At 40.1% G+C, this 57,671-nt stretch carries 47 protein-coding genes (2 of these 47 only partly in view); 23 read left to right on the top strand and 24 right to left on the bottom strand.

Going from position 1 to position 57,671, the window contains the following annotated elements:
* Positions 1-8: the end of a hypothetical protein gene (locus V6C71_20795; GenBank protein ID HEY9770897.1), read on the top strand. Its footprint begins 334 nt before the window's first position; the window shows 8 of its 342 coding nt (coding positions 335-342); its start codon lies off the left edge, out of view; it ends in the stop codon at positions 6-8.
* 80 nt (positions 9-88) lie between these two features.
* On the opposite strand, the gene V6C71_20790 is transcribed toward V6C71_20795, so the two are convergent.
* A complete protein-coding gene (locus V6C71_20790) occupies positions 89-586 on the bottom strand; it encodes a 2TM domain-containing protein (protein HEY9770896.1) in 498 nt (165 codons plus the stop codon).
* Between the two features lie 223 nt (positions 587-809).
* Here V6C71_20790 and V6C71_20785 point away from each other — a divergent pair, with 223 nt between their 5' ends.
* Together V6C71_20785 and ispE are read left to right on the top strand one after the other, a co-directional pair.
* Positions 810-1,976 (top strand): site-2 protease family protein, encoded by a 1,167-nt coding sequence (locus V6C71_20785; protein HEY9770895.1) that lies wholly within the window; start codon positions 810-812, stop codon positions 1,974-1,976.
* Positions 1,977-2,146: 170 nt separating this feature from the next.
* Complete coding sequence (ispE, locus tag V6C71_20780; GenBank protein HEY9770894.1) at positions 2,147-3,205, top strand: 4-(cytidine 5'-diphospho)-2-C-methyl-D-erythritol kinase; 1,059 nt, start codon at positions 2,147-2,149, stop codon at positions 3,203-3,205.
* An 89-nt stretch (positions 3,206-3,294) separates the two neighbouring features.
* On the opposite strand, the gene V6C71_20775 is transcribed toward ispE, so the two are convergent.
* The 3 genes from V6C71_20775 to V6C71_20765 all read right to left on the bottom strand — a co-directional run bounded on the left by V6C71_20775 (position 3,295) and on the right by V6C71_20765 (position 6,985).
* The gene (locus V6C71_20775; GenBank protein HEY9770893.1) at positions 3,295-4,002 is read right to left on the bottom strand and encodes a GDSL-type esterase/lipase family protein; all 708 of its coding nucleotides are present in this window, start codon (positions 4,000-4,002) and stop codon (positions 3,295-3,297) included.
* Between the two features lie 231 nt (positions 4,003-4,233).
* A complete protein-coding gene (locus tag V6C71_20770) occupies positions 4,234-5,721 on the bottom strand; it encodes an NAD(P)/FAD-dependent oxidoreductase (protein HEY9770892.1) in 1,488 nt (495 codons plus the stop codon).
* Between the two features lie 25 nt (positions 5,722-5,746).
* A complete protein-coding gene (locus tag V6C71_20765; GenBank protein HEY9770891.1) occupies positions 5,747-6,985 on the bottom strand; it encodes an alpha/beta hydrolase in 1,239 nt (412 codons plus the stop codon).
* Positions 6,986-7,069: 84 nt separating this feature from the next.
* Here V6C71_20765 and V6C71_20760 point away from each other — a divergent pair, with 84 nt between their 5' ends.
* The 8 genes from V6C71_20760 (at position 7,070) to V6C71_20725 (ending at position 14,388) form a co-directional block, all read left to right on the top strand.
* Positions 7,070-8,116 carry an SDR family NAD(P)-dependent oxidoreductase gene (locus tag V6C71_20760; protein ID HEY9770890.1) on the top strand — a complete coding sequence of 349 codons (1,047 nt, stop codon included), beginning with the start codon at positions 7,070-7,072 and terminating at the stop codon, positions 8,114-8,116.
* Between the two features lie 125 nt (positions 8,117-8,241).
* Positions 8,242-9,045: an SDR family NAD(P)-dependent oxidoreductase gene (locus V6C71_20755; GenBank protein HEY9770889.1), complete on the top strand. Its 804-nt coding sequence runs from the start codon at positions 8,242-8,244 to the stop codon at positions 9,043-9,045.
* Positions 9,046-9,209: 164 nt separating this feature from the next.
* Entirely contained in the window at positions 9,210-9,983 is a 774-nt protein-coding gene (locus tag V6C71_20750; GenBank protein HEY9770888.1) for an ABC transporter permease, read from the top strand.
* Between the two features lie 288 nt (positions 9,984-10,271).
* On the top strand, positions 10,272-11,492 hold the full coding sequence (locus V6C71_20745) for a hybrid sensor histidine kinase/response regulator (GenBank protein HEY9770887.1): 1,221 nt from the start codon (positions 10,272-10,274) through the stop codon (positions 11,490-11,492).
* Positions 11,493-11,606: 114 nt separating this feature from the next.
* Positions 11,607-12,410, top strand: a complete 804-nt coding sequence (gene larE, locus V6C71_20740; protein ID HEY9770886.1) for an ATP-dependent sacrificial sulfur transferase LarE — start codon at positions 11,607-11,609, stop codon at positions 12,408-12,410.
* 24 nt (positions 12,411-12,434) lie between these two features.
* Complete coding sequence (locus V6C71_20735) at positions 12,435-12,683, top strand: hypothetical protein (GenBank protein HEY9770885.1); 249 nt, start codon at positions 12,435-12,437, stop codon at positions 12,681-12,683.
* A 142-nt stretch (positions 12,684-12,825) separates the two neighbouring features.
* Complete coding sequence (locus tag V6C71_20730; GenBank protein ID HEY9770884.1) at positions 12,826-13,044, top strand: hypothetical protein; 219 nt, start codon at positions 12,826-12,828, stop codon at positions 13,042-13,044.
* 585 nt (positions 13,045-13,629) lie between these two features.
* Positions 13,630-14,388, top strand: coding sequence for a hypothetical protein (locus V6C71_20725; protein ID HEY9770883.1), 759 nt, complete (start codon positions 13,630-13,632; stop codon positions 14,386-14,388).
* Positions 14,389-14,487: 99 nt separating this feature from the next.
* On the opposite strand, the gene V6C71_20720 is transcribed toward V6C71_20725, so the two are convergent.
* A complete protein-coding gene (locus V6C71_20720) occupies positions 14,488-14,934 on the bottom strand; it encodes a pentapeptide repeat-containing protein (protein HEY9770882.1) in 447 nt (148 codons plus the stop codon).
* 206 nt (positions 14,935-15,140) lie between these two features.
* Between V6C71_20720 and V6C71_20715 the strand changes: the two genes are divergently transcribed.
* A complete protein-coding gene (locus V6C71_20715; GenBank protein HEY9770881.1) occupies positions 15,141-15,905 on the top strand; it encodes a PspA/IM30 family protein in 765 nt (254 codons plus the stop codon).
* A 99-nt stretch (positions 15,906-16,004) separates the two neighbouring features.
* Here the strand turns inward: V6C71_20715 and V6C71_20710 are convergent, their stop codons facing one another.
* From V6C71_20710 to ntcA, 4 genes are all read right to left on the bottom strand, one after another.
* Positions 16,005-17,375, bottom strand: a complete 1,371-nt coding sequence (locus V6C71_20710; protein HEY9770880.1) for a tetratricopeptide repeat protein — start codon at positions 17,373-17,375, stop codon at positions 16,005-16,007.
* 315 nt (positions 17,376-17,690) lie between these two features.
* Positions 17,691-18,104, bottom strand: a complete 414-nt coding sequence (locus V6C71_20705; GenBank protein ID HEY9770879.1) for a pre-16S rRNA-processing nuclease YqgF — start codon at positions 18,102-18,104, stop codon at positions 17,691-17,693.
* Positions 18,105-18,124: 20 nt separating this feature from the next.
* Positions 18,125-19,543 (bottom strand): DUF3084 domain-containing protein, encoded by a 1,419-nt coding sequence (locus V6C71_20700; GenBank protein HEY9770878.1) that lies wholly within the window; start codon positions 19,541-19,543, stop codon positions 18,125-18,127.
* Between the two features lie 95 nt (positions 19,544-19,638).
* Positions 19,639-20,316, bottom strand: a complete 678-nt coding sequence (ntcA, locus tag V6C71_20695) for a global nitrogen regulator NtcA (protein HEY9770877.1) — start codon at positions 20,314-20,316, stop codon at positions 19,639-19,641.
* Positions 20,317-20,489: 173 nt separating this feature from the next.
* On the opposite strand from ntcA, the gene fabI reads away from it, so the two are divergent.
* From fabI to V6C71_20670, 5 genes are all read left to right on the top strand, one after another.
* Positions 20,490-21,266 (top strand): enoyl-ACP reductase FabI, encoded by a 777-nt coding sequence (gene fabI / locus V6C71_20690; protein HEY9770876.1) that lies wholly within the window; start codon positions 20,490-20,492, stop codon positions 21,264-21,266.
* Between the two features lie 72 nt (positions 21,267-21,338).
* A complete protein-coding gene (gene hisB / locus V6C71_20685; protein ID HEY9770875.1) occupies positions 21,339-22,022 on the top strand; it encodes an imidazoleglycerol-phosphate dehydratase HisB in 684 nt (227 codons plus the stop codon).
* Positions 22,023-22,059: 37 nt separating this feature from the next.
* On the top strand, positions 22,060-22,797 hold the full coding sequence (locus V6C71_20680; GenBank protein ID HEY9770874.1) for a dienelactone hydrolase family protein: 738 nt from the start codon (positions 22,060-22,062) through the stop codon (positions 22,795-22,797).
* A gap of 127 nt (positions 22,798-22,924) precedes the next feature.
* Entirely contained in the window at positions 22,925-23,935 is a 1,011-nt protein-coding gene (locus V6C71_20675) for a S1 RNA-binding domain-containing protein (GenBank protein ID HEY9770873.1), read from the top strand.
* Between the two features lie 60 nt (positions 23,936-23,995).
* Complete coding sequence (locus tag V6C71_20670; GenBank protein HEY9770872.1) at positions 23,996-25,012, top strand: fatty acid desaturase; 1,017 nt, start codon at positions 23,996-23,998, stop codon at positions 25,010-25,012.
* A 27-nt stretch (positions 25,013-25,039) separates the two neighbouring features.
* Here V6C71_20670 and V6C71_20665 read toward each other — a convergent pair whose 3' ends face one another.
* Positions 25,040-25,183, bottom strand: coding sequence for a hypothetical protein (locus V6C71_20665; GenBank protein HEY9770871.1), 144 nt, complete (start codon positions 25,181-25,183; stop codon positions 25,040-25,042).
* 210 nt (positions 25,184-25,393) lie between these two features.
* On the opposite strand from V6C71_20665, the gene V6C71_20660 reads away from it, so the two are divergent.
* The 3 genes from V6C71_20660 to V6C71_20650 all read left to right on the top strand — a co-directional run bounded on the left by V6C71_20660 (position 25,394) and on the right by V6C71_20650 (position 29,459).
* Positions 25,394-26,137, top strand: coding sequence for an amino acid ABC transporter ATP-binding protein (locus V6C71_20660; GenBank protein ID HEY9770870.1), 744 nt, complete (start codon positions 25,394-25,396; stop codon positions 26,135-26,137).
* Positions 26,138-26,212: 75 nt separating this feature from the next.
* Positions 26,213-27,181, top strand: a complete 969-nt coding sequence (locus V6C71_20655) for a ribonuclease Z (protein HEY9770869.1) — start codon at positions 26,213-26,215, stop codon at positions 27,179-27,181.
* 196 nt (positions 27,182-27,377) lie between these two features.
* Positions 27,378-29,459 carry a DUF3769 domain-containing protein gene (locus V6C71_20650; GenBank protein HEY9770868.1) on the top strand — a complete coding sequence of 694 codons (2,082 nt, stop codon included), beginning with the start codon at positions 27,378-27,380 and terminating at the stop codon, positions 29,457-29,459.
* Positions 29,460-29,487: 28 nt separating this feature from the next.
* Here V6C71_20650 and V6C71_20645 read toward each other — a convergent pair whose 3' ends face one another.
* From V6C71_20645 to V6C71_20580, 14 genes are all read right to left on the bottom strand, one after another.
* Positions 29,488-31,122 carry a hypothetical protein gene (locus V6C71_20645; protein HEY9770867.1) on the bottom strand — a complete coding sequence of 545 codons (1,635 nt, stop codon included), beginning with the start codon at positions 31,120-31,122 and terminating at the stop codon, positions 29,488-29,490.
* Between the two features lie 55 nt (positions 31,123-31,177).
* Positions 31,178-32,008, bottom strand: a complete 831-nt coding sequence (locus V6C71_20640; GenBank protein HEY9770866.1) for a sulfotransferase — start codon at positions 32,006-32,008, stop codon at positions 31,178-31,180.
* Positions 32,009-32,078: 70 nt separating this feature from the next.
* On the bottom strand, positions 32,079-33,176 hold the full coding sequence (locus V6C71_20635; GenBank protein ID HEY9770865.1) for a sulfotransferase domain-containing protein: 1,098 nt from the start codon (positions 33,174-33,176) through the stop codon (positions 32,079-32,081).
* Between the two features lie 306 nt (positions 33,177-33,482).
* Complete coding sequence (locus V6C71_20630; protein ID HEY9770864.1) at positions 33,483-34,580, bottom strand: hypothetical protein; 1,098 nt, start codon at positions 34,578-34,580, stop codon at positions 33,483-33,485.
* A 264-nt stretch (positions 34,581-34,844) separates the two neighbouring features.
* Entirely contained in the window at positions 34,845-40,049 is a 5,205-nt protein-coding gene (locus tag V6C71_20625) for a glycosyltransferase (GenBank protein ID HEY9770863.1), read from the bottom strand.
* Positions 40,050-40,401: 352 nt separating this feature from the next.
* The gene (locus V6C71_20620; GenBank protein ID HEY9770862.1) at positions 40,402-44,253 is read right to left on the bottom strand and encodes a tetratricopeptide repeat protein; all 3,852 of its coding nucleotides are present in this window, start codon (positions 44,251-44,253) and stop codon (positions 40,402-40,404) included.
* A 265-nt stretch (positions 44,254-44,518) separates the two neighbouring features.
* On the bottom strand, positions 44,519-45,619 hold the full coding sequence (rfbB, locus tag V6C71_20615; GenBank protein ID HEY9770861.1) for a dTDP-glucose 4,6-dehydratase: 1,101 nt from the start codon (positions 45,617-45,619) through the stop codon (positions 44,519-44,521).
* Positions 45,620-45,707: 88 nt separating this feature from the next.
* On the bottom strand, positions 45,708-46,781 hold the full coding sequence (locus V6C71_20610; protein HEY9770860.1) for a glucose-1-phosphate thymidylyltransferase: 1,074 nt from the start codon (positions 46,779-46,781) through the stop codon (positions 45,708-45,710).
* 26 nt (positions 46,782-46,807) lie between these two features.
* A complete protein-coding gene (rfbD, locus tag V6C71_20605; protein ID HEY9770859.1) occupies positions 46,808-47,740 on the bottom strand; it encodes a dTDP-4-dehydrorhamnose reductase in 933 nt (310 codons plus the stop codon).
* Positions 47,737-48,282 carry a dTDP-4-dehydrorhamnose 3,5-epimerase gene (gene rfbC / locus V6C71_20600; protein ID HEY9770858.1) on the bottom strand — a complete coding sequence of 182 codons (546 nt, stop codon included), beginning with the start codon at positions 48,280-48,282 and terminating at the stop codon, positions 47,737-47,739. The genes rfbD and rfbC overlap by 4 nt, the downstream gene beginning before the upstream one ends.
* Before the next feature lie 369 nt (positions 48,283-48,651).
* Positions 48,652-51,888, bottom strand: a complete 3,237-nt coding sequence (locus tag V6C71_20595) for an alpha-mannosidase (GenBank protein HEY9770857.1) — start codon at positions 51,886-51,888, stop codon at positions 48,652-48,654.
* A 130-nt stretch (positions 51,889-52,018) separates the two neighbouring features.
* Positions 52,019-52,573 carry a rod shape-determining protein MreD gene (gene mreD, locus V6C71_20590; GenBank protein HEY9770856.1) on the bottom strand — a complete coding sequence of 185 codons (555 nt, stop codon included), beginning with the start codon at positions 52,571-52,573 and terminating at the stop codon, positions 52,019-52,021.
* A 119-nt stretch (positions 52,574-52,692) separates the two neighbouring features.
* Positions 52,693-53,442, bottom strand: a complete 750-nt coding sequence (gene mreC, locus V6C71_20585; GenBank protein ID HEY9770855.1) for a rod shape-determining protein MreC — start codon at positions 53,440-53,442, stop codon at positions 52,693-52,695.
* 14 nt (positions 53,443-53,456) lie between these two features.
* Positions 53,457-54,458 carry a rod shape-determining protein gene (locus tag V6C71_20580; protein HEY9770854.1) on the bottom strand — a complete coding sequence of 334 codons (1,002 nt, stop codon included), beginning with the start codon at positions 54,456-54,458 and terminating at the stop codon, positions 53,457-53,459.
* A 307-nt stretch (positions 54,459-54,765) separates the two neighbouring features.
* Between V6C71_20580 and V6C71_20575 the strand changes: the two genes are divergently transcribed.
* The 3 genes from V6C71_20575 to V6C71_20565 all read left to right on the top strand — a co-directional run.
* Positions 54,766-55,767 (top strand): multicopper oxidase domain-containing protein, encoded by a 1,002-nt coding sequence (locus tag V6C71_20575; GenBank protein HEY9770853.1) that lies wholly within the window; start codon positions 54,766-54,768, stop codon positions 55,765-55,767.
* Positions 55,768-55,887: 120 nt separating this feature from the next.
* A complete protein-coding gene (locus V6C71_20570) occupies positions 55,888-56,739 on the top strand; it encodes a hypothetical protein (protein HEY9770852.1) in 852 nt (283 codons plus the stop codon).
* 76 nt (positions 56,740-56,815) lie between these two features.
* Positions 56,816-57,671 carry the 5' portion of a glycosyltransferase gene (locus V6C71_20565; GenBank protein ID HEY9770851.1) on the top strand. 395 nt of this gene lie beyond the right edge of the window, so 856 of the gene's 1,251 nt are visible here — the first part of the coding sequence; it begins with the start codon at positions 56,816-56,818; the stop codon falls past the right edge of the window.

Below are 57,671 nucleotides of genomic sequence, written 5' to 3'. Positions count from 1 at the left end.
TGAAATAAGCAGGCAAAAAAATACTGGGGTTGAGTACCCCAGGCACTTAATTTAATCATTTTCTGTAATTATTTTTAATTTAATTAAATCAAGCTTGCCAAGCTTCTTGCAGTCTAGTCCAAACCGTAGCTACAGTTTGCTTGACTTCGTTTTGAAAGCTCCATCTTTGGAAAGCTCGTTCATATTCCTCTCCCTGAGATTGATATGCTTTCCAACCACTTAAGGCTATGCCTAAACCCCAAAATAGCAAAATATATAATGACCAGGAAAGAGTTCCCGCAGCGACAAAATTAAAAGAAACTATAAAAGTATTGACGATCGCAAATTTGGTTAATTTTTGTTTAAATTTTTGACGTCGGTGCAGATCGAAAGCACGACGTTGGCGATCAACTGCTTTTTGCTCTAGCCATTTTCTTTCGGCAGCTTGAATTGTAGCATTATTAATGTCTAACTCAGAAGCGATCTCCCATAGCTGCTGTCTGCTAAGTTCTTCGTCGGTATAGTGAGTTGCGATCGCTAACTGCAAAATTTGTTGAATATCTTCTTGACTATAAGAGTCGGGATATTGAGGAATTATATCTGGCATATTGTTTCAGCATATTTCTACACTTATTATGCCAAAATTTATCAAGTTGTTACCGTAATCTTAATGACGGTTTTTACTCTACGTTAGAAGGATCAATTGTTATTTACGCTTCGTTACAATTTTAATATTGATAACTTGAAAGTAAACAAGAAGATAAAGCATTCCTCATTTAACTATTCAACTATAGTGGAATGTTATTGCGTCATTTAGATAGGAGCGTGCCATGAACGGCAATATTCGCATCGGAAATTTATTTGGGATACCTTTTTTTATAAATCCTTCCTGGTTTTTTGTCTTGGGTTTGGTCACCTGGAGTTATGGCTCTAGCCTAACTCAATTCCCACAGCTGACGGGGGCAATGCCTTGGCTATTGGGCTTGGTTTCTGCCTTGCTACTTTTTTCTTCCGTATTAGCTCATGAACTTGGACATAGCTTTGTCGCAATTTCTCAGAACATTCCCGTTAAATCAATCACTTTATTTATCTTTGGTGGTTTGGCTACCTTAGAAAAAGAATCAGAAACACCACTTCAGGCGTTTTTAGTGGCGATCGCTGGACCATTAGTTAGTCTTGTGCTTTTTGGTGTCTTTACTTTAATCACAGCTACTGTCCCCCTCAGCCTGCCTATTAAAGCGGTTATTTCTCTGGTTGCATATATTAATTTAGTACTAGCACTATTTAACATGATTCCTGGGCTTCCCCTAGATGGTGGTAACGTCCTCAAATCTATTGTCTGGAAAATCACAGGCAATCCGAATAAAGGAGTGATCTTTGCTGGTAGAGTTGGTCAGGTAATTGGTTGGATTGCTATTGCTCTAGGTATTTTATCTGTCTTAGGTATCAGCCAAGTGGGAAGCATTTGGACTTTACTGATTGGTACGTTTTTATTGCAAAATGCTGGTTTTGCTGCCCAATCTGCCACAGTACAAGATAAGTTGAGTCAGTATACTGCTCGAGATGCGGTAATTGCTGATAGTCCAATCGTGAATAACCATCTTTCTGTCCGAGAGTTTGTTAATAACTATGTAATTGGTAAAGAGCGTTGGAAAAAGTTTTTGCTAGTAGATGACAATCAACAGCTAACTGGTGCAGTTACCACAGAGGATTTAAAAGAGATTCCTACTTCTCAATGGAATGAGGTTTATCTTCATGAGCTAGTCAAACCCGTACCCGAAGCAGATACAATTCCCGCGAATACTTCTTTACTAGAAGCTGCCAAAATGTTCGAGACTAAAGAAGTTCAAGAACTAGTCGTACTTAGTGAAACAGGAGAGCTTCTAGGATTATTAGAAAAGGCTTCCATTGTTAAGCTGATGACTAAAGAAGAACAGATAAAAAATAAGTCTGTTGTCGAATCGGCTCAAGATGATGACAAAGTGATAGTTAATTAAAAATAGAGAGTTAATTAACCGATTGGTTACATTAGCTCTCACTACTTTTCGATTAGATCTTATCGATAATCTTACTGGCAGCCAAAATCAATCTTGATCTAGAAATAATTGGCTTCGCGCGATCGCCAATCTTTAAAAGCTGCATTTAATCGTCAAAAGTATTCATAAAATTGCTTGTAGATAATTGTCAAAAGATAATTTTACTGGCAGATAAAATATTATCTGTCCCGATCGCAGTAAAATCGCTATATAGTAAGTCAGGTGAGTATATTGTTTTAGGTGATATGCAGTCTTATTCCTTAATTGCGCCAGCCAAAATCAATCTTTATCTAGAAATAATTGGCCATCGCCCTGACGGCTTTCATGAACTGGTCATGATTTTACAAAGCGTAGAATTGGCAGATCGCTTAGATATTCAATCCAGCGGTACTCAGAAGATTTATATCTATTGCGATCACCCTCAAGTCCCAACGGATGAGACTAATTTAGCCTATCGTGCTGCCCAGTTAATGTGCGATGTTTTTCCTGAAATGCACGCTAACTATGGTGGCGTTAGTATCAGAATTACTAAAAATATACCTGTGGCTGCGGGTTTAGCGGGAGGATCGGGTAACGCTGCTGCGGTATTGGTAGGAATTAATTTACTGTGGAAATTGGGATTGACTCAACCTGAATTGCAAGATTTGGCAGCCAAGTTAGGTTCGGATATTCCTTTTTGTGTTACTGGTGGAACGGCGATCGCCACAGGAAGAGGCGAGAAACTCGATGAAATTAGGCATTTAAGCAATATTTGGCTAATTCTAGCTAAATATGAGAATCTTAGCGTTTCTACTCCTTGGGCATATCAAACCTATCGCCAGCAATATAGCGATACTTACATTTCTGATGCAGCGAGAATTAAGTCTCGCACCGCTAAAATTAGTTCTAGTCCTTTAGTTGAGGCAATTACCCAGCAAAACCAGCAAAAAATCGGCAAACTACTCCATAACGATTTAGAAAAAGTAGTCTTGCCCAGGTATCCCCAGGTAGCAAAGTTAAAATCGGCTTTTGCTGCGCAAGATGTTTTGGGAACAATGATGTCGGGATCTGGCCCGACAGTGTTTGCCCTGTGTGAATCAGAAACAAAAGCGATCGCTGTTCAACGTCAGGTAAGAACTCAAATTCGCGATCCTCAGCTTAAATTTTGGCTAACTAAGGTTTCTACTAGCGGAATTCAAATTAAGCCATAGTTTAGTCAGTATAAGTCGATTTCAGGGAAATTTTAGCTATCATAAGCTCTTACCTGTTACCAATAAAATTACTATCAAACCAACATCGATTAATCAATCGAGCTCCACGCCATAATATCGGCCAACAAAGTTTGATAACCAGTCACGTTAGGATGCAAGCCATCTTCACCCAATTGAGAATTAATCCAGTTGTTACCTCTAGATAACCAAAGATCGAAAATATCAAGATAGGGAATATCTCTTTGTTGACAAGCTTGTAGAGTTGCTTCTTTGTAACGATATTGATCTAGGTGATTGTAGTAAAGACAATCCATAAAGGGCATTTTAGTTTCATCCACTGGAGTCATGCCAATAAACAAGACAGGACAAAGATTTTGAGCAACATCGAGTAGATGAGCGATCTGTTCTCGAAAGCTTTCCATATCTGTATATAGCTTGCCTGTTGGCTTGCTGATGCGAGCTGAATCGTTAACGCCAACTGAGAGTAAAATCAAGTCTGGTACATGGTTACGTAATTCCCCACGACAATTAAATTCTTGCTCTAATCTAATCGCAACTTGCTTAGTGCGATCGCCTCTTACCCCAAGGTTATACAATACATGACCTGCGCCTTCAGGAGACATCCATTCTCGACGTAGCCTTTCTACCCAGCCTCCACCAACAAAATCTCCAAACCCATAAATTAAACTATCTCCCAAAGCAATAACTTTTAAAGGCTGTTTGCGCCTTAGCTTTTCCTGCAATATCTTATTATTACTAGTACTGAAGCTGGAGTTAGTGGTAAAGATGGTTTGCATAAAAAAATTATAAAAATATTTTAATAAAGCAATATTTATATTTAGAAATAATAATACACAATTATGGTGTCGATCTTGAAAATAGAGTATAGCTGATCCCCATTTGAATAAGTAGCGAGTTTTGATTACTAATTACCGATTGTCGATTCTACTAGTCTAAGACTCGCTTCCATCCTCACTAAAAGTCGCGATCGCAGTTGGCTAGTTGTGGACATTAAGTAGCAAAATTAGCTATGATTTGCCAACCGCTGGGTCAGGATTACTAAACACGAGAACCCCATCATCGATTGACCCATGACGAAACATTTTTTTGTCGTACTGGTAATTTTGTATATTAGTCCAGGGTTCGCGATCGCCCTGCTTAGGCAGTAAGTGCATCAATCGTTGTAGATAGCCAGAAGAGAAATTTTCAATAAATGGTCGCGCCGACATATTAAGATCCTCATCTCTCAAGCGCGGAGTACACTGGCGCACCCCGAGATTCTCCAGGTGATTAATCAATCGGCAGATATATTCTGCGATAAGATCGGCGCGCAAAGTCCAAGAAGCATTTATATACCCAAAAATAGAAGCCAGATTTGGTACATCCGAATACATAATGCCTTTGTAGGTGTAAGTTTGGTCAAAATTGACTGGATTGGCATCCACGGTAAATTCAACCCCACCAAGCACGACCAGATTAAGTCCCGTTGCCGTGACAATGATGTCAGCTTCAATTTCTTTGCCCGACTTAAGCAGAATCCCTTTTTGGGTAAAGGTGTCAATCTGATCGGTAACGACGGAAGCTTTGCCCGACTGAATAGATTGAAACAGGTCACTATCTGGCACCAGGCAAAGACGTTGATCCCAAGGATCATAGCGTGGCGTGAAATGGGTTTCAATATCATAGTCTGACCCCAATTCTTGGCGTACCATTTTAAGCAGCGTACGCTTTACCTTGTTTGGCGCAGTGCGTGCGCGATGATAAAAGAATTGCTGAAATGCTATATATTTCCAACGTATAATCGCATAGGCTATCCGTTCAGGCAGGATCTGGCGCAGAAAATTGGCGATCGCGTCCTGCTCTGGACGTGACAAAATATAGGTCGGAGATCGTTGTAGCATCACCACATGAGCTGCATTCTTAGCTATTTCTGGCACTAAGCTAATCGCAGTTGCTCCAGAGCCAATGACAACTACCTTCTTATTGTCATAATTGAGTTCTTCAGGCCATTTTTGAGGATGAACTAGCTCTCCTTTAAAGCAATCGCGGGATTTAAATTCAGGAGTATAGCCTTTGGCGTAACTGTAGTAGCCAGAACACATCATCAGGAAATTGCAGCTAAAGCACACGGTTGCTCCCGTAGTTTTGTTTTCGGTTTCAATAGTCCAAGTGGCATCTGTACTCAACCAATTAGCTTTTTTGACAACGTGACCGTAGCGGATGTGTTGCTCAATACCGTTTTCGTTAGCCGTCTCTTGCACATATTTCAAAATCGACGCACCGTCGGCAATACTTTGTGCTTGACGCCAAGGTTTGAAATTGTAACCCAAAGTGTACATCTCACTATCAGAGCGAACACCTGGGTAGCGAAAAAGATCCCAAGTCCCCCCCATTGAGTTTCGACCTTCTAGAATTACATAACTTTTACCAGGGCAACTTTTCTGTAAATGGTAAGCTGTACCTACGCCTGATAGTCCTGCTCCGACAATTACGATGTCGAAATATTCTCTGGACATGATCTTTATCTTTATGGTTAAATTGTTAGTCGTTGGTTGTTGGCTGGAGTGACACCGAGGATTTTAGAGTCCCTGCCAGAAAACGTTCCGTATAATATAAAGCAAGCTGATTACTGACCCCAAAAAAAACCGCATCAAAGGCGTGTTCCGCCCAAGGAATTTCTAACAAAGCAACGCGATTGTCGGCTGCTTTTAATTTATTGTAAAGCTCTCGCCCAAACTTTGCTTGTACTAGGTGATCGCGACCTGCATAAACTAGCAAAGAAGGAGGCAAATTATGTCTAATATGGTTGATTGGGGAAGCCTGTTGATATAGTTCTGGAAGTTCTTGCGGTGTTCCGCCCAAAAAGTTTTCTAGTACAGCTGTAGTGTCAATCGGGTCAGGAACAGGCGGATTGTAGTATCCTTCGGTTAAATCAACAGGACCGTAATAGCTGACTACTGCTCGAAACCGAAGAGCATTTTGCTGATATGCCGTCAGTGTAGCTAGATGTCCTCCTGCCGATCGACCCATAATTGCCATTCTGTCTAGATTGACTTCTAAATCATCTGCATGAGCTTGAATATATTGTAAAGCTGTTGCCACATCTTCAAGCTGCTTAGGAAACCTATATTGTGGCGCGTGACGATAATCAACTGCAATCACTGCATATCCCTGATTTGCCAGGTAAATGCTAAATTTTTCATAATCACTAGGGTTCCCTGCTCTCCAAGCACCACCATAAATTATGATCAGGGCAGGATACTTTCCTGACGGCAGAGGGCGATAAAGATTTAGTTTGAGGTCAATTTGATCGGGACTAGCAAAAATAATTCCTCTGTTGATGCGAACCTCTGGGTTAGGGATACCTCGAAAAACATCGGCGATCGCTAATGGCTGAGAACGCATTTGAGCTAGTAAAGCTTGAGGAATATTTTTTAAGTAGTCTGTACCCAAAGCTTTTTCTATTTCAGTGGCAAATCTTTTATTAGTAGCAGGAAACTGAAGCAAAGGCACGGAACTTAAAGTCAAACCAAGTAAACTACAGATGACAATAAGATTAGACCACCAACTTTTTGGCACGACAATTGCCAACACAAGAGCGATCGCATTAATAATAACTAGCCAAGGACTTACTTCTGGCGCGCATACTCCAAAAGGAAGTAAAGAAAAAGTAGGAGGGGGAACAACCACCCAAATACTTAGAAAAATTCCCAACATACTCAACATTAAGGGCAATAACCACCATAACTGCCAAATTGCGCCAAAGTTTAGTTGAGACATCTATTCTATGGATACATCTATTCTATGGATAATTAAACCAATATATAAGTGTAAACTGTATTTGATAGACATCAACAAGCAACTATGTCAGACCTTAAGGGAAAAGTAGCACTAGTCACGGGGGCAACCAGGGGAGTCGGCAAAGGAATTGCGATCGGTTTGGGAGAGGCTGGAGCAACGGTATACATTACAGGTCGTAGTCTGAATAACTCTGATGCGCTGAACGAATTATCAGGTAGTCTTCAAGAAACTCAATTAGCTGTTGAACAAGTCGGTGGTAAATGTATTTCTGTTCAAGTAGACCATAGCGACGATGAACAAGTACGTTTACTTTTTGAACGTATTGATAATGAACAAGGACAACTGGACTTATTAGTTAACAATGTCTTTTCAGGAGTGCAGGCAATTAGAGATGCCTACGGTAAGCCCTTTTGGCAATCTGAACCCGCTCTTTGGGATGCGGTTAATAATGTTGGTCTTCGTAGTCACTACGTTTGCAGTATCTTTGCCGCTCGTTTGATGAGCGATTACCCTAAAGGACTCCTAAAGGATACCGCTTCGCGACGCGCAGCTAGTCCTTTAGGGCATATAGCTGCGGGTAGCCTTACGGATCGCCAAACAGGAATTATTTGTACTATATCTTCCTGGGGGGGGATGTCTTATATTTTTGGTGCTGCTTATGGTGCGGGTAAATCAGCTTGCGATCGCCTGGCTGCGGATATGGCTGTAGAATTGAAACCAGATAATATTGCTTCTATTTCTATTTGGCCAGGTATTGTGGGAACAGAACAGATTATTGATTTTGCCCAACAAACCGATGGTGATGGTCAAAAAACTTTTGGCGATGGTTATAACTGGGAAACTCCCTTGCTAACTGGTAGAGCGATCGCTGCTTTGGCTAACGACTCCAGTGTGATGAAATATACGGGAAAAGTGCAGATTGTCGCCGAGCTGGCAGAAAGATATAGTCTAATAGACCGCGATGGCGATCGTCCTGTTTCTTTGCGCTCTTTGAGATTTTTACTGCCTGCTACTTTCCCTGCACTAAGAAAATATGTGTGGCTGATACCCAATGTTAAATTTCCCTGGTTTCTCTTGCTTTGGGTCATGCTGAAATCGCCTAAGATTTGAGGTGTTGCCAATTGTAAACACCGAATTACAAGTTTTTACTGTTCATATAGTTATTAGTCTCTAAATAGTCTTGATCTTTAAATGAGAAGCTAGATCACACTTAAGCGTTATATATTTAAGAAATTATGAGCGATCTTAATCAAGCGGTAGTAGTTTTGACCGGTGCAACAGGAGGCTTTGGTCAAGAATTGACTCGCCAGTTATTACAGGCTGGTAGCCATTTGATTCTTAGCGATCTCGATCGCACTACGTTAGATAATCATGCTTCTAAGATAAGCAATAAAATAACTACAGGGAAAATAATTGCTTGTATTGAGAGCGATCTAGCAAACCCCGAAGGTTGTCAAGCTCTCTACGACCAAATCAAAGCTTTAGATGTATCCATTGATATTTTGATTAACAATGCAGGAATAGGTTTATTTGGTCGTATGGACGAAGTTCCTGCTGATAAATGGGAACGGTTAATGCAGGTGAATTTGATTACACCTATGCGTTTGAGTTCTCTTCTGGTTGCTGATATGATTGAGCGCAGACAAGGACACATTGTCAACATCTCTTCCCTGGCAGGCTGGATCGCTCCTGCGGGGATGGCTCACTACTCTAGCAGCAAGTTTGGCTTACGTGGTTTTAGTGAAGGACTTTGGCATGAAGTAAAACAATATAATGTCAAAGTTACAGCCGTTTATCCCTTTTTTAGCCGTACTCCTATACTTCAGTCGGAACGTTTTGGAGCATTAGCTCATGCCACGAGAGGTTTTCCCGAACATCTGGTAACCGATCCAGCTAAAGTTATGGAAAAAACCATAAAAGCAATTGTGCATAATCAACTTCACGTATTTCCTGATAAGATGGCATATCGTATCTACATTCTCAAGCAATATTTTCCCAAATTGTATGACTTGATTAGCGATCAAACTACTGCCAACTAAGGTGTTAGTTATTGTAAGATCTGATTTTTCTAACTGGCGATCAAACTTTTTAACCATCAAAAGTGGAAATTACGGACAAATATATAAATAATGATATGTTTTGAACTTAGTTTGGGAATAATAACAGTGTAAACCCTGAAATATGTTTGCAGTTCTGTTAACCAATGAATTTGATCAGAGTTTTTACCATTGCCAACAATGGTTTTAAAGAAGTTATCCGCGATCGCATTCTTTATTTTATCGGTTTCTTTTCTCTACTGTTGATTTTGGCTCAAAGAATTATTCCTGAAATTGCTGCGGGAACTCATGAAAAGATTCTCTTAGATTTTGGCATTGGTGCGATCGCTATTTTAAGCGTGATTGTGGCGATCTTTGTCGGAACGGCATTAATTAATAAAGAGATTGAAAAACGTACTCTGCTGATGCTGATTCCTAAACCAATTAGCCGTGCTGAATTAATACTAGGTAAACATTTGGGACTTACCGCAGTATTGGCAGTGACGATTTCAATTATGATGACAATTTATTTAGCTATGCTAAGTCTGGCTGAGATTAGCTATCCTACCAGCGCGCTAATCACCGCGGGAGTTTTTTTATTAATTCAACTAGCTCTTATTAACGCAGTATCGATTCTATTTGGTGTCTTTACTAGTTCAATTCTCGCTACTTTACTTAGCTTTGGAGTTTATTTAATGGGTCACTTCAGTGAAGATTTAGTTGAATTGGGAAAACTCAGTAAGAATGCCAGTATCGAGAGTTTGACTACCAGTCTGTATTTAGTGCTGCCCAATCTTTCGCGGCTAGATCTAAAAAATGAAGCAGTTTATGGTCTACTACCAAATTCTACCGAGTTAATCAGCCATGCTTTATATGGTTTACTTTACACTACTTTACTGTTAATTATTTCAATGATGATCTTTGCTCAAAAAGAATTTTAAGTAATAATATCTAGCATAACCTCAATTTTTAGACAATAATATCTAATAATTTTTGAGCTGTAGCTATTTTTGTCACCGTGAAATATGCTCTAATTAAATGTTTGATCTCTTAAACCCTGAGTAGTAAATTGCTAAAAAATATCGTAAATTTTAGCTTAACCTTTACTTATTGTTTGACACAGAGGCAATAAATAAAAACTTTTCTACAAATGAGATTGCTCTTTAAAATCGCTCGATATCATAAATAGTAAATCTGTTGAATACACGCATAACTCTTGAGCAACATTGATGATTATGTTAGAAAGTTCTGGGTCAATTTTACAGCTACAGTCAAGAGCAACAGCACTCAGCAAAGTGAATCTTCTCATAATTTCAGATCGGACTGACAATTTTAAGGCGATCGCCAATTCTTTACATACGGCAAACATCAATTTTACTTACGATCTGATCGATACTCAACACTTAAGTGAAAAGCTGCCTCAATTAAATTACAGTGCGATTTTGTATGATTACATTCAAATTCCTGACCAGAACAGCGATCGCTCTTTAATTGAAACACTTCAGTGCTGGTGTCATATTCATCCAGATACTCCCCTAATTTTAATTACAGATACTTTAGGTGATGAACGAGCCGTAAAATTGATTCAGTCGGGAGTTAGTGGATATATACTAAGACACAAGCTGGAGCGACTACCCAATACTTTAGAAAAGACTTTATATAATTTTGCTAGCCAACGAGCAATAATTAAGCAGCAACAAAATTTAATTGAGCAACAGCAACAAAAAATTCGCCATTTAGAAGCGCAACAGCCAAGTTGGCACGAGCAAGAGCAGGCAAGACACGAACATATTTCTCATTTGGTTCACGAGTTTAGGAGTCCAATTGCTGCCATAATCGGCTTTGCCAGAGCTTTGAAAGAACAGTATTATGGCAAGCTAAATGATAAACAAAAAGAATACGCTGGCTTTTTAGTTGATTCAGGGGAACATTTGCTGGCTCTGGTTAAAAACTATTTAGAAATTACCAAAATTGATGCTAATAAAGAAACCCTAGATTTGGAAAGAATCGCTGTGGTGGAAATTTGTCAGGCATCTATCTTAATGGTTGCCGAAAAAGCGAAAATTAAAGGATTGAAGCTAGATTTTGAATTAGATGACAAGATTGATTTTTGTGTCGCCGACTCAATACGTCTGAAACAAATTTTGATTAACTTACTTAGCAACGCGATTAAGTTTACCGATCGCGGTTCAGTAATCTTAAAAGTAAGTCTTCAAGATGATGATCTGCACTTTGCTGTCATAGATACGGGAACGGGAATCTCCAAGGAGAATATGAGCAAACTATTTCAACCTTTTCCGCAAATTACAAATCATCATGAAAACACTGGTTTAGGATTAACGCTGTCTAAAAAGCTAGCTCAACTTCACGGTGGAGACATTATGGTGACTTCAAAACTAGACAAAGGCAGTTGTTTTACTCTGACGATTCCGCAGTATCAATTTAATTAGTCAACAGCTAGATAATGAAGGCGTAATCAGCGAGTACAGATAATTCACCTCAAACACAGAGTACTTGAGATTAGATACGATAACAATAGTTAATGATTGGTTGATAGTTGGGTCATGAGCGAACAGAAATTAGCAGAGTTAAAAAGTTTATTTCGAGGCATGGAACAAGCCTTAGTTGCTTATTCAGGGGGGGTAGACAGTACTTTAGTGGCAAAAATCGCCCATGATGTTTTAGGCGATCGCGCTTTGGCAATAACTGCCGTATCCCCTTCGCTGCTACCTGAAGAACTAATTGATGCTCAAACCCAAGCAGCACAAATCGGCATCAAACATGAGCTAGTAGAAACTCATGAAATGAATAATCCCGATTACACTTCTAACCCTGTTAATCGCTGCTATTTTTGTAAAAGTGAACTTCACGACACTTTAAAACCTCTAGCCTTAAAGCGTGGCTATCCTTACGTGGTGGATGGGGTAAATGCTGACGATCTCCACGATTATCGCCCAGGTATTCAAGCAGCAAAAGAACGAGGAGCGCGATCGCCCTTAGCGGAAGTAGGAGTTAGTAAAGTAGAAGTTAGAGAGATTTCTCGTAGTTTGGGTTTGGCGTGGTGGGATAAGCCAGCGCAACCTTGTCTTAGCTCCCGTTTTCCTTATGGTGAAGCAATTACCGTCACCAAATTACAGCGCGTGGGCAGGGCAGAAATTTACCTGCGCCAGCTTGGCTATGATAATCTGAGAGTACGTTCTCAGGATGACACGGCCAAAATTGAATTACCCGCATCAAATATTACTCAGTTTGTTCAGCAAGTTAATTTACCTGAATTGGTCAAAACGTTTCAAGATCTAGGATTTATCTATGTAACTCTGGATTTAGAAGGTTATCGTAGTGGGAAATTAAACCAAGTGCTACAATAAGTATAGTAGTATAGGTCAAAAAATATGGTTGAACGACTAAAACGCTGGGAATCCCCACGTAAAAGAGGACGTAACGATAAAGGTCAAGGTGGCTCTGCTAGGGCAAGACAGTTACGTAAAAGGGAGCAAATGCTCCGCCAAAAATTAAAAACACCAGCGGAGCGAAAACCAGAAAAATTACAGTGCCAGGAGAGGGAATATTTTCCCTCTCTTTTTTTTGTCAGACTAAATTTATACCTTATCCTACAATCCGATTCGGAAAACCTACTTTAGGTAAGTAGTTTTAACTAGGCTAAAAACTTGCCTTGACTCAATTTTTACCCAGTGTATCTCAACAGGATTTAGTATGAGATAATCTTTGACCGTTGGTCGAAATTTTCAACTGCACTATCTTTAATCTTCGATTACCAAGTTTATGTCGTTAGAAATAATTATTCCGATCGCAGCAGTAATTATTTTATTGCTTTTGTTTACATGGTTAATCAAGGTTTTTAAGTCAACTATCAAGACAGTACTAATAATTTTAGCAATTTTGCTATTACTCCAAGTTGCGTTTGGGGTCGATTCCCAAGAAATTATTCAGGAGATGATGCAGATAGTCACGCGTCTTCAACAGTTAATTTTAGGTGGTTAATAATTGGTCAACAGTCGTAAGTAAAAAAAATTGATTAGATTATGCTCGAAGAAAGAAACGTATTTTATGTAAGTTTATTTTGTTACTAATAGACGTGGGCGTAAATAAATCCACCATTAGTCAATCCTAGAAACCCCGCAATTAAATACTTCTGATGTTATCCCCTTGTCTATTACGGACGACGCGAAGGACGCGCCTCCAGGCGCTAATCCTTTAGGGCTAGTCCGTGCATGATAAGCTTCGCAAATGTGACCGAAGGGCGGAGTGCGGTTTATCCGTGAATCATGCACGGGCTTTAGCATACCGCTCCGAGACCGAAGGGAATCATGCACGGGCATATGGGACTTCTAACTTCAGCGTAGCGATACTAGGGCGGTTTTTTATTGGAGAAGTTAAGCTATATTTTTGCCTAAAATTAAGTCTTTATTTTGGCGTTAAATATTCTAGCCAAAGCGAAAGAAAATATCATTTGCCAAGTTAACGAAGATCAATTTGGCGGAAAACACGACAACTACTAACAAGTGACCAATAGCAGCTTTAGCTATTTAATTTGATTTAGATCGAGTTAATAACTATCTCTTCTCTATGAACTCTAACAATCGACATCAGAAATCAAAAACCAATCCTCAGTTAAAGTCTAGTATCATTCACAAGCCTTTTACCACGGGAACGATCAATATTTTTAATCCTTACAGAAATAAATCCGCTCAATCTAACAATCAGCCAAGCGCGCCCAAGTTGTTTTTAAATGCTGAATTAGAGCAGCCAAAAGCATTAAAAACAAAATTGACATCAGAGTCTGGGCTAACTAAAATCGAATATCGCGATCGCAATTGGCTAGATAATTTACTGAATCCTTGGAGTATTAGCGCGATCGCTATTATCTTTTTAGCCAATTTAATCTCAGGAGCAGTTGTTTGGCGCAACCACCTTTCAGCAGCTAACATTAATCCCGTAGAAGCAGTACCTACTGTAGGTACTGCTAATCTAGCCACCGAGGAATTTGTGCCTCTCAATCTTAGTACTCTAAGCTTACTTAAAACTGCTCAAGACATGGTGGAAGAATCATCAGTCATTGAGCCGATTAGCCCTGCTCTGGCTCCGATTAATAATACCGCAGCCTTATCCTCAGTTAATTCTCCATATTTTTATATTTTGTCAGAATATACAGGCGATCGTTCTTTAGCTTCAGCCCAACAAAAAGTAAAGCAAGTTTCTTTAGTTAATTTTCCTGAGGGAGTATTCATATATCTGGGAGCATTTACCAGCAGGGAACAGGCAGATAAATTTGTATCTCAGCTAAAAACTGAAGAGTTTAGGGCTCAGGTATATCCTTTTGATTAGTTGGTTTTTATAATATCTCTATTTAACCTCCTCTATTGTTATTAACCATATTCAACCAGTTTCTGCTAATAATATTGATTCATAATTACGTATTAAATATTATTTAATAGCGTCAACTTCCGATCCAAGAAAAACTCTAATCTTAATTAGAAAGCGTCGATCACAGAGAACTTTAATCGCCTTAATTCTAATTGCTTGAGCTAGATATTGTCGCTGTAAGTTTCTAAAACCACGACGAAAAACATCCCAATTAATCCTATCGTTAAACACGACGTTGATTGAACCCAACAAATCATCAATGGTTGAATTAAACTCTTCGGAAGTTAAGTTTCGTTGATTGCTTTGGGGTACACGTCGTCTTTGATAGTATTTCAAATAAAGATATTGACAAGTCACTTGTTCAAAGGATGATTGCCGATTAATTCGTAAATTTTCTAAACAAGCTCCAGTTAAAATAGATTGAGCAAAATTGCTGGCTTGTGCCTGAGCTTGAACCAAATTAGCTTGGGTCAAATTAGCCTGAAATAAATTAGCATAGAAATTAATTTAGTTTTCCACTTAAAAAGAGTGGATATTTTTAAGGTAGCAGTACGTTTTATTATTTTGAGATCGACAGTACACTAAGAGAATATGTCACACTAGAGACGTGAAGAGCAATATCACTCTCTTAATCAACAATTTGTGGTGGACTTAGTATCCTGGAGTCTGCCGAACCTATACTCTTTTGTAAACGATTAAAAGATATACAAGTCATGGGATTATTCGATCGCCTTAGCAGAGTTGTTAGAGCCAATATTAACGATTTAGTCAGTAAAGCTGAAGATCCAGAAAAAGTTCTCGAACAAGCGGTAATTGATATGCAAGAAGACCTAGTACAGCTGCGTCAAGCTGTTGCCAGATCGATTGCTACGCAAAAACGCACCGAGCAGCAATATAATAAAAATCATTCCGAAGCTAATACTTGGCAGCAAAGAGCGCAATTAGCACTATCTAAAGGTGATGAAAACCTAGCTCGCGAAGCACTGGTACGCAAAAAATCATTTAGCGATACTGCCAACAGTTTAAAAACACAGTTAGATCAACAGAGTGGCCAGGTTACTAGTCTTAAGCGTAATTTGATTGCCCTTGAGAGCAAGATATCCGAAGCTAAAACCAAAAAAGATATGCTTCGAGCCAGAGCCAACGCAGCCAAGGCTAATAAACAGCTACAGGATTCAGTGAACAACATGGGTACCAGTAGCGCCATGGGTGCATTTGAGCGAATGGAAGATAAGGTGATGCAGTTAGAGGCAGAGTCGGAATCCGCAGGAGAATTAGGTGGCACAGGCATCGAACAACAGTTTGCAGCATTAGAGGCAGGTAGTGGCGTTGATGACGAACTAGCAGCGATGAAAGCTCAACTATCTGGTACGAGCGCAGAAACTCCTAAATTGGAAGCAGCCGAAACTACCGCCAAACCCCAAGATGCCGTAATTGATGCCGAACTAGACGAATTACGTTCTCAACTTGACAAGTAACAAGAGATCCTGATTTAGTCAAAACATAATCTTCGCTTCTCAGGGAAACGGGGCATAATAGCAGGAAAATCCCGAGTTTTTAGCCCCAATTCTCCAACTCTATGCTGTTTTTCCAGCTCGCTCATAACAAGCCTGAGCTGCTGCTGATTTTCCTTGATTTTCAAATAGTTTGCCCATGATTAAATAGGCTCGAGCGAAATCTGGCTTGAGTCGGATTGTCTGGCGTAAACAGGCGATCGCTCGAGCTACCTGATTTTGCTGCAATAAACTTTTTGCCAGGCTAAAATATTCTTCTGGCTTCACTCGATCTGGTTCTAAGGTAAAAGCTTCGTACCAACACAGAGCTGCTTTAGATTGTTTGCCTATTTTGCTGTAGGCTTTAGCTAAGTTACGATAAGTTTGACTAGAACTTGGCTCAAGCTGTATTGCTTCTTGATAACAGCTAATCGCTTTTGCCCACTGTTGTTTTTGAGCATATAAACTGCCCAAATTATGCCAAGAAGTAGCATTGGGCTGTTTGGTTTGAGCTGGCTGATTGACGGTTGGTTCGGTTTCAGCTTCAGCCTGGGGTAGTAGCTTTTGAGTCGTGCTTTTAGCTAAAGATGAAGTTACTGCTTCTAAAGTAGCCAGAGCGATCGCTTTTTTAGCCTGATTAAACTTAGAATGAGACAGCAGCTTTTTAATCGGTTTAGCCTTGAGGGATGAATCTTGACTATTTAAATTATGATCGGACAAAGAAATTAGCTGATGATAATAAACTACTGCCTGTTGCCATTCTTCAAGCTCTTCCAACATTTCAACTAATTGTGCTAGTTCCGCTTTTGCTTGAGGATTCAGTTGAACCCCGTGAGTATAAAAAATACTGGCTTCTTTGACCTTACCTTGCTGGTAAAGTTCTCGACCAAAGCTAAAATATTCCGCTGAGGTTAACTTTTCAGGTTCAAGATTGACTGCTTGACAAAAACATTCTAAAGCTTGATTAGTGTCGCCCAATTCTTCCCAAACCTGTGCCAAGCTACGATATGCCCCAGCTAAATTAGGATCGAGAATTACAGCCTGTTGATAATAATCTAAAGCCTGTTGCCAATCTTTTTGTTCGGCGTAAAAACTGCCCAAATTAGCGTATATGGGTGCAGAATTGGGATTGAGTGCCAGTGCTTTAGCATATACTCCCAAAGCCTCAGCTTTCTTGCCCTTGCTCTTGAGAACATTGCCCAATATCTTATAGGCATCAGCATTATTGGAATCAGATTCCAGCGCATTTTTACAAGCAACAATCGCGCCTTGCCAATTTTGAGCCTGAAAATAGATCCATGCCTGTTCGACATAAATACGTGAAATTGTGTTTTTTTGCGGCTGATTTGGTCGCTCCACTTGATTAGCTGATTGAACCAGAGTCAGAGAATTAGGAGACTGTTGAAAGTTAGTTTTTGACTTTCTGTCTAGTGAGAGTAGGGTTGAGGATTTCACATTCGTCTTCATTCAAGAACCATGAATTAAACAATTCGGCTGCGGAGTTAGCGGGCAAACTCAACGTAAAATTTTATCTCAGTTATCAATTGCCGTACCCCACTACCGTTAAAAGATAAGCAAGGCAGCACGTTTTAACTGATGCTCAATCTTATCTTACGAAATTGCTAATCGCCATACTTGTGAAACGTTGTTAATTAAATAATAGACCTCTTGCATAAATATACTTTTTCGATGCTAGTTTTTAATTTCTGACTTGTGACTTTATATCTAACCAAGATTTATAATTCATGCAAGAGGTTTAATAACGATGTCCTAAATTAGATATCTTTCAATCAACAAAATAGCGACAATGTCGTCTATAGGACGGGGGGGGATGCGTAAACCTGGGGGAACTATACGCTGTAATCCTTTAGGCGGATACATCAGCCAATAGCGATCGCGCGCCTCCAAAGTACTATTAGTTTCATTAACGGTAATTATTGGCACTTCAGCCAAGCTAGACTCAATTTGCTTCTGCCAGCTTTTAGAAGTAGTGCCATCTCCCATCACGATTAAATCGATAGCATATTGCCGAGCTAGCTGTTGAATAATGGCGATTGCTTGCTCTGAATCTATTACCTGATGATAAACAGCTTCTGCCTTGTGATTCGTTACCGCCACTCCGCACTTATCTCGTCCTGGATCTAAACCTAATATTGTTTGCGGAGAAAATGTTAAGTTTTTCACTAGTCAATTATTTTATTTAATTACGTACTAAAAACAACTTTGCCGTTACGTATAACTACAAAATCAAGTTTTAATGGTCCTGCGGTATAGGTATTCTCTGATACTACTGCTTTAATTTCCCTGACAGGTTCTGTCGCTTCGGTAATTTGGTTCACAAAATCAACAATATTTTCAACTTGATTATCGCCTATTTCGATCTCCCCTAATGTGCCAGCTCGTTGAGCGCGGAATTTTGACACTGCCAAGAGCCAATTTAATCTCTCCTGCACTTCTTGGCGATTAATATTGTGAGAATCAAGCGATACAGTGGCAATTTCCTCTCCCGCTGCAAATACTTGCTGGTTAAGAGCTATGTCGGCAAAGACTCGGACTTCTGGTTCTCCTTGCACATAGTTACCCGCTGAAATAATTCTAATAACGTAATCTTGACCATCTTGAATTTGAGATTCTAATTGTTCTACTTGGGATTTAGTAATTTTAACGATGCGCTGATCCGATTGTGAGCCACTGAACTGGGTTGCTTGAACGGCATTGGCATTAGCCTGTCTCAGGAGATTATCAATCGCCGATTTAGCTGCATTAGGATCGACAATTCTGACTACTGCCGAAGATAATACCTCCCCTTTGACCACGGCAATTTTCTTTTCCCTTAGTTCCCGATAAGACTGCTCTAAAGCTTCTACATTCTTTGACAAGAAGCTTAACTGAGATTCCAACTGTTCTAATCTTTGAGTTCTCAACTTCAAACCAACCTCCGCCGAAGCGATCGCCTCATCTAGTTGAGCAATAGAGCGATCTCGTTCTTGGACTTGGGTTTGTAGTAACTGCTGTTGTTGTTCTAATTCTTGAAGACGAACTTCTTTTTGGGCTAAAACTTGGTCTTGCTCGCTAATTTGCTGCTCGCGCTGCTGTAGCTGCGCCTGTAATTCTTGGCTTTGCTGTTGTAGCCGATTGAGTTGCTGCTGTAGCTTTTCCCTCTCTGCTAATAAATTATTTAACTCTTGTCGCAGTTTTTTGGCTTGGCCAGAAATCTGCTTTACCTGTAGCTTCGACTGCTTAAAATTCAGGTTGATTGCATCTAGATTAGCAACCGCTTGATTTTGTTGATTTTTAACCTGAGCTAACTGAGATTCCACCTGTTGCTTTTCTTGTCTGGCTTGAGCTAATTCTGCTTCGGTTTGGCGTTTCTCTTTGAGAATGTCGTCTAGCTGAAAAATGCCTCGTCTTAACGAGCCACTCAAACCAAATAAAATGCCTAAAGTAAGAGCCGAAATCAACATCCCCGTAATCACCGTGATGATCATTGCTGTCTGGCGAGGGCGGAGATTGAATAATCTGAGTCTAGCTTTACCAATTTTAGTTCCTAAGCGATCGCCAAATGCTGCAATAATACCGCCTAGAAGAAAAATTGCTGCAATCAGAATATAACCGCTGGTCATTAGAAGTGATTAAGTATTGTAGTAGGAAAATTAGCTGATTTAGGCACTCATTTGTTATTAGTCGTCAGATACTATTATTCTTCGGCTCAGTCATTTTAGGCAAATTGTTGGCTTAGTGCTATTGGGTTATGTACCGTAATTTTTTTCTTATGAATCGAAACCATTTCTTTGTCTCGCAAATCTCCTAGCAGCCTGGTGACGGTAACTCTAGTCGAACCGATAGCTTCGGCGATCGCTTGATGCGATAGTTTGAGATCGATCTTAATTCCTTCCTCAGTTGGCGCACCAAAATCGCGACACAGTATCAGCAAAAAGCTAACCAAACGCGAACCCATATCCCGATGAGCTAAAGTTTCAATCATCATTTCGGTTTGTAAAATACGAGAAGATAATCCCTTCAACATCAACATTGATAAGTCAGGATTTTCTTGAAGTGCCTTTTCTACTTGTTCAATCGGTGCGGATAAAAGCTCTACAGGAGTAAATGCCACAGCATGATAAAAGCGATCGCTTTTTTGTCCAGTGATTAGAGAAAGTACCCCAAAAACAGTATTTTCTCGCAGCAGAGCCACGGTAATTTCTTCTCCCGCTTCATACACACGAGACAGTTTAACTGCTCCTTTTAATAAAAAGTAAACCCTCTCAGCGGGATCGCCAGGAAAAAATATAGTTTTACCACGTTCAAAACTTTCCACAATAGGAGGGAAAGAACCACGACCAAGTTTACGAAATACCGATGCTAGGGGCTGATTTTGTGTCAAGGGAAGTTCCATATAACCTATTACGCCAAAGATAATGTAATTTAGTAGATTAATTATCCTAAATAGTTACATACTCTCACATTACAACCTTAAATTTCTTTTTGACTTAAGCATCACGAATAAATTTATTAGTCACCCAGGCAGTTGTAGGATAGATAGTTGCAGCTAAAAATTGGAAAAAGATCGTGCTAGATTTAACTGGAAAAAATGCTTTCGTTACAGGAATAGCTAACAATCGTTCTATTGCTTGGGGCATTGCCCAGCAGCTACACAAAGCTGGTGCGAATATCGGCGTTAACTATCTTCCCGATGAACGAGGACGCTTTGAAAAAAAAGTCAAGGAATTAGTCGAACCCCTTGCTCCTAGTATAATTGTTCCCTGTGATGTTCAAAACGACGAACTATTAGACTCGATGTTTGCTACTATTTCTGAGCAATGGGGTAAGCTTGATATTTTAATCCACTGTTTAGCATTCGCTGAAAAAGAAGATCTAACGGGGGATTTTTCGGCTACTTCTAGGGCTGGTTTTGCTAAAGCCTTAGACATCAGTAGCTACTCTCTCAACTGTTTAGCCGTCAGAGCCAAACCTTTAATGACCGACGGTGGTAGCATTGTAACTCTTTCTTACTTAGGCGGAGTCAAAGTTATTCCCAACTATAATGTGATGGGGGTAGCTAAATCGGCTTTAGAAATGAGTGTGCGCTATTTAGCTGCTGAGTTAGGTCCAAACAATATTCGGGTTAATGCCATTTCCGCAGGACCAATTCGTACTCTCGCTTCGTCTGCGGTAGGGGGAATTCTGGATATGATTCGCCATGTTGAAGCAACTGCTCCTTTGCGTCGTACCGTGACTCAAACTGAGGTTGGCAACACCGCAGCTTTTTTGTGTAGCGATCTTTCCAGTGGCATTACGGGACAGGTAATCTATGTTGATTCAGGATACGAGATAATGGGAATGTAGGTTTTAAAGCTAATAGCTATTAGCTACTTTCAGTTCATATCTAAAGTAAACTGCATATTTAGGAGAAGCACAATGCAAATTAGCGATCGCAATTATGGAGCAAGTACGCAGGAGTCGGCGTACCTCAAAGACAATCGCCCAATCCAAAGTAACAATTCTATCAGTACGGCAAGAACTGCATCTGTAAGCCGTACTACAGGAGAGACAGATGTACAGGTGGAGCTAAACCTAGATGGCACTGGTAAATGTAATGCTGATACAGGCATTCCGTTTCTCGACCATATGTTAAACCAAATTTCTGCCCACGGTTTAATCGATCTCAACGTCAAAGCTAGTGGAGATATTGAAATTGACGATCATCACACTAACGAGGATGTGGGAATTACTTTAGGTATGGCGATCGCCAAAGCCTTAGGCGATCGCCAAGGTATCGTCCGCTTTGGTCATTTTGTCGCACCTTTGGACGAAGCTTTAGTCGAGATCGCTCTGGATTTTTCAGGCAGACCACATCTTAGCTATGGTCTAGAAATTCCTACCCAAAGAGTAGGGACGTACGACACTCAGCTAGTTAGAGAATTTTTTGTGGCGGTGGTCAATCATGCTCAGATGACGCTTCATATCCGCCAGTTAGACGGGATTAATTCTCACCATATTATTGAAGCAACCTTTAAGGCTTTTGCCCGCGCAGTGCGCCAGGCAACGGAAATAGATTCCCGTCGTGCTGGTAATATTCCTAGTTCAAAAGGGGTTCTTTAACAGTAGTCAGTAATTATTAATCAGAACGGGTTTAAATATGGAAGTACCAATATCCAGTGGCTGGATTAAAGTCCAAAACTACGACTTAGGTATAGACGCTTATCTGGCAATACCAGAGGCAGCCGGAACTTATTCGGCTGTGATAGTAATTCAAGAGATTTTTGGCGTAAATGAACATATTAGAAATGTTACCAGGAAATTAGCTAGAGAAGGCTATATTGCGCTCGCTCCAGCGATTTATCAGCGTCAAGCACTCCAGTTTGAAGTCGGCTACTCGGATGAAGAGGTAGCATTAGGCAGAAAATATAAAAATCTGACTCAAGCCAGTGAATTGATTAGCGATATTCAAGCAACGATCGACTATTTATATAGTTTGCCAGAAGTTAAGCACTCAGGAGTTGGGACAATCGGCTTTTGCTTTGGTGGTCATGTCGTCTATCTGGCAGCTACTTTAAAAAATGTTGCAGCCACGGCTTCTTTTTATGGCGCACAAATTGCGACCTGGTGTCCTGGAGAGGATGAACCTACCATAACTCGCACCAAAGATATTAAAGGGACAATCTACGCTTTCTTTGGCACAGAAGATCCGCTAATTCCTAACGAGCAAACCCAACAGATTGAAGCAGAATTACAACAGCAAAATATTGACCATCAAATATTCCGTTATCCAGGCGCAACTCACGGATTTATGTGCGATGGTCGTAAGAGCTATAATCCTGATACGGCCGAAGATGCTTGGGAAAAAGTGCTAGACTTGTTTAGCCAAAAGCTGTAAGTAGTTTAAAATTTACTCAGCTTAACTGGTTCGGTCAGCACTTGCTGACTGTATCGGCTTGCTTTAGGGTAAGAAACTCAATCGAGTTTTGACCTATAGTCCGTTAATATTCACCATATACACTACTATGTCTGATTCAACCTCCGTTCCTAACTCGGCTCAAGCTTTCTCGATGGAAGATTTTGAGAATGCTCTTCAAGAATATAATTATGAGTTTAGTAGAGGGCAGAAAATACAGGGAACGGTAATCCAAGTTACCTCCGATGGTGCATATGTTGATATTGGTGGTAAATCTCCTGCCTTTGTTCCCACTAATGAAGCTGCACTAGGTTTTGTGAATAACTTAGACGCAATTTTACCCGTGGGTGAAACCAGAGAGTTTTTAATTATTCGCGAACAAGACTCTGATGGACAAGTTACTCTCTCGATTCGTCAATTAGCCTTAGATCGAGCTTGGGCAGATATCAAGGAGATGGCGGAAACTGGCAAATCAACCCAAGTGCGCATCACCGGGGCAAATAAAGGTGGTGTGACGGGAGAAGTTTCTGGATTGCGAGCCTTTATACCGCGATCGCACCTACAGCAACGAGATAATTTAGAATCTTTAGTTGGGCAGCTTCTAACGGCTACTTTTTTAGAAGTAAACCAAGAAAACCGAAAGTTAGTTTTATCTCAACGAGATGCCATGCGCGCCGTGGCGATGGACAGCATCAGAGAAGGAGCTTTGATGGCGGGTAAAATTGTCAATATCAAGCCTTATGGTGTCTTTGTCGATCTCGAAGGGGCAACGGGTTTACTACATATCAAAGAAATTAGTGGCGCGCGGGTTGAATCTATGAACACTATCTTTGAAGTCGGACAAGAAATTAAAGTTGTGATCAAACAGATCGATGAATATCAAAATCGGATGTCTCTTTCAATCAAGGCTTTAGAAGAATATCCTGGCGAAAATATCGAAAAGTTAGCACAGGTAATGGCTAACGCTGATGAGAGATGGCAAAAAGCTCAAAGTTCGGTGGCAGAGGCGACTTCTGGCAACAAAACTGAAAAAGAAGCGAGCCAGCCTGAATCTCTTCAAGCATCCTCCGAGCAAGATCCTACTTCTAAACCTGAAGCTGATGCCGAAAGTGAGGCTTAAACTTATGGCGATTAGATATAGCGATCGCATTTAAGACTTTGGCAAAGAATAAATAACGCTATGTCAAGCGATAGTCAGTGGCATATTGAACGAAGTCGCATAATACTACGCCAATATCCTGAAATCAAGCAATATTTTGGCAACTATCCACCGTCAATCTTGGCGATCGCTTTATTAGTTGCTTTACAGTGGCTAATCGCTTGGCTAGTGAGAGATTTACCTTGGTTTGCTATTGGCGCGATCGCTCTTTTTGTGGGGCAGTTTGTGCTTCATTCATTGGGGGTTTTTGTCCATGAAGCAGCTCATAATTTAATTTTTAAACATAAGCTCGGTTCAAGATTTGCGTTATTTTTAATTATCTGTGGCTCACTTTCCTTTGGTGAGTCTTTGAATTATCTGTGGCTACATGGCAAAACCCATCATCTCCAGCTCAATGATTACCAGTACGATCATGAGCTGTGGGATCGTAATCGCGTAAAATTCGCTAGCAATCATATTTGCTGGCGCATAACCGAAAGTCTGCTACATCTCTTGCCAGGAGGCATGATTATTACTGACTTAATTATTTCTCGTCTGGTGAAAGCCGATACTCGTCAAGTAAAACCTGCCAAAATTTCTCCTGGATTCAATATTTTACTAACTATAATTAGCTTGTCTCTTTATACTTTTGCTTGGGTTGTTTTTAGCCCTCAAGCTGCTCTATATCTCTTTTGGAGTTTAACCCTGATGGTAAGTAACTGGGGCATCACTTTTAGGGGACAATCGATCGCCGAACATCACATCTATCAACAAGGCAAGACTTTCTCAACCTATAGCTGGACTAACATTCCCTTTTTTAATACCGGCTATCATGATGAACATCATACTTTTCCTAGCGTTCCCTGGATACATCTGCCCAAAATCAAGCAGATTGCTCCTGAGTATTTTACCAATGACAATCCTTATTCATACTTTCAGTGGTGGTGGTACTGGGCAAAATCGGTATTTGCTCCCATAGGTTATAACCGCTATCTGCCGAAGCCTGATTCTGCTGTTCTCAAAGATGAGCGCAAATTAAATCCCCAGCAAAAACTTTAGATGTTGCTTGTGGCACTGGGGAATTTATCAAGCTTTCCTAACTCTACTTTTGAGCGATCGCACTATGGGTTTATCGATGGCTAAGAAGGATTTAATGAAAGCCTTGCCACTAAAAACGGCACTACCCAATTCATTGGTGATGATTTCACCGCTACCATTAATAGCGAACATCTAGACAAACAAGCACATCCTTACGATCTGTTAAACACCCATCTCGCCCAGGAATGCGTAAGCTGCCTTCAAAGTTAGATGTGGAGATCTTGAAAGCTATGATGGCGCGATCGCGGAGCTAGTCCTAAAGGCATCGCCCCTACGCAGATAACGGCTATTGCTAATAATCACCTAAGGTATATTAGTCTTAAATACTAAATTGGCTATCCCATGAATCAATCAGACTCAATTATCGTTGCTCAGGATGTTGAGAAGTGGTACGACAATAATTTTCATGTTCTCAAAGGTGTAAATTTAGAGGTCAAAAAGCAAGAAGTCGTGGTGATTATGGGCCCGTCTGGTTCGGGAAAATCGACTTTTATTCGCACTTTTAATGCCCTTGAGCCTTATCAAAAAGGTAGTATCACTGTTGATGGGATTAAATTATCTAACGATTTGAAAAATATTGAAGCCATACGCCGTGAAGTTGGCATGGTGTTTCAACAGTTTAATTTATTTCCCCATTTAACCGTTCTGCAAAACATTACCCTCGCCCCAGTCTGGGTACGGCGTAACTCTAAAGCTAAAGCTGAATCAATTGCTATGCAGCTGCTAGAAAAAGTAGGCATTTTAGAACAGGCGCATAAGTACCCAGGACAGCTATCGGGGGGACAACAACAGCGGGTAGCGATCGCTCGGGCTTTGGCAATGCAGCCTAAAGTAATGCTGTTTGATGAACCAACCTCGGCATTAGATCCAGAAATGGTGCGGGAAGTTCTAGACACGATGCGGAGTTTGGCTAGTGAGGGGATGACGATGGTGTGCGTAACTCATGAAGTCGGTTTTGCTCAAGAAGTCAGCGATCGCATTGTCTTTATGGACGAAGGGATGGTTGTGGAAGTTGCTACCCCTAAAGAGTTTTTTAATAACCCTCAACAAGACAGAAGTAAAAAGTTTTTATCGCAGATACTCTAGGGAACGAAATATTAAGCTATCACTTGTTGTTAAGATAATCATTGTTGATTGTTGACTGTTCATTGATAAAGTCCTGTGGAAATAACTTTTTTAGGTACAAGTTCTGGAGTACCAACGCGATCGCGAAATGTGTCCAGTGTAGCCTTACGCCTTCCCCAGCGCGCCGAGGTGTGGCTATTGGACTGTGGCGAAGGAACGCAACATCAGCTTCAGCGTAGCGATCTTAAAAGCTCTCAAATTCGACGCATCTTTGTGACTCATATGCACGGCGATCATACCTTTGGTTTGATCGGGTTAATTGCTAGCTGTGGCTTAGCTGGTACTGGTCAACCGATAGATATTTATGGGCCAGAGGGTCTAAAAGAGTATCTCTACGCTGCGGCTAAATACTCCTATATGAACTTTGGTTCTCGCCTCAAGATTCATACTGTCAAAACTGGTTTACTATACGAAGACGATGAATTTAGCGTTAGCTGTCAGTTATTAAAACACCGTATTCCTGCTCATGGCTATCGTATTGCCGAAAAAGACCGTCCAGGAATGTTCAATTTAGAAAAAGCCAAATCTTTGGGTATTCCCCCTGGCCCGATTTATGGCAAATTAAAACAGGGACAGGTAGTTACTTTAGAAGATGGTCGTAAAATTAACGGCAAAGATCTTTGCGGTCAACCAGAAACGGGTCGCAAAGTAGTTTACTGCACCGATACAGTATTTTGCGATGCTGCGGTAGAACTGGCTCAAGATGCAGATGTCCTGATTCATGAGGCTACATTTGCCCATCAGGATGCAGAGATGGCATTTGAAAAGATGCACTCCACTACTACTATGGCAGCCCAAGTAGCCTTACTAGCAGGGGTAAAGCAATTGATTATGACTCACTTTAGCCCCCGTTATGCTCCAGGAAATCCGATTCAGCTCGATGATTTGAAGCAAGAAGCAAGAGCAATTTTTCCCAATACTAAGCTGGCTTATGATTTTTATTCTTATGAAGTGCCACGGCGCCGAGAAGAAAAGGTAAAGATTGGTGCTATTAGTAAGAAGTAGTAAGTAGTAAGTTTTCCTTCGCTTATGGTTTATGACTAGTAATTAATTGCTTAGAATTAGCATCTTACGTAGTTAAAACTAAAAGCTAATAGCTAATCACTTTTTTAAGAAAGAGTTATACTACTGAATTGTTGCCAAAAAGCCCTTTATGGTCAGTTTTTTGCGGTATTGTGTTGGAATAGCTTTGTGGATATATTTGCTGCAATTATCTTTATTAGCTGCGGAGTTGCCAGATATCAAAAAGAAAGCGAGTTTCTTACCCGATCGCGTCAGTCCATCATCGCAGCAGAATTTATTAATTACGGGTCGTTCTTATTTAATTACTCAAGAGCGTCAAGGAGAAGCACAATTTCAAATACCTATAGATGAAAAATTTCAACCATCCATTCCTGTAGATGCGGTGGAGGTAATTGAAGTAATTGCCGATCGCCAAGAATATGACCAGAAAAGAAAAATAATTACTGCCGAGGGTAACGTAGTCATGCGTTTTGCTCAATCTGTAATGACTAGCGATAGCCTGGAGATCAATTTAACTGACCGTTTGGCTGTGGCTAGAGATAATGTGGTTCTCAAACGCGGGGAACAAGTTCTGCGGGGCGAAAAGTTTGAATATGATTTAGTTGCAGACCGAGGAGTTATTTTGAATGCGGGGGGCGAAATCTATCAACCTAGTCTTAATCAAGATACAGATTTTGATCGACGGCTAGTATCATCACCAACAATTTTGGATCGAGCCTTAAGCGATCGCCTAATCGATAACCAGCCTTTAACCGACGTTACGGCAGCAGAAGGCATCGGCACAACGATTGGCAGCCAGGGAATCGATCTGATTGGCAGCGGCAACAATATTGATGGTGGCACAATTAATCGTTTGCGGTTTGAAGCCGAAAAGGTTGATTTTGAAACAGATACTTGGACAGCCAAAAATCTTCGCCTGACTAACGATCCTTTTTCTCCACCTGAATTGGAATTACGCGCCGCAACAGCAACTTTCCAACAGCTAGATTCTCTAAGGGGTAAATTAACTACCGAGAAATCTCGCCTCGTAGTTGACGATAGTTTGACTATACCTCTATTGGTTGGTGCGTTTGCCTTCGATAGTCGTCCAACACGCCCAGGATTATTTAACCTTGCTTTTGACGGGGATGAAAGAGGAGGATTATATATTGAACGCACCTTGAACATTATCAATAGCCAACAGTTTAACTGGGAAATTACCCCACAATATTTTTGGCAGCGCGCGCTGTTTCCTACCACTTTTAGCTTCAGTGAATCTGACGAAGGCGGTCTGTTTAATTCAGACGTATTTGGCTTAAATAGCCAGATAAACGCTTATTTTACGCCAAGAACAGATTTAGATAGTAGTTTAAGTCTGACCAGCTTTGATTTTAATGATATTGAGTCTAATTTACGCGCTAATGTAGGACTACAGCAGAGAATAGGCAACCTCAGTAATCCCTACAAATTTGCTTTAGAATATAATTTCCGCGATCGCCTGTTTAATGGTTCTTTAGGTTTTCAAACGGTCAGAAGTAGCATTGGGGGAGTTCTCACTTCACCTCAAATAGCAATTGGCAATACTGGCGTAACTTTGGACTATCAGGGGTCAATTCAAAATGTTAGTGCCGACACCGACAGACAAGACTTATTAGCTGCAAATCGAGACAGCGATCGCATTAACCTAACGCGCTATCAAGCAGCAGCGTTTCTCAACAAAAACTTTTCTATTTGGCGGGGAGAAGCATTACCCAGTACTAAAGAACAAGGATTACGCTACACTCCTGTTCCTGTAGTTCCTTATCTAGACTTGTTTACTGGAGTTTCGGGGGTGGGTAGTTTTTATAGCAATAGCGATTCACAACTGTCTTTAGAAGGAAGCATCGGTATTCAAGGTCAAGTAGGTCATTTTTCCCGTTCTTGGCTTGACTATACGGGATTTAAGTTAAGCTACTCCCAAAATCTTCGTGGCGATGAATCTCCTTTTCTCTTTGATCGCTTAGTAGATCGCCAAATTATATCTTTTGGCATTACTCAACAAATTTATGGTCCAATTCGTTTGGGATATCAAACTTCTTTCGATCTAAAAGATAATGATACGATTAGCACCGACTACCTCTTAGAATATAGCCGACGGACGCATAATATAGTCTTGCGCTATAATCCCGTACTAGAAATTGGTTCATTTAGTTTGCGGATCAGTGACTTTAACTGGCAGGGAAATCCGCGTCCTTTTAGAGAACAAGGTATTACTCCAGTAATTCAAGGAGTTGAGCAGTAAGTAGAAAATAGCAACTAGATTGTATTTACTATTTGTATTGACTGAGTTTCATCGCGGCAAATTCATTTAAGGGAAGATGAGCGCGATCGTCGGGAATTCTAACTAGAAATCTTTCCGCCATTTCTGTTAAGACAAAATCGGGCTTTTCTCGCTCGATATAGTCGTAATCAATCCAGGGAGTCCAAATGAAATGAACTTCGTTTAAAGTTTCGGCAAATAAAGATGAAAGTCTAGCTGTCAAGCGTTTTTTAGCAGTGTAGTTGGGAAATCCAGGATTAGAAAAGCTATCTCCAAAAATAATCATTTTACCGTGAGATATACTGTCATTTTTTAAAATTCTCCTGCTACCTTGATGACAGTAATTGATTACTTGATTGTCATAAACGATCTGGGCTTTAAGCTTTAGATTTGCTTGCAGCGATCGGGTTTGAATTCCAAATTTATCGCCTAAATCTCCCTTTTGTTGACTAATTTTAATCGGAGTATCAAACAGTTTTATCTGAGGTTTAATTTTTAGTAATTGGCAAATTAAATTGTAGGCAAAGTAACATCCCCAAAAGTTCCAGTGACAGTCTTGTTTATCATATAGTCGATAGTGAGTTTTCTGTTCTAAAAATATATCCAGAGGATATAAGAAAGCTTGCTGACATTCTTTTTGAAGTTGCAGAATTGGTCGCTCGCTTTTAATGTCTAAATCGTGCGGATAGAATTCAGGATAAACTGCTATTTTATTAGGAACAAATATGTGCTGATATTTTATTTGAAGAGCTTTGTGCCATTCAATTCTTTGCTGTAATAGTTGATTCCATTGATTTATTTCAGGCGGTGAAAGCTGTTTTCTACCTGTATGATATTTCATCAGGCTATTAGATCCCCCATTAATAAAAAACCAGCCAGATTTACCTGCGATCGCTACATTATTAGCGGATGTTTTTCCCACTGTCGGATATTGTGGCTCATTCTCTAAAGATTTAAGCTTAAAAATATCCTGTTTAGCTAAATTATCTGCTTGATTTAACTTTGCCTGATATTTTACCTGATACTCTAGCTGCTGCAAACTATTCTCTGTTTGGAGTAATTTAGCTTTTAAGGATAAATTATGGTTAATTAATTGCAGTTGAAGTTTAATTAATTTATCGGGAAAGTCGGCTGATTCTAAACTTTTGGCTTGATTAGTTTTTGCGGTTAAATTAGCCAATTTAGTTAATAATTTTTGATAACCCAAATAAAATATTTTCTTCTGAGGATATTTTAATATTTTGTTCGTAAAAAAATCTACTGCTGCATCAGCTTTTCCTGTAGCAATAAGATATCTACCTAATCTTCCTTCAGCTATTCCATGGGTGTAAAGATGTCTAATCGCTTTGAGCTTAGTAAAGCTGGCTCGTTTTAAATCGAGATTAAATTCAATATAATCTGCCCAATCAATATTTTCAAATACTAGTTTATCTCGCTCGATCTGGGGATAACTAGTTAAAAATAAGCTTTCTGCTTGACGAGCAAAAAAATCTGCTTTTAGCGGCATCTTTTCTTGTAGTAAAAGAGAAAAGCTTTCTACTTCTCGCCAGTCTTGAAAATCTTGTTTTAGTTTATTTTCATACGTCTTAATTCGATCTTCAATACCGTAAGTGTTAAATTTATCTTGCGGATCTAGATTTGACATATTTTTAAATCAAACTATTTAATATTAGTTAAATGCCAAAGTTTAGTTGCGATCGCTACATTTTAAAGCTAGCTGGAGCAAAAGTTTTTTGCACAAAGCTACTTTGAATCTCTAGCTTTTGCTGAAGAAAAGATTCTACTTGAAAAGGAATTTTATATTTAGGACTAGCATTAAATTTCTGGCTTACATAATCAGCAAAAATATTTTCCTCATAATCTATTTCGAGAAAGTTACAAATTCTTTCTAAACTTTTTAGGGGATGAAAGCAAATGTCATCGTAGATCAAAAATAATCGATTTTCTCTGGCAAAATGGTTTTTACATAGCTCGACTGTTTCTATATAGTTAGAGAATCGATAGTTACGACTATTATTAAGTACTTGAATCCATTCTTGGTGGCTAATATTTTTGTTGTTAGCGATATCTTTGCGTTTTTGCATTACAGCCTGCGACCAGGCTCTTTTGATGGGATTACGCATAATAAAGATTATCTTTGCTTCTGGTAAAAGCTGAGAAATATGAGCAAAACCTCGATCGTTTAATGCTGAATAGTCTGGCGTTATATCAGCAACAATTTTACGATCTGCATTTTTAAATAAAGATAAATAATAATCATCGTCGAACTTTTCCGTTACTGCCATTTTGGCAAGAAATTCAAGCTTTTGATAATCAAATTTTCCTTTAATAAATTGACCGAGGGCAGTTTGCAGTTGCTGCATACGTTTTCTTGGCCAATCAATCTGTTTGAGATGCAAATAATCAAAGTAATGTATTTCCTTCATGGGTGGCATCCAAATATCAGGGTGATGCCGCAAAATATTATATAGCCAGGTAGTGCCAGCTTTTTGTGCGCCAATACAAAGAAAGTTGGGTTTTGTTTGGGACATTACTATGTTGTAGTAAAGAGTAAAAAGAAATAATAGATTGATACTACCGTCACAATCTATTATTTCAAGATTAATCAAACTTCCAGTACTCAGATAAATCTAGATTTAAAGTTTTTTGCAAAGATAAATAATCAGCACGATATATCTGCCTTAGTTGGTGTAATTCATCTTGTGTAATCACGATTGTGCGATCGCTATTCTCAGGACATATTAAATATACTCCCTCGGCTTCAATGGAATATTGTAGTCCTCTATTATGGTATTTATCTAAGTTAGTGGAGGGAGGAAATAGTTGAGGATCTACACCTAAAAAACCACAAATATTTTCAATGGTTTGCTGTTTGTTCTGTTTAATATCTCTTTCGTAAATTAATACTTTAAAGTTTTTTAGGGAAAACTTTTTTAGCCAGGCATTAAGATGTTGGCTATAAAAACCCATGTCGATAATGCCGTATAAATGACCAACATCAAATATGCTTTGTGATTCATAAGTGATGCGATCGCGCTGTATATGATGAAAATAAGCAGATATTGCTCTTTCAACAGGATCTCTTAAACAAAGGATTAGCTTTATATCTGAACTTAAAATATTAAATACAGACTCAGGTATTTGCTCGTTAAAATATCTATTCGGCGGATGTGTCCATTTACGACGAGGGTTGGTTGACCAAAAATAACTAGGCGTGGCTTCACCAATTGCTTTAAACTTTTTTGTCTGAATTACATCATCAAAGCGGTTAAAGTATTTTAAGTAATAACCTAAACCATGATCGGCAAGTTTTTTTTGATAATAACTAAAGAATTCTAATTCTTTTCTCCCTTGAGGTAAAAAGATCTGAGGATGTCGTTTGAGGTTTTCATGTAGCCAGGTAGTACCTCCTTTCTGCGCTCCTATAATCAAAAAATTGGGTAAATTCAGCCTAATATCGTTGAGTTTTTTAGCTTGAGTATTTATTTGAGATATAATTTTTTTTTTATCAGCAATATTTTCCTGAAGAATGGCTAATTCGTTGTATTTGAGTTTCAAATTGCCTTTAAGCTGATTAATTTCTTGGCATAACTGGATAAATTCCTGTTCATATTGCTTTAGAGAACGCTCAGTTTCTGGTATTGCATTGATGATAGTCGTTTTAGGTACTATGGAATTTAAAGCAATATTTTTTGACATAATGTATGTTATCAATTATTCGTCACTGATTAATAATTATTAATAATTACTGACAATTTTTAAATACTTACTGTTAACTATTAAGGTTGCTTGTTTGCCGTTTTTTAGCTTTGCAAATAATAGCATAATCTTCTATTATCTATTCTGTTCCACACTAACCGATTCAAAAATACCAAGATACCTAGACATTAATATTTGCTTAAAGTCTCAATAAACCAATATCTATTAAAGATAGTGTTAGACTTTTAAGAACATTTTTAGTCTAGGCATAACTTTAGCAGATTCAAATTTTTAGCAAATTTTTCATCAACATTTAGACATCTCAAGTTGGAGGAACATTTTCAAAGCATCTTCGCAAGTTGGCTCTATACTTAAGCATTCTTTAAGATGATTAACACAGAGAGAAAAATTCTGTTTTTTCTTGTAAATTTTAGCAAGTTGGAAATGACTAGCTAAAAAACAATTGTTAATTGTTACAGATTTTAGCAGTAATCTTTCAGCTTCTTCAAGTTTATTTTTAGCCAAACATCTTCTAGCTCGATCGAACAAAAGACCTTCTTGTTTAATCTTTACTTTTCCATGTTGATATAAAGGAATTAGATTTTTACTTCTATATTCATTGATAATTTTAGTTGTGTAGATATATGTCATTTCAGCAGATAGTGCAGTGCTGTCTTCGTTACTAGACGAGATAACATCAGGCTCTGACATATATCCAAATATTTGATTAAAACTCTCAAAATCAATCAAGCTGGATTTTAGCTCATTTTTTAAGAAAAAAGATTTATAATTACCAAAACTTTTACTTCTTTCTGTTCTCTTGAATTTTTCAGAAACTTTAATATTGTTAGAGATTGTTCGACCTAAATAGTCACTTAATTCTTCAAGATTATTTTGCACAAAATCCTCATATTTTAGGACAAAAAAGTTTTTGCCATAAGGACTTTGGTATAAGTCCTGAATATTTTGAGATTGTTTTTTAACTACTTCAATTAATGAACCACGTTTAGTTATATCAATGTCACTATAACATTTGTCAATATCATATATGCCAACCGACTCAGGATCTTCTACCTTTTTCTTGAGGAGATTTACATAAGTTTGAGCATTGCGATCATCAGAATAACCGTCTCCGTTGTAGGGCATATACAGTAAATAACTAACAATCCTATCCAAAGGATTTCTAATTAGTAAAATATTTTTATCAAATTTTTGAAAATAGTCTCGATCTTTTTCCCATCGTTCGGCAAATATTGATTTAACAATTAAATCATTCTGAGTAAAGTCAATCTTACTCAACTGGCTAGGTTCAAAAATTAATTCATGATTATCAAAAGCCTTAGAGATTGAATAAGCAAGCGCAGTAGTGCCACTTTTACCTAAGGAATAAATTAGAGTTTTCATAGTTAGTTGATGCTACTTAATTAATGAAGTTCAAAGCATGATGTGTAGTTACCGTTCTATATAATGGAACAATCTTTTTTCTCTTTTTTATTGATTGTTCGATAATTTTTTATTGTTTCAAGCCTACCTCCCGATTGAGTTTTTTTATCTGCCCAACCTTATCAGTTTTATTATTGAATGTCAGTTTATTTACGGACAAAAACTGACAAAAGTTTGAGAAATTATTTTGATTATGCCTCCGCAGAAACATAATCAAAATAATTATTAATTGATTGTCTTCAAAGCTGCTTCAAAAATATTGATGTAAGAATTAGCAAAGCTAGACATCAAATATCGCTCAAAGACTATTTTTTGAGCTGACTCAGCTAATAATTTCAATTTATTTCGCTCGCTGACACATTTTGATATTGCCTGACGCCAAGATTCTGGATCGTTATTAGTTAGAATGCCATCAACTTCGTGAGTAACAACCTCTTGATAAGGAGTGCAGTTGCTATAAATCCCTGGTAAACCAACAGCGGAATACTGGAGGAACTTGAGAGGACTTTTATATTGATTAAACTCATTAGCTACTAAAGGTGCGATCGCTAGATCGCACGCTCCAGCAATTTGACGAAACCAAGTGACAAACTTGTCATAAGACTCATATCCTTGAGGAATAGAGATTCGGGTATACCAATCAGGTGCATTCTCCGCTACTTCAGGTTCACCACCAATCACTAGCAGTCTGACATTAAGATTCTCATCGTTAAAGCTGTCAAACACTGGCTTAATCATTGCCAAGTCTTCGACATGAGAGGAGTTGCCCATATAAAGTACTTTGAAAGTCCCTGGAGCAATATCTAATACCTGTTGAGGTAATTCAACCGCCACTGTAGGCTTGAGCCAGCTAGATTCGGCAATTACATTAGGAATAACCGTGACGCGATCGTTAAAGGTGCGCATCTGTCTTGCTAAAGGTTCGGTGCTGACAATTACCTGGGTGGCTGCTGTGGCTAAAGCTTTGATAGCGGGAGCGCTTCTGGCGTATACTTCCTGGCGATCTTTGTCTAGGGGTACGTTTAATAGATTATCGTCAATCTCATAAACAATGGGCAGATTGCGATCGCGACAGGCATCAATTACAGGTTGAACATTGTGGGGTTGAATAATGTTGCGCTGAATCAATACTGCATCCAGGTCGAACAATTGGTTAGTGTCGTTGATAAAAGCGTCGATGTCTAAGATTTGGGCATCCAGGCGATCGCTTATTAGAGGATGTTGCAGCCATTCCAGTACGCGAATATGTGCCGTAGGCGGCAGTTGGGAATTAATAAACACCCCGACTCGACGATAGCGGACTTGTTGATTTAACTCAAAGGGTCGAGACTCAGAAATTACCTGCTGATAAAGTTTATGGTATTGAGCAGCCATCGTTTCGATATTGTTTTGTCTGGCGTAAGTTAGCTGCCACTGATTGAGGTAAGATATTTTCTCGATATATCCTTCTACATCGTTAGCAATATCCAACAGCCTGTTGTAGACCACTTCAGCATCAACTTCATCGATTAACCAGCCTCCACCATGACGAGCGATGCGTTCGCCCACCGCACCTTTATTAATTGCCACTACGGGAACACCACTCGCCCAAGACTCTGTCAGAGTATGACAGTAAGTTTCCGGCCAAATTGAGAAAATACCAACACAGTGGGGTCGAATTTTCTGCATCCACAGATCGAAATCAGCACGAGTATAAGTACCGTGAAGAGTACCGACAGACTTGAGGAAATGTCTAGTACGACCCAGGAAGTGGAATTCTAGGCGATTATTGACATCGAGCTTTTTAATTTCGACAATTAATTCCGCACCCTTAGAAGAACTGATGTTGCCAGGGAACAACACTCTGAGGGGTTTATTGGGCTTGGGTGGTCTGAGAACAAAGGTGGGTTCGGTTTGCAGATGAGTAAAATTTCGTCCATGAGGAATAACTTTAAAGTTAGCCTGCTTCAGTTCGGGATAAATTTTGGTCATCATCGCTTTGGCAGAAGGCGCGGTAGTCACAAAAGCATCAACGTATTGAAACATCTTTGCCATGTTTAGTTGCCAAGTTTTAATAAAATCATGTTTTAAATTAACCAGGCGATATTCGGGCCAAATTGGCGTGGGACAACGTCCTTCGCTAGCGGTACACTCACCACCACAGAAAGTTAAATTTTCATCCAGCAGGTTAACTGTCGGACAGATGGTATAGAAATCGTGGAAAGAAAGAATCGTAGGGATATCAAGCCTTTGGGTCAAACGCGCCAAAGAAACACTGTGCCAAGCTATATGACGAATATGAACCAGTTCAATCCCATAACGAATCAACAGATCGCCAACAATGTTGTCGTATTCTTTAGAGGTGTGGGCGGTAGGATTTATTGGCGATCGCAATTTGATTTCTTCGAGTAAAATATGCTCTTCTGGTCGCGCATCATAAAGGCTGATTTCTTTACTGTCGCAGATTAACAGCATCGGATGATATCGTTCTCCCAAACCAGTCATTAAGTCTTGATTTGTCTGAGGTGTGCCGCCTGTTTTGGTCGAAATGACAAACAGCACGCGAGGACGGGGTTTGGCTAATTGAGGCGAATTTTCGAGCAGCTTTCTCACCTGGTAGCGCATCAAGTCCATCTGCGGAGACTGCACAAAATGAGTCACCAAAGCTTTGTATTCAGGATAGCGTTGGTCAACTACAATCCGACCTGGTTGATAAAGGGCTTTTTTCTCTCCCTGGAAACTAGCCGAACGAACATGATAAACCAGAGTGCGATCGTCTACGATATGTCGCCATCCTGCCCGAATTGCCCGCATACAAAAATCATTTTCTTCTCCATAGCCTCTGGGGAAAGCCGACTCGTCAAACCCCCCGATATCATTCATCAACTCGCGACGAATATAGAGACAGAAGCCACTTCCTGTTGGGGTTTCAGGATAAATCAACGAACTATGCTGAGCGATCGCCCTGGCGGTTTCGTCGCCTTGCAACCAGATCGGAAAATCGTTGGCTTGACCCATTGTTGGTACGGAAAACGCCCCAGAATTATCTGAGATTGCCGTTACTGTGCCGATATCACGATCGTGATAGGCAGCAACTCGCATATTTTGTAACCAACGAGGTCCTACGGAAGTATCGCTATTGAGCAGAATAATATCATCGTCTGGAGCTAGATTAATACCTCGATTAATAGTTCTGGTGTAGCCTAAATTTTCCTCGTTAGTAATTAGCTGGACGTTAGGACGATTCGCTACTGCCTCCTCTAACATGGGTTGGATGCGCTCATCGGGACTAGCATCGTTAATCACGATCAATTTAGCGTCTCTGGAAGTATGTTCAAAGACCGAAGCCAAACATTGACGCACCGCATCATAGGCGTTGTAAACAGGAATTATAATCGTGATGCCAGTAATATTGGGTTGCGGTTGGCTATATAGCTGAGAGAACCTACCAAACTGATTTTTGTTTAGCTCACTTTGCTCGTAGTTAATCTTAGCGGGGCTTCTTTTTAAGTTTTGCTTAGTACCTTTAAAGAAGATCTCAACCTGATATTCCCTCTTTTGTTCGGGTGGGACGGGCAAAGCAATTTCAAAGCCATTTTCGCCTTTAGCACTGATGCCGTGTTTGATTAGATCGTGACGTAATATATTTGCCTTGACCTCTTTATAAAAGATGCCGTCAATATAGACATCCAGCATAGCGGCAGATGACTCATGATTATCGGGCAAGACCCAGCCTCGCAGAGAATTATTGACCCACGCATCTACCACACCAAAACCACGACGAGGTATTACCATCCGTGAGGAAATCGGCGTCAGACTTTCTTTGGTCTTACTTAGAGGAACTAAAGAAATAGAGTGTTCTAGGTTATCGAGTAAATCCAAGGGTAACTGCACCTCAAACTTACGGGGTGTAGCAATCAAGAATTTATCTGTAACATGGGGATAAAGCTCTTGAGTTTCCACTACAGCTATTGGCCGATCGTCAATTAAGACCTTGAGTTTGACGGCGCGATCGCTTTGGGCATTATCAATTGCCCAGCCCCGCAGGATGCCCCCCAGTCCAATTTCGGTAACTCTGGCAATGACTGAATTTTTGAGATGACCTTTAGCAGGGCCTCCCTCCATGAAGATCGGACTGCGCTTAAGATCCTGTTGCGTACCGCTAAAAACTACCGCCACCTGATACTTGTGTTCTCGATTGGCAGGTAGAGGTAGAGTAAAGTCAAAGCCGTTTTTACCGTTACCTAGTCCCTGTTTGAGTAAATCGGGTCGGGATACATTAGCCTGAATCTCGCTATAGAATATGTCATCAATATAGACATCAAGCTTGGCAGCACCTTCTGTATGCCCTTCGGGTAAAGCCCATCCCCGCAGACGATTCCCCTCAGCTAAATCGACAACTCCTACGGCGCGACGAGGTACAGTTAAATTAAGGTAAATTGGCTGCTGTTTAGTTTTGCCCCGATCTAATGGCAGCAGTTCAAACACATGTTGGCGAGCGTTTAAAATCTCCACGGGTAGCTGTACTTCCAACTTTCTGGGCTTACCAGCTAAACCTTCGGTCAATTCATCGTCCAATACCTCCCCAGTATTGACATCCTGAATTGGTTTATGATTTGCCAACACTCTAAATTTTATTGGCTTGTCAGGGGACTGATTATCAATTGCCCAGCCGCGAAGCATACCCCCTAACGTAACCTCCGTGATTTTAGCGACAATTGAACCTTCTATACCAATAGTGCTGTTCTCTATGGGACTAGCTGGTACTAGAGGTGTGGTTGCTTTTTCAGGTTTAGTCTGACGGAGCGTATGAGCCCCGCCCTCGCCAGAAGGGGACAGCTCCTTACGATGTTCGAGGGCATAGTCAAGCTTTTGGGAAGCTTCGATAAAATCAGATTTTAATTCTAGAGAACGAATATAGGCTGCGATCGCCTGTTCCCATTCTGGTTTTGCCGCCAAGGCTTCTCCGACATAATAGTATAGCCAGTGGGAGTTGGGGTTTTGTTTGATTCCTTGCTGTCCAATAGCGATCGCCTCATCTAAAGCATTTTCTTTGGTTAAAAGTTCTGTCAGACGATAGTAAACCCAAAGGGGTTGTTCGGAGTTGATTTTAATTGCCTGACGGTAACATTCAATACTTTTGTTGTTGTCTCCCTTTCTATCTGAAGCAATAGCGATCGCTCGATAAATTTCATCAGATTCAGAATGTATTTCTAAAGCTCGATTTCCTAATTCAATTCCTTCATCACTGCGCTCAACTTTTGCCAGTAAGGTAATCACATTACCATAAATCCAAGCAGGAGGTGACTGAGCCATTTTAATGACTTTCAAATAATAGCCAATTGCCGCTTGGGGTTCACCCGCTTTGTGCTTAGCAACTGCTTCGGTCGTAAACCATTCTGTAGAAGAATTGGCGGCATGAGTGTTCGGCTTCGACTTAACTGATTCCATGGTTTAGATAACCTACTATGATTTGAGTGGCTTAATAAGTTGGTTTAGAAAAATCAATAGGTGAAAATTACTATCAAAATCAACTCTGATAGTGCTTGTTCCAATGAAGGGCAATTCTCACAATAGACACTAGGCGATCGCCAAAGACTGATGTTATCTCTCAAATCTAACTGAACAAATTAAGGAGCAACCTTTTTTTTACCGAGCAAGATTGTCAACTATGATTTTGAGCGGCAGTCGATTAATCAGCTATGTTTTACCTAGTTTTAATTAATTGTGATTAAAGATACATAACTACCTAATTCCTCAGATCTATGCCTTTATTACTAAGTTTTGCTTAAACAACATCATATTAATCGCTTTTTTTGCGATTGTCCTCTATTGTTAGAAATTGTTGAAAAATATGCTCTATTTTTTGTTGAACTGCTTCTGGGCTAAAGTCAGCGATCGCCTGTTGGGCATTGCCAGATAGATAATTCCAAAGGGTAGCATCGCGATCAAGGCGGATAATTTGCTGGGCAAAATCTAGCGTATTATTAGCTTCTAAAATATGTTGTTCGGGACTTAAATTCATTCCTTCCGTGCCAATTTTAGTCGAAACTACTGGTAAACTATATTCCAAACTCTGACCAATTTTGCCCTTCATTCCTGCACCATATCTCAGAGGAGAAACTGACAGTTTATGACTCAAAAAATAAGGACTAACATCATCAATGTAGCCTGTTACCTTAATCCGATTATTAGCTAAGGCTAAGATATCTGCATTAGGATTATTACCAAGCAAAGTAACTTTAAGTTCTGGGTTCGTTTGCCACACCAAGGGCATAATTTCTTGGCACAGCCATAGCACCGCATCAACATTGGGAGGATGATTATAGCTACCAATAAACAAGATTCCCGAACGCTGGTTAAAACCAGGAATATTACTGCTACGGGGAGTATGAATATTAGGGATCACTGCCACATTATTTATTGCTTGAGCCTGCAATATTTTTTGTTCAATGGGAGTAACGGTAATCGTTAAATCTGCCTGATGAGCCATTTTAAATTCCTGGGCTTGCATTTGTGACCATTCGGCCTGGGTATTTTGATTGGGGTCAATCTCCCAAGCTCTTTTGAGGCGTAGATAGTGTAGATCGATGGTGTCATAAACAACTTTAATTTCTGGTTTTTGGCGAATTAGAGCCATATATTTTTCATTGAGATTGGGGCGACAAATCCAGGCAAGATCGACAGATGATAGTCGCTCAGTTATTTGTCGCTCAATACTCGTACCGTAGCCTGGTTGAGTATATAAAACTTCAATCTGCAAATTCTGTAAAACTGAAGTATAAGGTTCAGCTTTTACGCCATTATCCGCAGCAAAAATTACGTGATAATTTAAAGCTTGGAAAATCTTTAACAGTTCAAACAAACGACGTGAACCAGACTCTCGATCATAGCTCGGCATATAGCTATCAATCACTAAAATAGTCTTGTTACCTAAATATTTCCTGGTAGACAAAGCAACATTGGCAATGCCCACATTAGGTAAATAATTATTTTGATTCAGAACACCCTGCCATTTTTGCTTGAACTTAACAGCATTAACTAACTGATATTTTTTAGTACCGCTGGTGGTGGAAGTACCCGAACTAATACCTTCATAGTGAATCACCTCAGACTTTGGTTGATACATCACCTTAAGTCCTAGCTGATGACGAATAGCAAAGCAAAGATCGGTATCTTCATAGTAGGCTGGAGCAAAATCTCGTTCAAAGCCGTTTAAACGTTCAAAAACCTCTCGCCTCACCATCAGACTAGCCCCCGAACAATAGTCTACGGGACGCAAATAGTTGTATTTAGGAGCATGGGGATTATCTTGTCTACCATAGTTCCACCCCGAAGCGTCTTGCCAAACAATACCTCCTGCTTCCTGTAAACTCCCCTGAGGATATATCAGCTTTGAACCGACTGCACCGACTCGATTGTCTTGTGCCAAAACCGTAACCAGACTCTCAATACAATTGGACTTAATCTCTGTATCGTTGTTGAGAAAATACAGATACTTCCCTTTGGCTAAAGATGCACCCTGATTGCAGGAGTGAATAAAGCCCTGATTAGATTGGCTATTAACCAAAGTAACCGCAGTAACTGAGGCTAAAATTTCTTCAGTTCGATCCGTAGAGCAATCATTAACCAAAATAATTTCTATTTGAGTGTCTGTCAGGTTAATGGCGATCGCCTTAAGGCATTTAAGAGTATAGCCTAACTGGTTATAGACGGGAATAATAATGGAAACTTCAGGAGTATCGCTGTGAGGCAAAATCTCTTGTAATTCATTCGCCAATGCCTGAAAATCTGGTTGCGGTGTATTATCGCCAGCCTGAATTGGTGAAACGGGGACAACCCGACATTTTTGGATACGAGATAGTACTTCGTTATTTTTTGGCTGAATTTGCAGCGCCATTTGATAGATGACAAGTGCCTCATCGCTTGCTCCACTCTGCTGTAAAATATCTCCCAGCTTGAGATAAAGAGCAATATTGCGGTTATCGATCGCCAAAGCCTGATGATAGGCTTCAGGGTTATTAGGATCTTGCTCGATCGCCTGTAAAAAATGCTGCAACGCGATCGCGCGATCGTGTTGACTACGACGGTAGAAAGCATCGCCTAACTTTTGCTGTAGCTGAGGCAGATCGGGCTGTATCCGAACCGACTGTTGATAGTATTCAATCGCTCGATTCCATTGACCAAGTTTGCCACAAGTTTCGGCAAGATTGTAATATGACCAAGGAAAATCTGGGTTAAGCGCGATCGCCTGCTGATAGATAGGTAGAGCTTCTGACCACCGTTCTAACTGAATTAGAGCATAGCCTAAATTATTATATGACCAAGAAAAATCGGCTTTAAGCTCAATTGCCTGACGATAGGCAGTAACTGCTTGTGACCATTGCTTCTGGTGGCTTAGTGCTTCCCCTAGTTCGTGATAGGCTGCGGCGTGTTTGGCGTCGTGTTGAGTTGCTTTTTGATAGCAAAGAGTAGCCTGCGTCCACTTTTGCTGGACTTGATAAAGATTACCTAAGCGAAAATAGAGTTCAGAATGTTGTTGCTGTTCTAAACCTTGCAGATAGCAAGCGATCGCCCGCTCTTTTGCGCCCAATTTAGTCAGTAATGTGCCTAAAGCCAGATAGGCATCAATCAAGTTAGGCTGTTGCTTGATGGCTCGATAATAACAGGTAATGGCTGAATTATGTTTTCCTTGACTGGCTAAATTTTTACCCAGTGCTAAATATTCGCGATCGCTAATTCCCTTTGAGTCTAGCGCGATCGCCTGTAACCAATATTGTGTCGCTTTCAAGCGCTCGCCAAAGCGTTCTAATATTCGAGCTAACTCTAAATACGCCTTTGCCATTTTTGGCTCAAGAGCGATCGCCTGTTGATAGTGTGAGATTGCCTTTGACCAGTCTTGCTGCTTGGCAGATAAACCAGCCAGATTAAATTGATTCTCGGCGGTGCTTAAGTCTGGCGTTTTGCCCTGGGGTAGCTTGGGCAATTCTAAAAGTGATTTTGCAACCAGCGGCTTGTTGACAGCACTCTTGTTGTCAGCAATAGATAACTGTAAAATATGACGACAGTATTTAGCTGCCTGGCGCCATAACTCCAAACGTTCGCAAAGTTTAACAATCTCTTGATAGGTTTCAACTCGTTGTGGTTTCAGTTTGGCAGCATTCAAATATTGTTTTAGAGCAGCTTCTGTCTCTCCCTGTTGCTGCAAAGTTTGCCCTTGATGGAGATAGTTATTTAAAATCTGCTCGGATTCAGGAATTGCTTGATCGACTGAACTTATTTTATTTTGCTGTTGTAGCTGGCATTTAATTAAGTGCCGATATATGGCGGTAAAATTAGGCTCGATCTTGAGTGCCTGCTGATAACTGTCGATCGCTTGCTGCCATTGTTGTTGTCGAGCATAGAGAGTTCCCAAGTTGGCATAGACTTCGGCAAAATCAGGCTTAATGGCGATCGCTTCTTGATAGTAACCAACCGCTTCTTTGATTCGATCGGTTTTTTGCAGAGCGTCACCCATTAATTTATGAGCTTGGGCTAGCTGTTGATCTATGGCAAGTGCCTTAGCACAGGCTTGAATTGTTGCCTGCCATTGTTTTGACTGCCAATGCTTCTGTGCTTGTTCTAAACAAACTTGAGCCTCATCTACTTTGAGCATCTTTAGGGATTGTGTGGGGAGAAAAACAGTAAAAGATATATATGCAACTAACCGCAGAACCTAACACTCAAAATGAGTTATTGCCACTTTCATTAAGAAAGATGAAGAATTAAGCTGTGCAGAGGTGCGCAGGGGAATTGTTGAGCAAAAAATTAAATTCCCCCGTGTTCGCTATTTTAATTACAGACAAATAAGCTAAGAGCTAAAAGTGAGACAGTTGCGTCCCTGAAAGGACGACGCGTCGCCAACTGTCGAACCCGAAGGGCTAAGAGCTAAGAGCTTCCTGAGCATACACCCGATCGTAGTAATTTTTATACTCCTCACTGAGTAATGGTTGCCACCAGTCTTGATTTGCCAAATACCACTCAACGGTACGGCGCAAGCCTCCTGCTACAGTTTCTTGAGGACTCCAGCCTAGCTCGCGCTTGATTTTACTGGCATCAATAGCATAACGGCGATCGTGACCTGCTCGATCTTTGACGAAGGTAATTAAGTTTCGCGAGGGACGAACAGGGATATTCGGTGCTAGCTCGTCCATCAGTTTACACAGCTGCTCTACCAGATCGATGTTTTTGACTTCGTTATTACCACCGACGTTATAGGTTTCTCCAGGCTCACCGCGATGAATTACTACATCCAAAGCGCGACAGTGATCTTCGACATAAAGCCAATCTCGAATATTTTGCCCGTCACCGTATACAGGCAAAGGTTTACCCAAGAGGATATTAATACACATCAAAGGAATTAATTTTTCGGGGAAATGATAGGGTCCATAATTATTAGAACAGTTAGTAATCATGGTAGGCATTCCGTAAGTATGGAAATAGGCTCTTGCTAAGTGATCGCTGCCTGCTTTAGATGCTGAATAAGGACTGTTAGGAGTATAAGGAGTAGTCTCGGTAAAGGCTGCATCGTCTCGATCTAGGCTGCCATAAACTTCATCGGTAGAGACGTGCAAAAAGCGGTCTGACTGAGGCCGATCGCGTTGATTCCAGCGTTGGCGAAAGGCTTCTAAGAGGGTGAATGTTCCCACTACGTTAGTCTGCACAAAAGCTCCAGGTCCAATAATGGAACGATCTACATGAGATTCGGCAGCAAAATGAGCCACGGTATCAATGTTTTCTGAATCTAAAACGCGATCTACTAAAGTGCGATCGCAAATATCTCCCTGAACAAACTGCAAATCGGAGTTACCAGTTAAACTGGCTAGATTTTGTTGATTCCCAGCATAAGTTAAGGCATCCAAAACCACCACGCGATCGCCCCGATAGCTATTGCACCAGTGATGGACAAAGTTTGAGCCGATAAACCCTGCTCCTCCCGTAACTAAGATCCGACGGGGTGTTCTATTACTATCTTGTGACATAAAATTTAAAATTTACCTACTACTTATCCATTACCTAATTATCTATTTCATCTGTAGGAGCAAGGTACTGCCTTACCCCTATGTTTGGTTACGTCAGTTCAATCTTTGAGTCGTCGCCGATCATGAACCGCAGTGCTTTCGGACGCTGGGGTGCAACTTGAAGATGCGCTCTTTCTCCAATCAAGCTATCAACAATCCGAGAGCTTATTCCTTCTAAGGTTGCTCCTTTAAGAATCACGCTATGCTCGATATCAATGTCGATTAAGGTTGTATCATCGGCGATACTGCTATAAGGACCGATAAAGCAATTTTGGATCTTGCAGTTTTTACCGATGGTTACAGGGCCACGAATCATCGAGTTGGTAATCTGCGAGCCTTTCCCTACATGAACTCTACCGCTAATCTTACTTTGCTCATCTATAGTTCCCTCATGGGTAGATTCTAAGCAGGTATCTAAAATAATCTGATTTGCTGCTAAAAGATCGTCTTTTTTCCCTGTATCTAACCACCATCCCTGTAGTCTAAAAGACGCTACACTCTGCTGCTGGTCAATCAGGTACTGGATCGCATCGGTAATTTCTAGTTCCCCTCTAGGAGATGGCTGGATATTAGCGATCGCCTGATGAATTGCTGGCGAGAATAAATAAACTCCCACTAGGGCTAAATTGGAAGGAGGATTTTGGGGCTTTTCGATTAGCTGCAACACCTTCCCTGTCTCGTCTACCTTGGCTACCCCAAAGGCGCTGGGATTTTCTACTGGGCAAAGAAGAGTTAAAGCATCTAAGTGTTTTGATTTGAACTTATCGATAAACAGGTCAAGCTCACTTTGCACCAGGTTGTCTCCCAGGTACATGACAAAAGGAGAATCTCCTAAAAATGCTTGTGCTACCTTGACAGCATGAGCCAGTCCCAAGGGTTCATCTTGCCGAATATAGGTAATTTTTGCCCCAAAGCGATCGCCATTACCCGTTTTTGACTGTACTTCTCCTCCTGTTTCGGGACTGATAATAATGCCAATTTCTGTAATACCCGCAGCCACAATGGATTCAATCCCGTACCACAGGATGGGCTTGTTGGCGACAGGGACTAGCTGTTTCGCGCCTGTATAAGTTAGGGGACGCAATCTCGTACCTTTACCACCAGACAGAATAATTGCTTTCATTTTTATGTTGATTGACTTGGTTGACATCAAACTTTATGGGTAGCGACTAGTTGTTTCGCTTCCTCCTCGATGGAAATGGAATACCATTGGCTAAGCATTTTTCTTAAAGAGTCACGCCAATAGGGGGGATAAATTCCTCCTAGTGCTGCGGTGATTTTGCCTTTGGACAAGACTGAATAGGCAGGACGTTGAGTAGGTGTCGGAAACTCCTCGGTAGTGATGGGAAAAACTTGGTCAATCTTGAGCGGAAAGCCCAGTTGTTTTGCTTCAGCGAAAGTAGCTACCGCTAGGTCATACCAACTGGCAACACCACTATTAGTAAAGTGATAAGTACCTTTAATACTAGAATCTGTCAAAGATCTTGATAGTAGCTGGGTAATTACCTGGGCAATATCATAAGACCAAGTGGGACTACCAATCTGATCGGCGACTATGTTTAATTGCGATCTGGCTGCACCCAATTTCAGCATGGTTTTGACAAAGTTGCCGTGTCCCCTTGCACCATATACCCAAGCAGTGCGAAGAATAATGTGGCGATCGCAATTTTCCTGGACACCTATTTCTCCCAGTAGTTTAGATTTACCGTATACCCCTAAAGGATCGGTTTGGTCTGTTTCTAAATAAGGAGTATGATTTTGACCGTTAAAAACATAGTCGGTTGAAATATGCAGTACGACTGCACCTAGATCTTGAGCAGCTTGGGCGATCGCTTTGGGCGCAGTGGCATTAATGGCCATTGCCTTGTCAGACTCGGTTTCTGAGCGATCTACAGCGGTATAGGCAGCCGCATTAACAATCACATCTGGCTTAATCTCGGCAATTTGCTGTCGAATTTGTTCAGGCTGGCTCAAGTTTAGCTCTTGACGACCAAGACCGATTACTTCTCCTACGGCAGTTAGAGTCTGCTGTAATTCTTGTCCTACCTGTCCTGTGATTCCTGTAAGTAATATTCTATTCATACAAACACCTCAGCCTCTTCTAAAGGTACTCCAGCTTGGTCTTTGGCAGATAAAACTGGCTTGTCTGTTATTTTCCAGTCTATATTTAGTTGGGGATCGTTCCACAAAATCGAACGTTCGTACTCTGGTGCGTAATAATCAGTTGTCTTGTATAAAAAGTCGGCAGTCTCAGATAAAACGACAAAGCCATGAGCAAACCCAGGGGGAACCCAAAACTGTCGATGATTGGCTTCGCTCAAAAAGCAGCCTGTCCACTGTCCAAAAGTCGGAGAACTTTTGCGGATATCCAACGCTACATCATATACTTCCCCTGATACTACTCGAACTAGCTTTCCTTGAGTCTGTTTAATTTGATAATGCAAACCTCGTAAAACATTTTTGGCAGAACGAGAATGATTGTCTTGGACAAACTTAGCCGTAATTCCTGCTTTCTCTTTCAAGGTTTTTTCGTTAAAGCTTTCTAGAAAAAAGCCACGCTCATCACCAAATACTTTGGGTTGAATAATTAAAACATCGGGGATTGTTGTCGCAATAACATCCATGAAGCTTTTTTATAAAGAGTTTTTACAAAAGCTTTTAGCTCTTGGCCTATAGCTTATTTAATTAGCCTTCAGAGATAATGCCGCTTGCACCCATTTGGGTATAAACCCGCGAATTTGGGTAAATAAACGGATTATTTTCTGACAGCATCAAAATAACATAGCATTCAATAAAAAATATTCAGTAAAAACACCGATTATTCTCAGTATTTTTACTTTTCAAACTATCTATTTAAAATTGCTAATAGTTAATTGTCAATTTTTATTTTCTCTCCTCTGACTAAATTCGCTACTGAGCTTTAGCTATCTTTAAGCATAACGAATGATAAACTTACCTATTAATAAGAAGAACAGCCAATTAAAGCCAACAGTCTACATCTCTAAATTTTCTTTTAGTTTAAAAGTCACGATTTTGTGAGGTTTGATTTCATTGATTAGTTCGGTTTTTGGTTTTTCTTTCTCTAGGCAGTTAATCGAGCTGTCTAACTCAAAATTTAAATCACTTTTAAGCTGTAAGATTGCAGCTTCTCCGTGGGCTTCATAGCAACGCATAATAAGTTGTTGGGTAGAAGATAGCTTCAATGCCATGAGAACTAAATTATCGGCCGATAAGTTTAATAGCTCACCTGTTGGTGATAATTGATTAAATCCTGGTTGATTTTGTCGATCGCGATCGAGCAATACTGTTAGCAAGGGTGTGTTTAGCTCATAACCTTTCTGCACCGTTTTTGCTTCTTTCCAGCTATGTTGATGAGGATAAATAGCATAGGTAAAGCGATGGACTCCCTTGTCACTTTGGGGATCTGGCCATTGGGACGAACGTAATAAAGTTAGGCGTAATCGCTCTGGTTTGGCATCGTAACCATACTTGCAATCATTAAGTAGACTAACGCCATATTTGCCATCGTCAGCGGTTAAATCTGCCCAATTTAAGGCGGGTACTTCCCATTTGGCTCGTTCTGCTTCTGTTTTAGGCGCGGTAGTTCGTGCGATCGCTCCACAGGGAATTTCGTAGGTAACAATGTCACTAGATACATTCAAGGGAAACTCTACCTTAACCATTACCTGAGTTTCTTGCCAATCTACGATGTTAGCTATCTTTAAAAGAGGTGAATTTAATTCTAAAATATAGTCTTGAGTAAATTGAGATTTATTTAGTTTTTTGATAACTCTAATACTTTTTGTTAACCCCGTGTCTTGCCGTTCAATTGACGCTAATTTTGTTCCTGGTAATTGCTTTTGTTCATAATCGGGATCGATATTCCAAGCATCCCAATATTGCCCTTTATCTTTAAAAGCCTGTAGTTTATTTCCTGGTTTGTTGAGGATCTCTCGATTATTTATTTTGTCCAATATACTATCTAAATCACCAGTCTGGGGATTAACAACTACTTTTAAATACTGATTTTCTAATTGATAATTTGGCGAAAAATCACTGATAATTCTGGGTTTCTTTGAGCTTATTTCCTGCTGACACAACCAATACAAACGATAGCCTACCGCTGGAATATTAGCAGCCCAAAAATTCAATTTATTTTCTTCTTGATTACCCTCTAAAGGTATTTTGTTCCCTGTATGCTCGCAGAGCCAGAAGGTTGAATTTTGCAGGGCAAATTCCGTAGCTTCAATAGTAACTATTGCCGATCGCGACCAATTCAACGAATTAAATACCACTAGAGGTTTCGCATCGGGTTGAGGCGGTTCAGGCAACTGAATATTTAAAGCGATCGCTTTTAAAGCATTTTGTAAGATATTCTCTCCTATGGCGATCGCTGTTGACCACTCCTGATTGGCTTCGGTGAATACTTCGGGGATAGATGTCCCAGGCAGAATATCGTGAAACTGATTAAATAAAACTTTTTTCCAGGCAACATCGATTAGCTGTTGATGACCCCCTTGACAAAAACCTGCTGTTTCGATTATTGTATTTATATTGGAAAATAGTGGCTGGCTATCAAGCCTGTCCCCACAAAGCAGGGTTGCGAGACTTGACCACAACTCCGCCTGATAAAGCAGTCTTTCACTATAGCGGTTATACTTTTTTTGTTCTCCATGGTTGGTGTAGCAACCGCGATGCAATTCCAGATATAGTTCGTCTTGCCAGACAGGAAATGAAGGCTGGGCATTATTTACCTGATGCTTATTACAACTAGATATCTTTTCTAGGTAATCAATAGCGGTAGAAAATTTAATTTCGGGGAAAAACGGCGAGTTATGCCATTTAGCAGCAACTTCTAACATATCTCTAGTCGGTCCACCACCATGATCGCCTACTCCTGGTAACCAAAAAATATTCTGCAAGCCTGTTTGGATTTCCCAATCGACTGCATAGTTAGTCATGGTAATCGGGTTAGTATCCATCACTCCAGTCACGTTGGGGGGAGACATCACCGTAAGCAAGCGCGTACCATCGGGTGATTCCCACCAAAAACAGCCCCAAGGAAACTTGGTTGTATCATTCCAATGCAGCTTTCCCGTGACAAAATATTCAATCCCACACTCCTGCATAATCTGAGGAAGTTGCCAGGTAAAGCCAAAGCTATCGGGTAGCCAAGCAACCTGACAAATACGCTCAAACTTTGACTGATAGTATTCTTGTCCGTAAAGCAACTGCCTAATTAACGATTCACCGCTAACTAAGTTAGTTTCAGGTTCAATCCACATACCGCCGAGTATTTCCCACTTATCTAACCCGACTGCATTCTGGATCTGGTTAAATAATTCAGGACGATTATTTTCAATCCACTGATATAGTGCTGGACTTGTGTGACCAAAAGTGAGCTGAGGAAAATCCTGTTGTAAGTTAAGAACAGATTTAAAAGTACGTTCGGCTACCTCATAAGTTTCATCAGTTGTCCATAGCCAAGCCATATCTAAATGAGCATGACCGAGTAAGTTAAAGCAACGCTGTTTAATATTTTTGGCTAGGGGTAACAGGCTCGATCGCAATTGTGCCAAATCGTATGCGAACCTGTTAGCATTTTCCAGATTGCGCCAATTAAACTTATTTAATTCTGCTGCCAATACGTCCAGGTGTTGGGGTTCAAACTGACAGATATATTTAAATAGGACAGAAAGCTCGTCAGCTACCAAGCCAGGATCGATTTGAGTAAAATGTGACTTTTCGTAAATTAAGTGCGATCGCATCAACGCCCCAATGTCATGATTAGGACTAACAAGGCGTATAGTAACCAGATATTCTTGTCCTGGTTGGGCATAATCCGTAATAAGTACCCGCGCTGAGGAGTCAAATAAGTCGCCCTGCTGTACCAACTTCCCGTTAATAAATATTTGAGCAGATTGCGCCCACCAAGTTAAGACTAAACGTAAATTTAGTCCTGATAAAGGATAATCATTTAAAGTTTGGGGAATTGTAATCTTCTGTGCCAACCACTTTGTTTGACCTCCTTGAGGAAATACAATATAGCCCTGGTTATTTACCGATGCAGTCTGGCATTCTTGAAGATTAATTCTAGCTAAATTACTGCTGAGATTAATTATGCTCAAAAGAGTGATGTCACGCCAAGTTTGTTGTACCTCTAATTGAACTAATTGACGTAACTTAGCGATTACTTGCTCGATGATGGTTACAGAATTATTTAGCACCATGTTGATCAGATAAATACCCGTGCATTATACTAAATCTTCGGATAGAATATTTTAAGTTAAAAGCTAATAACTAATAGCTTTTAGCCAATAAATAAAGAACGTGTAGCCAAACTTAAAAATTAATCATTAGCTATTCTTTAATAACCTTAGTCTGCAATTTTACTTTTTCATTCCACAGATTAAAAGGATAATAAAAAGCGGGACTCCAAAGACTAGTAATAATTGCAGAAATAACTATTGTTTCTTCATATTTTTGCATATTTTCAGAGATACTAAACAGATAATATTTAGCATATTGCCAAGCAAAAATCGTTTCCGCAAAAATGGTCATAAAAAAGACGACAAAAGCCACTGAAATAAAATCCTCTCCAATATATTTTTGCTTTTGTAAACTGGAGGTAAATACCCCTACTAAAACAAAACTAAGTGCATGAGAAGGAGAGCTAACAGTTATACCATCATAAATCCAGCCGATCATTAATCCAGCGATCGCGCCTTGCCAAATAGTCCGTTTAATACTCCAAGCAACTACCCAAATTAATAGCCAATTAGGATTAGTTTCTAACAATTCCATGCCAGGAATATTAACCAACATTAAAATTGAACATACAACCACAGAAGCCAAAATAAATAAGATATTAAATACTTTTAAAATATCAATAGATGTCTGATTTTTACGTGGCATTATTTAAACTTTTTACTGATATTGAAAATTATTTTCAGCCCCCTAACCCCCAAGTTTGGGGGAATCAACCCAGCATTTTAGCCTAGACGTGGTACTAGTTTCGATCGCTTTTCTCTCGCCTACCGATTTAACCTTGGTTCAAAAGACTGCACTACAACCCATTCCAAAATATCAATCGGCGCAGTCAACTCAACTTCTATTTCTAAAGCGGTATCTTTCTTTTGCTGGGTAGATTTAACTTTGCCAATGGGTAACCCAGCAGGATATAGCTTACTAAGACTGGACGTAGAAACTCGATCGCCTGGCTTGATATCTGCCACCTGCTCAAAAAAATGCATTACTACCGTTGATGAACCTTCACCCTTAATATATCCTAGCTGACGGTTACGACTCAAAATTGCCCCGACTCGGCTAGTATTATCGCTAATCAATAATACCCTGCTAGTGTGAGACGTGACGTGAGTAACTCGCCCAACCAAACCCCCAATGCCCATGACAATGTAGCCTGGTTTAATTCCGTCTTGGCTACCTTTGCCCAAAGTAACTCGATTCCACCAGCGATCGCGACTACGTTTAATTATAGGCGTAGCAATCGTTTCAACTGTTTGAGCTTCGGCATAATTTAATACTTGCTTCAACTGCTGATTCTGGCGATCTAATTCGGTGACACGCTGCTCAAGCTCTAAAATTCGCGCATTAGTGAGCCGATCCTCTAAAGCTAGCTGTTTTTGAGACTGAAACGGACTAATGACCAAATAATAAGCTTCCGATAAAAATGCAGCTTGGGTTTGTTTGACCCACAAAGCTATAATCAATGCGACGACGATCAGTATTGTGCGAAAACCATATCTATCCCACCAACGACTCATTTTGTACGTCTTATTTAAGTTAATATAGAGCGATCGCTAAACACTCGATCCAAGGTTTTATCTTCTAATACTCTTCCTGTACCCAAAACTACACATTTTAAAGGTTCAGCAGCAATATGAGTAACAATACCTGTTTCATGAGCGATCAAAACATCTAGCCCGCGTAACATTGCGCCACCTCCTGCTAACATAATGCCACGGTCAATAATATCCGCAGCCAAGTCTGGGGGAGTTTGCTCTAGGGTACGCTTAATAGTGTCAATAATGTTTCTGACCGATTCTTGAAGACAAGCACGAATTTCCGTTTCACTAATTTCAATAGTGCCAGGTAATCCTGATAGCAAATGCAAACCTCTTACTTCCGTGGTGCGCTCATTATCATCAACTGGATAAGCCGAACCCAGATTGAATTTAATATTTTCAGCAGTATTTTCGCCAATCGCCAGCTTATGCTCCTTTTTGATATGATTAGCGATCGCTTCGGTTAATTCATCCCCGGCAATCCGAATTGATTCGCTGATTACTTTACCCTGAGAACTAATTACAGCGACTTCTGTTGTACCTCCGCCAATATCCACAATCATGTTGCCTGTCGGCTCACTAATCGGTAAACCCGCACCAATGGCTGCTGCCAAAGGTTCTTCAATCAAGTCTACTTCCCTCGCTCCTGCATTAGAAGCCGCTTCAATTACTGCCCGACGCTCTAATTTGGTTACCCCGCTAGGAATACCAATTACCATGCGAGGATGAACCAAAGGGTTGCCTTCAAAAGCCCGTTTAACAAATTCATGGATCATTGCTTCTGTCGCGTCAAAGTCGGCAATTACACCGTTTTTGAGTGGACGTAAAGCTTCAATATTTTCGGGAGCGCGCCCTAATAATAATTTTGCTTCTTTACCAAATGCTCTTGGAGTTTCTGTTTTACGGTCAATCGCCACTACAGAAGGTTCTTCCAAGACAATTCCTTTACCAGATATGTATACCAAAGTATTAGCAGTACCTAGATCTATTCCCATGTCCCGCGAAAGATTAAAACGATTTAGAAAACCCACTGTGATTTATCGCTCCAAGAAACTAGTAACGCTTTGCCTGAATCGAATCTAATTTACTCTCAATATAGTAATTAGTCTAATAGAAAATATACGTAAATCTCCAAAAGGATAAGGCAGCTTTAAATGCAGGATGAGAAACTGAAAAGATAATCATTTTCCAACATATTGTTGCTTCTTAAGAAATTAATCAATTGATTATTGGTAATAATATGCAATTATTTTATTTAGATTGTAAATATGATTGCTCATCTCCTAAATCTTTTTAGTTTAAATGTCAGACCTATTTCACTTAGATCGATTTAAGACTCGCCGTCAGTTTATCCAATGGGGATTACTGGCGGGCGGTATTTCTGCTGCTGCACTCAAGTTCAATACTGGCAAAGCTCAGGCTGCTAACTCGGTTAAAATTCCTCCCCTACCAAAAACAGGCGATTATCTTGATTTAAGCTTCAATCCCATGTTAGTTCTAAGAGATTTTGACTACGGTACTCTCAAAGAAGAAAACGGGCAGACCGTAAGGGAGTTTGAAGTGTATGCTCATAGTACACCTATACAGCTAAATAGCGCGATTACTTTTATTAGCTGGAATTTGAACGATCGCGTCCCCGCCCCAACCCTAAGAGCCACCGAAGGCGATCGCGTGCGGATTATCTTTCATAATCAAGACGGACATTCTCATAGTCTGCACTTCCACGGTACGCATCCTGTCGAGATGGACGGAATGGTATCGATACGTCGAGATCAAACAACTGTCTATGAGTTTGATGCCGAACCCTATGGCGTTCATCCTTATCATTGTCATGTTGCGCCTGTAACCCGTCATGTAGGCAAGGGACTATATGGCTTGTTCATTGTCGATCCCCCTGAAGGTCGTCCTGATGCAGATGAAATGGTGATGGTGATGGGCGCTTACGACCTAGATAGTGACGATGTTAATGAACTGTATGCTTTTAATGGTATCCCTAACTATTATCGTGATTATCCAATTCCAATTTATCAAAATCAATTAATCCGACTCTATATACTCAATATGATTGAGTTCGATCCCGCCGTTACTTTTCATATTCATGCCAATATGTTCCAGGTATATCGTACTGGTCGTAGCCTGGAACCTAATGAGGAAAGCGATGTAATTACTATAGGAACTGCCGAACGCCATATTTTAGAATTTGCCTATAAATATCCAGGTAAATATATGTTTCATCCCCATCAAGACTATATTGCCGAACACGGCTGCATGGGATATTTCGATGTAATTCCCGAAGAAGCATAAGCATAATTTGGGTTGATCTCAAATAAAAATTATCGATCTTTAACATTATTGACTTTAATTCTCAACACAAGTAAAGTACTACTTCAGAACAAATTAAGTATAAATATTAATAAAGATTTCATGTCTACTCGAATTAAAACTACAGAATTATTTTTAGCTCTAAGTTTAGCAACTGCTATAGGAACTCAAACTCTACCTTCTAATGCTTACGAAGCAGATGAAATGGTCGATAATCCTACTTTTGACTCTCTGTTACTGACTCAGGGGGCTGAAGGCGGGGAAGGTGGCGAAGGCGGTGAAGGCGGTGAAGGTGGTGAAGGTGGTGAAGCTGGCACTTCCACTAGCAACCCTGATGTAGACTACATGACTACTTTAGGCTTAATGAAAGGTCATTTAATTGCTGCACAAGAACTGATTGAGCTAAAAAATTACGAACAAGCAGAACCTCATATTGGACATCCCGTCGAGGAACTTTATAGTGGTATTGAACCAGTGCTACCAGAAAAAGGAGTAGAAGATTTTAAGCCAACTCTAAATCAGCTACACGATTTGGCACAATCTGCACCAGATTCTCCAGAAATGCAAACTTTATTCGATGAGTCCATAGCCTCGATCGATCGAGCGATCGCAGCTATTCCTGAATCACAACGCAACTCACCAGAATTCACGATAGATGTAATTGTAGAAATGCTCAAAACTGCTGCGACAGAATATGAAGCAGCGATCGCCAATAACCAATTTGTGGAAGTAGTTGAATATCAGGATTCTAGAGGTTTTGTCCTTTACGCCGATGAGCTGTATCAAACAATTGCCGAGCAAAAGAGTCAAACAGATCCCGAAGGACATCAAACTATTACCGACAGCATGGCTGAATTAAAAACAGTCTGGCCATCTATTGAACCACCACCAGCCCCTGTAAAAGACCCTTCAGAAGTTTATGGTTTGGTTTCTCAGATTGAGTTCAGTAAGTAGGTAATAAGCAGTAAAAGTTCAAATAGAGGTGCATAGGAGATAATTTAACTAGTTATCTCTATTTGACTCTTGACTTATGAAATTTGGTATCCTTTGTCCTCCAGGTACAGGACATCTCAACCCCATGAGTGCTTTGGGTTATGAACTGCAACAGCGAGGACATCAAGTTACCTTGTTTGGGCTACCTGATATTGAATCTTATGCGATCGCTGCTAAGTTGGATTTTTATCCTATTGGTGCAGCCAAGTTTCCCTTAGGTAGTGGTAGGCGATCGCAAGATCGTTTAGGTAAGTTAGATGGCATCCTGGCGCTGCTTTACACTATCGATCTATTTCGTCAGGGAACAGAAGTAATTTTACAAGAAGTTCCGCCAGCCTGTAAACGAACAGGTGTTGAAGTTTTATTAATCGATCAAGCTTCGTTTGAAGGTTCGACAATTGCTGAATATCTCAACCTACCTTTTATAACTATCTGCAATGCTTTATTGCTAAATTCTGAATCCACTGTTCCTCCTTCTCTGACAGGCTGGAATTACGATTCTTCATGGCTAGGACAACTCCGTAACCAGGTTGGTACTAATTTGCTCAAACTGGCAGGTATACCAATCCAGCTAATAGTTAATCAGTATCGAGAAAAATGGGTTTTGAAAGCTTTATCTAGTCAGGATGAGCTCGAGATCTGGTCAAAAAGAGCTATTATTAGCCAGCAACCACCATCATTTGAATTTCCTCGCCAGAATTTACCTGACTATTTTTACTTTGTAGGACCATTAGTTAATGACATTGCTCGTGCCGAGATACCTTTTCCTTGGGAAAAGTTGACTGATAAACCTTTGGTTTACGCTTCACTAGGTACAGTTCAAAACAAGATACTTTGGGTTTTTATTCAAATTGCCTATGCTTGTTTAGGTTTAGACATTCAGTTGGTTATTT

Origin of the sequence: Coleofasciculaceae cyanobacterium, from assembly GCA_036703275.1 — a bacterium.
Lineage (GTDB): Bacteria > Cyanobacteriota > Cyanobacteriia > Cyanobacteriales > Xenococcaceae > Waterburya.
Note: the sequence above shows the minus strand (reverse complement) of the source record. Positions and strands in the feature narration are given on the sequence as shown.

What these genes read in the sequence shown, in the direction of transcription:
- V6C71_20790 (HEY9770896.1), bottom strand. Translation starts at nt 586, where the DNA reads ATGCCAGATATAATTCCTCAATATCCCGACTCTTATAGTCAAGAAGAT.
- V6C71_20785 (HEY9770895.1), top strand. Translation starts at nt 810, where the DNA reads ATGAACGGCAATATTCGCATCGGAAATTTATTTGGGATACCTTTTTTT.
- V6C71_20775 (HEY9770893.1), bottom strand. Translation starts at nt 4,002, where the DNA reads ATGCAAACCATCTTTACCACTAACTCCAGCTTCAGTACTAGTAATAAT.
- V6C71_20770 (HEY9770892.1), bottom strand. Translation starts at nt 5,721, where the DNA reads ATGTCCAGAGAATATTTCGACATCGTAATTGTCGGAGCAGGACTATCA.
- V6C71_20765 (HEY9770891.1), bottom strand. Translation starts at nt 6,985, where the DNA reads ATGTCTCAACTAAACTTTGGCGCAATTTGGCAGTTATGGTGGTTATTG.
- V6C71_20760 (HEY9770890.1), top strand. Translation starts at nt 7,070, where the DNA reads ATGTCAGACCTTAAGGGAAAAGTAGCACTAGTCACGGGGGCAACCAGG.
- V6C71_20755 (HEY9770889.1), top strand. Translation starts at nt 8,242, where the DNA reads ATGAGCGATCTTAATCAAGCGGTAGTAGTTTTGACCGGTGCAACAGGA.
- V6C71_20750 (HEY9770888.1), top strand. Translation starts at nt 9,210, where the DNA reads ATGAATTTGATCAGAGTTTTTACCATTGCCAACAATGGTTTTAAAGAA.
- V6C71_20745 (HEY9770887.1), top strand. Translation starts at nt 10,272, where the DNA reads ATGATTATGTTAGAAAGTTCTGGGTCAATTTTACAGCTACAGTCAAGA.
- larE (HEY9770886.1), top strand. Translation starts at nt 11,607, where the DNA reads ATGAGCGAACAGAAATTAGCAGAGTTAAAAAGTTTATTTCGAGGCATG.
- V6C71_20735 (HEY9770885.1), top strand. Translation starts at nt 12,435, where the DNA reads ATGGTTGAACGACTAAAACGCTGGGAATCCCCACGTAAAAGAGGACGT.
- V6C71_20730 (HEY9770884.1), top strand. Translation starts at nt 12,826, where the DNA reads ATGTCGTTAGAAATAATTATTCCGATCGCAGCAGTAATTATTTTATTG.
- V6C71_20725 (HEY9770883.1), top strand. Translation starts at nt 13,630, where the DNA reads ATGAACTCTAACAATCGACATCAGAAATCAAAAACCAATCCTCAGTTA.
- V6C71_20715 (HEY9770881.1), top strand. Translation starts at nt 15,141, where the DNA reads ATGGGATTATTCGATCGCCTTAGCAGAGTTGTTAGAGCCAATATTAAC.
- V6C71_20700 (HEY9770878.1), bottom strand. Translation starts at nt 19,543, where the DNA reads ATGACCAGCGGTTATATTCTGATTGCAGCAATTTTTCTTCTAGGCGGT.
- ntcA (HEY9770877.1), bottom strand. Translation starts at nt 20,316, where the DNA reads ATGGAACTTCCCTTGACACAAAATCAGCCCCTAGCATCGGTATTTCGT.
- hisB (HEY9770875.1), top strand. Translation starts at nt 21,339, where the DNA reads ATGCAAATTAGCGATCGCAATTATGGAGCAAGTACGCAGGAGTCGGCG.
- V6C71_20680 (HEY9770874.1), top strand. Translation starts at nt 22,060, where the DNA reads ATGGAAGTACCAATATCCAGTGGCTGGATTAAAGTCCAAAACTACGAC.
- V6C71_20675 (HEY9770873.1), top strand. Translation starts at nt 22,925, where the DNA reads ATGTCTGATTCAACCTCCGTTCCTAACTCGGCTCAAGCTTTCTCGATG.
- V6C71_20670 (HEY9770872.1), top strand. Translation starts at nt 23,996, where the DNA reads ATGTCAAGCGATAGTCAGTGGCATATTGAACGAAGTCGCATAATACTA.
- V6C71_20665 (HEY9770871.1), bottom strand. Translation starts at nt 25,183, where the DNA reads ATGTTCGCTATTAATGGTAGCGGTGAAATCATCACCAATGAATTGGGT.
- V6C71_20660 (HEY9770870.1), top strand. Translation starts at nt 25,394, where the DNA reads ATGAATCAATCAGACTCAATTATCGTTGCTCAGGATGTTGAGAAGTGG.
- V6C71_20645 (HEY9770867.1), bottom strand. Translation starts at nt 31,122, where the DNA reads ATGTCAAATCTAGATCCGCAAGATAAATTTAACACTTACGGTATTGAA.
- V6C71_20640 (HEY9770866.1), bottom strand. Translation starts at nt 32,008, where the DNA reads ATGTCCCAAACAAAACCCAACTTTCTTTGTATTGGCGCACAAAAAGCT.
- V6C71_20635 (HEY9770865.1), bottom strand. Translation starts at nt 33,176, where the DNA reads ATGTCAAAAAATATTGCTTTAAATTCCATAGTACCTAAAACGACTATC.
- V6C71_20630 (HEY9770864.1), bottom strand. Translation starts at nt 34,580, where the DNA reads ATGAAAACTCTAATTTATTCCTTAGGTAAAAGTGGCACTACTGCGCTT.
- V6C71_20625 (HEY9770863.1), bottom strand. Translation starts at nt 40,049, where the DNA reads ATGGAATCAGTTAAGTCGAAGCCGAACACTCATGCCGCCAATTCTTCT.
- V6C71_20620 (HEY9770862.1), bottom strand. Translation starts at nt 44,253, where the DNA reads ATGCTCAAAGTAGATGAGGCTCAAGTTTGTTTAGAACAAGCACAGAAG.
- rfbB (HEY9770861.1), bottom strand. Translation starts at nt 45,619, where the DNA reads ATGTCACAAGATAGTAATAGAACACCCCGTCGGATCTTAGTTACGGGA.
- V6C71_20610 (HEY9770860.1), bottom strand. Translation starts at nt 46,781, where the DNA reads ATGAAAGCAATTATTCTGTCTGGTGGTAAAGGTACGAGATTGCGTCCC.
- rfbD (HEY9770859.1), bottom strand. Translation starts at nt 47,740, where the DNA reads ATGAATAGAATATTACTTACAGGAATCACAGGACAGGTAGGACAAGAA.
- rfbC (HEY9770858.1), bottom strand. Translation starts at nt 48,282, where the DNA reads ATGGATGTTATTGCGACAACAATCCCCGATGTTTTAATTATTCAACCC.
- V6C71_20595 (HEY9770857.1), bottom strand. Translation starts at nt 51,888, where the DNA reads ATGGTGCTAAATAATTCTGTAACCATCATCGAGCAAGTAATCGCTAAG.
- mreD (HEY9770856.1), bottom strand. Translation starts at nt 52,573, where the DNA reads ATGCCACGTAAAAATCAGACATCTATTGATATTTTAAAAGTATTTAAT.
- mreC (HEY9770855.1), bottom strand. Translation starts at nt 53,442, where the DNA reads ATGAGTCGTTGGTGGGATAGATATGGTTTTCGCACAATACTGATCGTC.
- V6C71_20580 (HEY9770854.1), bottom strand. Translation starts at nt 54,458, where the DNA reads ATGGGAATAGATCTAGGTACTGCTAATACTTTGGTATACATATCTGGT.
- V6C71_20575 (HEY9770853.1), top strand. Translation starts at nt 54,766, where the DNA reads ATGTCAGACCTATTTCACTTAGATCGATTTAAGACTCGCCGTCAGTTT.
- V6C71_20570 (HEY9770852.1), top strand. Translation starts at nt 55,888, where the DNA reads ATGTCTACTCGAATTAAAACTACAGAATTATTTTTAGCTCTAAGTTTA.